General features: G+C 42.2%; 55 protein-coding genes, 4 pseudogenes and 1 riboswitch. Of the genes and pseudogenes, 8 read left to right on the forward strand and 51 right to left on the reverse strand.

What is annotated here, in order from left to right; all coding sequences use genetic code 11:
* Positions 1-473 precede the first annotated feature (473 nt).
* From AC5590_RS20075 to AC5590_RS20090, 4 genes and pseudogenes are all read right to left on the reverse strand, one after another.
* Positions 474-749, reverse strand: a complete 276-nt coding sequence (locus AC5590_RS20075) for a hypothetical protein (RefSeq protein WP_169265268.1) — start codon at positions 747-749, stop codon at positions 474-476.
* A 1412-nt stretch (positions 750-2161) separates the two neighbouring features.
* Positions 2162-3028 carry an HIT family protein gene (locus AC5590_RS20080; protein ID WP_169265219.1) on the reverse strand — a complete coding sequence of 289 codons (867 nt, stop codon included), beginning with the start codon at positions 3026-3028 and terminating at the stop codon, positions 2162-2164.
* A gap of 468 nt (positions 3029-3496) precedes the next feature.
* Positions 3497-3696, reverse strand: a pseudogene (locus AC5590_RS20085) (hypothetical protein); the annotation flags it as partial.
* A gap of 181 nt (positions 3697-3877) precedes the next feature.
* Positions 3878-4186, reverse strand: coding sequence for a threonine dehydratase (locus AC5590_RS20090; RefSeq protein ID WP_169265220.1), 309 nt, complete (start codon positions 4184-4186; stop codon positions 3878-3880).
* Between the two features lie 58 nt (positions 4187-4244).
* Here AC5590_RS20090 and AC5590_RS20095 point away from each other — a divergent pair, with 58 nt between their 5' ends.
* Positions 4245-4613, forward strand: a complete 369-nt coding sequence (locus tag AC5590_RS20095; protein WP_171976430.1) for a VOC family protein — start codon at positions 4245-4247, stop codon at positions 4611-4613.
* A 139-nt stretch (positions 4614-4752) separates the two neighbouring features.
* Here the strand turns inward: AC5590_RS20095 and AC5590_RS20100 are convergent, their stop codons facing one another.
* Both AC5590_RS20100 and AC5590_RS20105 read right to left on the reverse strand, forming a co-directional pair.
* Positions 4753-5091, reverse strand: coding sequence for a hypothetical protein (locus AC5590_RS20100; protein WP_169265222.1), 339 nt, complete (start codon positions 5089-5091; stop codon positions 4753-4755).
* Between the two features lie 112 nt (positions 5092-5203).
* Positions 5204-5572, reverse strand: coding sequence for a Lin0512 family protein (locus AC5590_RS20105; protein ID WP_169265269.1), 369 nt, complete (start codon positions 5570-5572; stop codon positions 5204-5206).
* A gap of 633 nt (positions 5573-6205) precedes the next feature.
* Between AC5590_RS20105 and AC5590_RS20110 the strand changes: the two genes are divergently transcribed.
* A complete protein-coding gene (locus AC5590_RS20110) occupies positions 6206-7042 on the forward strand; it encodes a metallophosphoesterase family protein (protein WP_169265223.1) in 837 nt (278 codons plus the stop codon).
* A gap of 951 nt (positions 7043-7993) precedes the next feature.
* Here the strand turns inward: AC5590_RS20110 and AC5590_RS20115 are convergent.
* The 4 genes from AC5590_RS20115 to AC5590_RS20130 form a co-directional block, all read right to left on the reverse strand.
* On the reverse strand, positions 7994-9337 hold the full coding sequence (locus AC5590_RS20115; protein ID WP_169265224.1) for a flavin monoamine oxidase family protein: 1344 nt from the start codon (positions 9335-9337) through the stop codon (positions 7994-7996).
* Positions 9338-9440: 103 nt separating this feature from the next.
* Positions 9441-9818, reverse strand: a complete 378-nt coding sequence (locus AC5590_RS20120) for an MFS transporter (protein ID WP_248277229.1) — start codon at positions 9816-9818, stop codon at positions 9441-9443.
* A 24-nt stretch (positions 9819-9842) separates the two neighbouring features.
* A complete protein-coding gene (locus AC5590_RS20125; RefSeq protein ID WP_348982705.1) occupies positions 9843-10856 on the reverse strand; it encodes a DHA2 family efflux MFS transporter permease subunit in 1014 nt (337 codons plus the stop codon).
* A 130-nt stretch (positions 10857-10986) separates the two neighbouring features.
* Complete coding sequence (locus AC5590_RS20130; protein WP_169265225.1) at positions 10987-14115, reverse strand: MFS transporter; 3129 nt, start codon at positions 14113-14115, stop codon at positions 10987-10989.
* Between the two features lie 541 nt (positions 14116-14656).
* Here AC5590_RS20130 and AC5590_RS20135 point away from each other — a divergent pair.
* From AC5590_RS20135 to AC5590_RS20145, 3 genes and pseudogenes are all read left to right on the forward strand, one after another.
* Positions 14657-14860, forward strand: a complete 204-nt coding sequence (locus tag AC5590_RS20135) for a chlorophyll a/b-binding protein (RefSeq protein WP_169265226.1) — start codon at positions 14657-14659, stop codon at positions 14858-14860.
* Between the two features lie 73 nt (positions 14861-14933).
* Positions 14934-15146: a chlorophyll a/b-binding protein gene (locus tag AC5590_RS20140; protein ID WP_169265227.1), complete on the forward strand. Its 213-nt coding sequence runs from the start codon at positions 14934-14936 to the stop codon at positions 15144-15146.
* Between the two features lie 567 nt (positions 15147-15713).
* A pseudogene (locus AC5590_RS20145) lies at positions 15714-16802 on the forward strand (IS630 family transposase).
* Between the two features lie 448 nt (positions 16803-17250).
* Here the strand turns inward: AC5590_RS20145 and AC5590_RS20150 are convergent.
* The 4 genes from AC5590_RS20150 to ntrB form a co-directional block, all read right to left on the reverse strand.
* The gene (locus tag AC5590_RS20150; protein ID WP_169265228.1) at positions 17251-17937 is read right to left on the reverse strand and encodes a universal stress protein; all 687 of its coding nucleotides are present in this window, start codon (positions 17935-17937) and stop codon (positions 17251-17253) included.
* Positions 17938-18052: 115 nt separating this feature from the next.
* Entirely contained in the window at positions 18053-18889 is an 837-nt protein-coding gene (locus AC5590_RS20155; protein ID WP_169265229.1) for an ABC transporter ATP-binding protein, read from the reverse strand.
* Between the two features lie 120 nt (positions 18890-19009).
* The gene (locus AC5590_RS20160; protein ID WP_169265230.1) at positions 19010-20422 is read right to left on the reverse strand and encodes an ABC transporter substrate-binding protein; all 1413 of its coding nucleotides are present in this window, start codon (positions 20420-20422) and stop codon (positions 19010-19012) included.
* Between the two features lie 276 nt (positions 20423-20698).
* On the reverse strand, positions 20699-21550 hold the full coding sequence (gene ntrB, locus AC5590_RS20165) for a nitrate ABC transporter permease (protein WP_169265231.1): 852 nt from the start codon (positions 21548-21550) through the stop codon (positions 20699-20701).
* A 96-nt stretch (positions 21551-21646) separates the two neighbouring features.
* A riboswitch (cyclic di-AMP (ydaO/yuaA leader) is annotated at positions 21647-21838 on the reverse strand.
* 252 nt (positions 21839-22090) lie between these two features.
* On the opposite strand from ntrB, the gene AC5590_RS20170 reads away from it, so the two are divergent.
* Entirely contained in the window at positions 22091-23284 is a 1194-nt protein-coding gene (locus AC5590_RS20170; protein WP_169265232.1) for a sensor histidine kinase, read from the forward strand.
* Between the two features lie 16 nt (positions 23285-23300).
* Here the strand turns inward: AC5590_RS20170 and rnc are convergent, their stop codons facing one another.
* The 34 genes and pseudogenes from rnc to rplC form a co-directional block, all read right to left on the reverse strand.
* Positions 23301-23978 (reverse strand): ribonuclease III, encoded by a 678-nt coding sequence (gene rnc / locus AC5590_RS20175; RefSeq protein WP_246163308.1) that lies wholly within the window; start codon positions 23976-23978, stop codon positions 23301-23303.
* Positions 23979-24092: 114 nt separating this feature from the next.
* A pseudogene (locus tag AC5590_RS20180) lies at positions 24093-24449 on the reverse strand (Swt1 family HEPN domain-containing protein); the annotation flags it as partial.
* A gap of 393 nt (positions 24450-24842) precedes the next feature.
* Entirely contained in the window at positions 24843-25595 is a 753-nt protein-coding gene (locus AC5590_RS20185; RefSeq protein ID WP_169265233.1) for a phycobilisome rod-core linker polypeptide, read from the reverse strand.
* A gap of 826 nt (positions 25596-26421) precedes the next feature.
* A complete protein-coding gene (prfA, locus tag AC5590_RS20190; RefSeq protein ID WP_169265234.1) occupies positions 26422-27522 on the reverse strand; it encodes a peptide chain release factor 1 in 1101 nt (366 codons plus the stop codon).
* Between the two features lie 104 nt (positions 27523-27626).
* Positions 27627-27866, reverse strand: a complete 240-nt coding sequence (gene rpmE, locus AC5590_RS20195) for a 50S ribosomal protein L31 (protein WP_169265235.1) — start codon at positions 27864-27866, stop codon at positions 27627-27629.
* A 171-nt stretch (positions 27867-28037) separates the two neighbouring features.
* The gene (rpsI, locus tag AC5590_RS20200; protein WP_169265236.1) at positions 28038-28451 is read right to left on the reverse strand and encodes a 30S ribosomal protein S9; all 414 of its coding nucleotides are present in this window, start codon (positions 28449-28451) and stop codon (positions 28038-28040) included.
* On the reverse strand, positions 28451-28912 hold the full coding sequence (rplM, locus tag AC5590_RS20205; protein WP_169265237.1) for a 50S ribosomal protein L13: 462 nt from the start codon (positions 28910-28912) through the stop codon (positions 28451-28453). The genes rpsI and rplM overlap by 1 nt, the downstream gene beginning before the upstream one ends.
* A 41-nt stretch (positions 28913-28953) precedes the next feature.
* A complete protein-coding gene (gene truA / locus AC5590_RS20210) occupies positions 28954-29781 on the reverse strand; it encodes a tRNA pseudouridine(38-40) synthase TruA (RefSeq protein WP_169265238.1) in 828 nt (275 codons plus the stop codon).
* Between the two features lie 73 nt (positions 29782-29854).
* A complete protein-coding gene (gene rplQ / locus AC5590_RS20215) occupies positions 29855-30205 on the reverse strand; it encodes a 50S ribosomal protein L17 (RefSeq protein WP_169265239.1) in 351 nt (116 codons plus the stop codon).
* 92 nt (positions 30206-30297) lie between these two features.
* On the reverse strand, positions 30298-31245 hold the full coding sequence (locus AC5590_RS20220; RefSeq protein ID WP_169265240.1) for a DNA-directed RNA polymerase subunit alpha: 948 nt from the start codon (positions 31243-31245) through the stop codon (positions 30298-30300).
* A gap of 1057 nt (positions 31246-32302) precedes the next feature.
* Positions 32303-32701: a 30S ribosomal protein S11 gene (gene rpsK / locus AC5590_RS20225; RefSeq protein WP_169265241.1), complete on the reverse strand. Its 399-nt coding sequence runs from the start codon at positions 32699-32701 to the stop codon at positions 32303-32305.
* 56 nt (positions 32702-32757) lie between these two features.
* The gene (gene rpsM, locus AC5590_RS20230; protein ID WP_169265242.1) at positions 32758-33138 is read right to left on the reverse strand and encodes a 30S ribosomal protein S13; all 381 of its coding nucleotides are present in this window, start codon (positions 33136-33138) and stop codon (positions 32758-32760) included.
* Positions 33139-33236: 98 nt separating this feature from the next.
* Positions 33237-33350 carry a 50S ribosomal protein L36 gene (rpmJ, locus tag AC5590_RS20235; RefSeq protein WP_010998333.1) on the reverse strand — a complete coding sequence of 38 codons (114 nt, stop codon included), beginning with the start codon at positions 33348-33350 and terminating at the stop codon, positions 33237-33239.
* A 141-nt stretch (positions 33351-33491) separates the two neighbouring features.
* Positions 33492-33716, reverse strand: coding sequence for a translation initiation factor IF-1 (gene infA, locus AC5590_RS20240; protein ID WP_006276978.1), 225 nt, complete (start codon positions 33714-33716; stop codon positions 33492-33494).
* 205 nt (positions 33717-33921) lie between these two features.
* A complete protein-coding gene (locus AC5590_RS20245) occupies positions 33922-34476 on the reverse strand; it encodes an adenylate kinase (RefSeq protein WP_169265243.1) in 555 nt (184 codons plus the stop codon).
* Complete coding sequence (secY, locus tag AC5590_RS20250; protein WP_169265244.1) at positions 34476-35783, reverse strand: preprotein translocase subunit SecY; 1308 nt, start codon at positions 35781-35783, stop codon at positions 34476-34478. The genes AC5590_RS20245 and secY overlap by 1 nt, the downstream gene beginning before the upstream one ends.
* A 71-nt stretch (positions 35784-35854) precedes the next feature.
* The gene (rplO, locus tag AC5590_RS20255) at positions 35855-36301 is read right to left on the reverse strand and encodes a 50S ribosomal protein L15 (RefSeq protein WP_169265245.1); all 447 of its coding nucleotides are present in this window, start codon (positions 36299-36301) and stop codon (positions 35855-35857) included.
* 192 nt (positions 36302-36493) lie between these two features.
* Positions 36494-37018, reverse strand: coding sequence for a 30S ribosomal protein S5 (gene rpsE, locus AC5590_RS20260; RefSeq protein ID WP_169265246.1), 525 nt, complete (start codon positions 37016-37018; stop codon positions 36494-36496).
* Positions 37019-37098: 80 nt separating this feature from the next.
* Positions 37099-37461, reverse strand: coding sequence for a 50S ribosomal protein L18 (gene rplR / locus AC5590_RS20265; protein ID WP_169265247.1), 363 nt, complete (start codon positions 37459-37461; stop codon positions 37099-37101).
* 2 nt (positions 37462-37463) lie between these two features.
* Positions 37464-38012: a 50S ribosomal protein L6 gene (rplF, locus tag AC5590_RS20270; RefSeq protein ID WP_169265248.1), complete on the reverse strand. Its 549-nt coding sequence runs from the start codon at positions 38010-38012 to the stop codon at positions 37464-37466.
* Between the two features lie 72 nt (positions 38013-38084).
* Positions 38085-38486, reverse strand: coding sequence for a 30S ribosomal protein S8 (gene rpsH / locus AC5590_RS20275; protein WP_169265249.1), 402 nt, complete (start codon positions 38484-38486; stop codon positions 38085-38087).
* Positions 38487-38506: 20 nt separating this feature from the next.
* Positions 38507-39055 (reverse strand): 50S ribosomal protein L5, encoded by a 549-nt coding sequence (gene rplE, locus AC5590_RS20280; RefSeq protein WP_169265250.1) that lies wholly within the window; start codon positions 39053-39055, stop codon positions 38507-38509.
* Between the two features lie 232 nt (positions 39056-39287).
* Positions 39288-39641 carry a 50S ribosomal protein L24 gene (gene rplX / locus AC5590_RS20285; protein WP_169153392.1) on the reverse strand — a complete coding sequence of 118 codons (354 nt, stop codon included), beginning with the start codon at positions 39639-39641 and terminating at the stop codon, positions 39288-39290.
* Complete coding sequence (gene rplN, locus AC5590_RS20290) at positions 39641-40009, reverse strand: 50S ribosomal protein L14 (RefSeq protein ID WP_169265251.1); 369 nt, start codon at positions 40007-40009, stop codon at positions 39641-39643. Before rplN ends, rplX begins: the two co-directional genes overlap by 1 nt.
* A gap of 45 nt (positions 40010-40054) precedes the next feature.
* A complete protein-coding gene (rpsQ, locus tag AC5590_RS20295; protein ID WP_169265252.1) occupies positions 40055-40303 on the reverse strand; it encodes a 30S ribosomal protein S17 in 249 nt (82 codons plus the stop codon).
* A gap of 6 nt (positions 40304-40309) precedes the next feature.
* Complete coding sequence (rpmC, locus tag AC5590_RS20300; RefSeq protein ID WP_169265253.1) at positions 40310-40540, reverse strand: 50S ribosomal protein L29; 231 nt, start codon at positions 40538-40540, stop codon at positions 40310-40312.
* A 3-nt stretch (positions 40541-40543) separates the two neighbouring features.
* A complete protein-coding gene (gene rplP / locus AC5590_RS20305; protein WP_169265254.1) occupies positions 40544-40969 on the reverse strand; it encodes a 50S ribosomal protein L16 in 426 nt (141 codons plus the stop codon).
* Between the two features lie 68 nt (positions 40970-41037).
* Entirely contained in the window at positions 41038-41829 is a 792-nt protein-coding gene (gene rpsC, locus AC5590_RS20310) for a 30S ribosomal protein S3 (protein WP_169265255.1), read from the reverse strand.
* Between the two features lie 54 nt (positions 41830-41883).
* Positions 41884-42246 carry a 50S ribosomal protein L22 gene (gene rplV / locus AC5590_RS20315; protein ID WP_169265256.1) on the reverse strand — a complete coding sequence of 121 codons (363 nt, stop codon included), beginning with the start codon at positions 42244-42246 and terminating at the stop codon, positions 41884-41886.
* A gap of 64 nt (positions 42247-42310) precedes the next feature.
* Complete coding sequence (gene rpsS / locus AC5590_RS20320; protein ID WP_169265257.1) at positions 42311-42589, reverse strand: 30S ribosomal protein S19; 279 nt, start codon at positions 42587-42589, stop codon at positions 42311-42313.
* Between the two features lie 120 nt (positions 42590-42709).
* A complete protein-coding gene (gene rplB / locus AC5590_RS20325) occupies positions 42710-43573 on the reverse strand; it encodes a 50S ribosomal protein L2 (protein WP_169265258.1) in 864 nt (287 codons plus the stop codon).
* Between the two features lie 4 nt (positions 43574-43577).
* Positions 43578-43892 (reverse strand): 50S ribosomal protein L23, encoded by a 315-nt coding sequence (locus tag AC5590_RS20330; protein WP_169265259.1) that lies wholly within the window; start codon positions 43890-43892, stop codon positions 43578-43580.
* Positions 43885-44517: a 50S ribosomal protein L4 gene (gene rplD / locus AC5590_RS20335; protein WP_169265260.1), complete on the reverse strand. Its 633-nt coding sequence runs from the start codon at positions 44515-44517 to the stop codon at positions 43885-43887. The genes AC5590_RS20330 and rplD overlap by 8 nt, the downstream gene beginning before the upstream one ends.
* Before the next feature lie 145 nt (positions 44518-44662).
* Positions 44663-45307: a 50S ribosomal protein L3 gene (rplC, locus tag AC5590_RS20340; protein ID WP_169265261.1), complete on the reverse strand. Its 645-nt coding sequence runs from the start codon at positions 45305-45307 to the stop codon at positions 44663-44665.
* A gap of 853 nt (positions 45308-46160) precedes the next feature.
* Here rplC and AC5590_RS20345 point away from each other — a divergent pair.
* Positions 46161-46637, forward strand: coding sequence for an NAD(P)H-quinone oxidoreductase subunit N (locus tag AC5590_RS20345; protein ID WP_169265262.1), 477 nt, complete (start codon positions 46161-46163; stop codon positions 46635-46637).
* A gap of 50 nt (positions 46638-46687) precedes the next feature.
* Here AC5590_RS20345 and AC5590_RS20350 read toward each other — a convergent pair whose 3' ends face one another.
* Entirely contained in the window at positions 46688-47515 is an 828-nt protein-coding gene (locus AC5590_RS20350; protein WP_169265263.1) for an ABC transporter permease, read from the reverse strand.
* Between the two features lie 288 nt (positions 47516-47803).
* Here AC5590_RS20350 and AC5590_RS20355 point away from each other — a divergent pair, with 288 nt between their 5' ends.
* Positions 47804-48343 (forward strand): DUF3172 domain-containing protein, encoded by a 540-nt coding sequence (locus AC5590_RS20355; protein WP_169265264.1) that lies wholly within the window; start codon positions 47804-47806, stop codon positions 48341-48343.
* A gap of 82 nt (positions 48344-48425) precedes the next feature.
* Here the strand turns inward: AC5590_RS20355 and AC5590_RS20360 are convergent, their stop codons facing one another.
* Positions 48426-49463 carry an AMIN domain-containing protein gene (locus AC5590_RS20360; RefSeq protein WP_169265265.1) on the reverse strand — a complete coding sequence of 346 codons (1038 nt, stop codon included), beginning with the start codon at positions 49461-49463 and terminating at the stop codon, positions 48426-48428.
* A gap of 248 nt (positions 49464-49711) precedes the next feature.
* Positions 49712-50391: pseudogene (locus AC5590_RS20365) on the reverse strand (IS630 family transposase); the annotation flags it as partial.
* Positions 50392-50515 lie beyond the last annotated feature (124 nt).

Consider the following 50515-nt stretch of genomic DNA (forward strand, 5'->3'; position numbering starts at 1 on the left):
ACTTGTGTCATTGGAATGACTCACTAGTTCATTTGTTCGCGTTGAAAGGGCTGGCACTGCCCACCCTACAATACTTTTGACTTTTGTTGAGCAGTTCTATTTCATTTGCGTTGGCGTAGCCTGCGCTGTGCGCTTAAAAACAAGGTACATTTGTACATTCTTCTTCCCTGTTAAGCGTTCCCGTTCGGACGTTCGGCGAAGCCTGTTAAGCCTTAAGCGCCTCAACGAGTAATTTCACAACTCCTGCATGGATTGCTATATCAGTATAGTTGTTATCAGTTTTAGCTAGTAATCAAACCACAAGTTACTAGAAAATACCTCAAGAGTTCTTATTTTTCTTAACGTGAATAGCAAGCATTATAGTTCGCAGACTGTATTTTTTGTTGAGATGTAATGGTAGATGCAAAATGGCAGTTGATTTAATTGATAACAATTATGACACGCAAAAATACAGTCCAGTCCTATAAAACTAGCTAACCCATGTAAAGTGCAACACTGAAGGCAAAGACTGCGACTATGACAGGCATCATAGTACTAAACTCTACTTTCCGTGTTGTCAATATTTTTACAAAAGACATAGGAACAATGATGGGCCATAAAACTGTAGTAATGAAAAGTATCACAGTAGACAAAAATTTTTCTTCTGGCGAATAACTAGGGTGACGGAGAAAGAATCTTAACCAATTAATCAAAAAATAGCCAGTCATCAGTAGGTAGTTAATAATAAAAGCCAATTGCACTTTATTCACGGTAGCGACTCCTTTAGTTATCAAAGGTTTAGAAAACATAGTTTAGATTCATTTATGACACCAGTTCATCAGTACAACCAAGAGAATTTTAAAACGGCTGTCTATTGGTGAAGCAGATGCATAAAACTCTTCTAGAATTTAGCTAAATGTTAATCTAACCGTAAAATTTTCCCAATCAGTACATACACTTACTTAATAAAAAATTGAATAAAATAGAAATCTTACGGAGATGTTTTAACCATCTTACTTTTGTGTCTCCACAAATTAGAAAAATTACTGATTTATTATAATTATTTTATCCTTTGTATAGTATAAATGTGAAAATTGACAAAAATATAATTCATATATCAAAAAATAACTTTAAGGAAGCTTCTACCAAGAAACTTTATACTAATTCATAAGTAAAGTCACAGTTTTCAATATCAATACACTTACATCAATACATTTACAGAGATATAAAAATAAAAAAGTATTATTTAAAAGAGTAGTTTGACAATAGTAGACGTTATTTATGTCTTTTTATACCAATATTTCATTATTATAAAATTGAAGATTTCTTGAGATTAATACTACATATCCCAAGAAAAAAGAAACCCTGCGTTATTAATACAACACAGGCAAAGAGAAATTTATGCTACACAAAGACTTGGATAATGGGTCAATAGTGCTTAAGCTAAACCGAAACAGGTGGTGATGGATTATAGTGATTCTGAGGCTGTAACTGAGCAGGTTATGCGTCGCCAATACGATTCCTATACAGATCTACCATCAAAAAACTGGCTTTTATATGCTTATTTGCTTGATTAAAATGAAATAGAGTAGTTTCCACTTCTAAATTTTTCAATTTTTGAATTTTGAGATTGCGTCGCAACGCTGACGCAACGCTAAGCGATTTTGAATTATTTATGGAGTATGCTTTAATCTTGAGAGTTATTCTGTGGAAATAGGTAAGCTATAGCAGCTCCACCAAATAGAGTAAGTAAACTTACTAAAAAGGCTGCAAAGAAATAAGAAAACATAATAATCACCAAATTTCAGTGTTATTAACTAAGGTTTACCTGATAAATTCTGAACCAATCAGTCAGTATTCTTGGCAGAAACCTTAGTGTTGACTACTTTTAAAGTACCAAGTGGATATGACACAGGTATGACCCCACTGTGTCAATAGCTTGTATATTTAGTGCAATAAAATGATTAACCTCATGCTCAATTTAAAGATTGCACTGCTTGAAATCCTACGTCATTAAAAAACTGAAAAATCTCCTACCCCAGCGGGAGAGACAGTTGTCTACCTTTGGTTAACATCAAAGCAGCGCTGGCGAACTCCGGCACTGTTTCCTCGTGACTACTTCTTTTGGAAGTTTATCTATTGATAACATTCTTGCGGTTCTGCCCAACCGACAAATTACAAACTATTTTCTTTTAGGAATCACATATCTTATCCCACCTTTAACACCAACAGTATCACCCTTGTAACGAGGGATAATATGAATACTGGCGTGCATCATATTTTGACCTGCATCTCGATTGATGTTCATTCCCACATTGAAACCATCCGGTTCAAATTCTTTGCCGAGAATTTCTTGCACTCTGTTAACCATAAACCAACAAGCAGATTGCTCTTTAAACGGTAGCTCAAAATAATTACTCACGTGACGTTTTGGAACAACCAGAACATGACCTTTACTCACGGGATAGCCATCAAACATAGCATAAGCAGTTGCTGATTCGGTTAGAATAGTTAAATTTTTATAAGGATTACAAAATATACAATTACAATTATTAGATGTGTTTGCTTGTAAGTTATAATGCATATACTCATAAATTTCGCAAGACTCATCTAAGTAGATGGATTTAAAAGGAAGTTTGACAATGCACTGATATGTAGGTTTTTTGTGGATATAATGTTCTCGAAAGCCTTCTCTTCTTAAATCCCTTCTAACTGCATAATATGCTTTTCCTCCAGGCTTCAATAGGTTCGATATTCTCATGAGAACATCCGCTTGTTCTTCAGGAAATAAAACATTTAAAACATAAAAGCAAATTATTGTGTCAAATTTCTCATGAGGATATTCTGGAAAATAATAAGGATCATAACCGGTAACATCAAATCCTTTTTTTCGCAATAATTTAACATCATTGCCCAAGCCGCAGCCAAAATCTAGGACTTTGACTTTATCTTGAAGTAGATTCTTATCTAACAAAAACTGTGCAGGTACTGATAGATGAATTCTTTCTATTGCTGTAAGGTGGCTGAATAGATTTTTTTGCTTTTTCATGGAAACATAAATTTTCTTTTAATTAAGTAGCCGACATGACGAATTCGTCACCTGAAGGAAAGAATAAAAGATAATAGTTTATTTTTTGCTTCTGGATAGCTACCCTCTGCCCTTTTCAAGCTAGTTTGCACAAATTAACTAGCAAGTATCTTATTTAGAGACACTTGCTAGGAAACAGCAAAGCCCTTGAGTGTGCATGCAACAAGCGCGTTCTGTCGAGGCGATTGGCGTCGCGTTTACCCTCATTGGTAAGAGTATTAGCTATTGTTATACGGTTTTCATTGACATAGTGCTATTTTATACTTTTTAATCCGCAGATGAAACCAGCACTAACACTTATGCTTTATATACTCAAAAGCAGTCGCAAGTAAGGATACTGTTTACAGTAATTTCTTTAGAACAAGCAAATCTAGATTTCTCGCAAGAAAGAATCTATCTCTGTTTTGTGACTCCCAGTGATTCAAACATTTAGTGGCGAAAACTCGTGTCTACTCTTTGGGTAACTTCTCCCAGTTCTACCTTCACCAAGTTATCCCTCGCAGCAATCGTGAGGTAAAGGGAAATCCCACAATCAACCGCCGCCATAACTAACCCCGCTGATAAAGTTTTAGTCCCGCCAGGTAGTCAGCCATAATCTCATGGCTTGCTTCTTGCTGCAAATTGGGGATGAATTAGTGAATTACCAGGGTTATTGACGATCCTAGGCTCATGAAAACATTGCGCTTACCTCATTTATGGCTACGGTAGGCTGCGCGAAGACATAAATAGGATGATCTTTCATACAAAAATTGTGGGGACGACAAGCGATCGCCCCCACACTTCTAGCTAAACCTAGTCAACAGATTTACCTTACTTCTTTTTCATATCCTGAGCCATTTTTCGGTAGTAGTCCATTTGAGGATTGGGACGAGGATTAGAAGTCGCTGGAGTTTCACTGGCTTTTGAAGGCTCAGTTTTAATTGATTGTTGTGTTGTTTCTCGTTTTATACCCTGTATTTGGTCAGCTTCTAGAAAATATCCAGCATCGGAAACCCCAAAAAGCTTACCGAAGACACCAAAGATCTTTCCGATAAAATTAGAGATACTTCCAAAAACAACAGAGAAAAAGCCTCCAATGCGAAGAAAAAAATTTTGAAAAACTTGTTTTAAACTAGACATGGTAGTGTATCCCGTAACTACATACTATTATTTTGACTTACGAGATAGAAATCTGTTGATGTTTAAGGGTATTCAAGCCATCTTTTTTTTTGTAGATGACGTTGTTGCAGCAGCAACTTGGTATAGTAAACTTCTAAATGCACCACTTAAGTATTTTCACACTGATAACGAAATACGAGGAGCGCTCATAGAAGTCGGTAGCATAGATATGTTTTTTCATGTCGCAGATGAAAAAATGCGTCCTGGAAACGCCGGACAAGTAGCATACTGGCGTGTAAACGACTTTTATCAAGCAGTAGATCATGCTCAAAAGCACGGGGCTAAACTTTATCGAGGTCCGTTGACAATTGAGGAGAACCAAGCTATTTGTCAGATGTGGGATCCGTTTGGCAATCTTTTTGGTATGCAAGGTTTGATATTGGTGTAACCCAAACCTATGTGTTGAATTGATGCAAGCAAAACAAGTGGGAAATTGTCTGGGTGGGTTGACAAACCAAGTTTAAACCAAGTCGAAGATATCAACACTGGATAACACAAAGTTTGTCAATTTCCCCTCTGGTGGATTTTTAGTCTTCATCAAGAGCGGGGAAAGCTTCCTCAAACCGCCACAACTCATTTTTATTTTGAATGAACCAAGTACGGGTCTTTGGAGTTAATTTGCTCCAAATTTCTTCGATGGGTACGTGGGGAGATGAATACTGATACTCTTGACCTAGCGCTTTCAAATTTGGCGCAACATCATCAGGAATACCGAAATCTTTCCAGTCAATTTCTGTGTATATTCCAGATACTCCCTTAGCAGGATCGGAAATTAACTGGGCAGCCCTAATTAAGTCAGCAAAGTGTACTGGCTTGAGGTTATTTATCTCTTGAATTTCGAGTGATTCGTTATCTTTTTGAGACATCGTCACTAACGTTGGTGAAAAGTAAGTTGTTCATTGGACTTACCGCCAGAGATATTCACCTCGATGTCTCTAGTTTAGCGCAAAGCATCAGATGAAATAATAATTAATTTGGTCAGTTATCATTTTCAATCAGAACTGTAACTGCAGCCACAGCTATCAACATTTCGTCATTTTTATCATTGAGCGCTGGAATTGCTTTACCCTGAACGACCATTCCACCAGACTCAACTGTGAGAGTTTTGCGACCGAAAGGCAATACAGCCAAAACCTCGTCTTCTCGTACTTGTTCTGGGTAAGGGACAGCTACCTTGACCTCAACTATCATCTCATTTGGATCATTCAAACCGGCAACTTCCCAAACACCGGGTAAAGCATTGTGTGCGATCGCATTTCTCACAGCCCTAGCTGCTGCAACTGTGGGTTCCTGTCCATGCTGATCCACTCCCATCCCCATTTCAATAATTAAGCGTTTGCGTGCCACAGTCACCTCTGTTTGTAAAGTTTTTTTCTTCAATTCAGCCTACAAGATTTTTTGATTCATGTTTTGCAGTAAGTGGAAACAGGGAGGAAGTTTATGCTGGTTCATTCCACACATTGCTGAATTTGTACAAATCTTTTATCGTTCTATCTCCACCTTTACCAAGAACCAGTTCTCAATATATTTTAGGATTCGTGCTTTATTATACTACATTTTTATGAAAGTCTGAGTAATAAGCAAGTGCAATAAGAGGCGATAGTTTCTCTACGAGACGCTGCGCTTACGCGCTCTGGATTGTGGCAGATCGCATTGGCAAAGGCAAGAGATAGACTGGTAAACTGGTAGATAGTAACCTATCGGTACTATACTGATATAACAGAGCTGCCTTTTGTGCTTTCACTGAACTTGAGTTTCCTGTTTTTAGCAGAAATAAGCGATGACTATAAAAAGGTATACTAGATAACAAAATCGCAAAAAATCCTGAGTTTCTTACGCGAATAGTTAAAATTATGTGCTTGCAATATTGTAATTGTAACTATTGGGATAAATTGTCTCTATTTAGATCATAATAGAGATTTATAAATGACTTTTCTACCCAATTAGCCAAGCCCGGATAGGCATTTCGTAAATCATACCATGTCCCATGATTCTTTGTACCATATCCGAACAAGAACTGTCATAACTTCTATTTCTGAGCGACCCATTCACCAAATACCATTTATTACCCATTCACCCAATGGTACTGGTATAGTTCACAGAGTTCTGCCTGTTTTGTTAGCAAAAGTTGACTCACTACCAGATGGCTTAGAAGCGATCATTGCCACAAGCGATCTACAGGGAGTTGACCCAGTCAATTACCGCCTTCTGGGTCATCTTGTCAGTGAAGAACTAGAAAAGTTGGCAGAGTTAGGAAAAATTCCATCTCCACAAAGAACGGGCGTTATTTTAGCCGGAGACCTTTACGCAAAAATAGATAAGCGTGGTGGTGTAGGAGATGTTCGTGAAGTTTGGCAAGCTTTTAGTCGTCGTTTTCGTTGGGTTGCTGGGGTAGGAGGAAACCACGACAATATTGGCAAAACTCCACAAGAAATCCAAGCATTTCAAAATGGGCAAGGTATACATTATTTAGATGGCGACCTCACTTGTCTAGATGGAATTCGCATTGCTGGAATTTCAGGGATTATTGGTAAAAAAACTAAGCCTTTGCGTCGTCCTGAAGAAGATTTTCGAGAACTTATACACGAACTTCTTGACGAGTCACCAGACATTTTAATTCTGCACGAAGGCCCCAACGATGCAGAAGCCAAATTGATAGGGAATCAGTCAATTCGTACTGAACTAACTACAGGAAGTAATTTATTAGTTATTTGTGGTCATTCGCACTGGAGAGTGCCAATGACAACTATGCCTAAAGGAGTGCAAGTGCTAAATGTAGACACTCGGGTTGTTGTCATGACAAAGATGAAGTCCTAGAGTTCAAGCACTTAGAAAGTCATCCCACAAGTTTAATCGCTGTTCACGGTTGAGACAGAAATCCGCGTGACAACAATTCCTGTAGTGATTTTAGCAATACGTATCCAAGCAAATATAGCAGTCGCCAACTCTATTAGGACATATAGCAGCTAACGCTTAACGCTTAACAGGGTTGAAAGTCTCGTGATGTCCGTATTTTCTGATTACTTCATGTCCTAATCTACCTGGCAACAGCTATAAGTATAAATTTTTATGCAAGATACCTGGAATCCAAACTTCTATGAAAAATTTCAAACACAAAGAAGTCGTCCATTGCGGAGACGCTACGCGTTCGCGTTGCGTGCCCGGAGGGCATATTTTGAATTTTGAATTGGTATTACCTTGACATCCTCACCGCACTTTTAGGGCGGTGATTCCTCACCGCGTCAGCAACCCACTAAAAGCAGGAAAACTGATCGCTGAATGGGGTTGACACTTCGTTGAGATGCGCTGGCAAGCCAGTCTTACCTTCTCTCCATGCCCGTTTTAAGTCTCGGAATGCCCTTCCGCGACTAACCGACTACAAATCAAATCTTGACTTTTTCCTCTGGGGTGGATTTATGCTTACTACCATTGCCCGTTGGTTTTTCTCTACGCCTGCTCTCATCTTAGCTGTTTCAACGCGTCTTGAGCCTAGAGGGGGATTTGTTAACTCCAAACATATTCTACCACAAACAAAGCCGTCCTAGAAGGACGGGGCTTGTATCCCATTCTTTTGGGTCACCAGAAGCAGTCATAGAATGGTATCGCGGGACGTTGCTCACAACATACCAGCAGCGGCTAGATGGTGAGACTTACGAGCGATTTGTGAAACGGTATACGCAGAAGTTAATCAAGTACTTGGGTGAGGAGCGTCCGTTCTTGTTTGCGTATAAACGTATTTTAATGTGGGGGCGCTTAAGCAATTGAACACTAGGTTGTAGAGACCGACCTCAGCTTACCTGCAACATCACGAGCAGCGTTTTGTCCAGCGCGAATAGCACCTTCAATGTAGTTAGCCCAAATACTAGAGCGTTCCGTACCAGCCCAATGAATCCGACCGACTGGACTATTGAGAGCAGAACCAGCGCTAGTGAGTAAACCAGGTGGTAATGCTGAAATGCATCCACTTGTCCAAGGTTGATTATTCCAATCAAATTCCACCCACTCTAATGGTTGTTGTGCTGCTTGTCCAAAAGTTTCTCCCAGAAATGCAAGGCATAACTCTTGGCGTTTTGACTCAGGTAACGTTGCGTAATCGGGAGCTAACAATCCAACAATCACACCTCTAGTTGCATCTTCCGGCGAGATATCAATCACCTCAATTTTGCTATCGATACTGAGAAAGTGACCACTGATTATTTGACCTTGCCACCAAGGTTTTTCATAGATAGCATGAAATTTAATCCAACTCATCGTCTCCCACTGTGTAATCAATTGACGGTGAATTGGGGGAAGAGGGGGGTGAAATTGGATACGAGCAACAGTCTTGGGCATCATCGCCACAATTACTTGTTGAGCATACACAACCCCACGTTCACAAATAAGTTGAACTAGGGAGTGATCATAACCCGATATTTCAGTCACACAAGCATTGAGTAAGACCCGTTCCCCTAAGCGTTCTACAATATTTAAGCAAATCTGTTGTGTTCCGCCTACAAAGGAAAAATCCTCAGCAGTCTCTAACAAATCATTGAATCCTGCTGTATGAACAAAATGAAGCATCCATAATAGCGAAACTTTGTTTGGATCGCCACTGAGGATTTGCCGCACACACCCCTCGAACCAAGCCCGTGCTTCATCAGTCGTTGTGTTCTGCTCAATCCAAGCCCCCATTGTCATAGAGTCTAATATGTTTGCATTAGGAGCTTGCCAAGGGGTTTCTAGTGGAACAGTACGGCACAAAGCCTCAAATGTTGTCATCGCCTGAGCGAAATCTTTTTGAGCTATGTCCGATTCAGACGTTGGAGATGCATCTAGCATAGTCCATTTTTGACGGAAACCATACAATGTCTGACCTTCAAGCTTTCCTTTCTTGATATAAACTCCCATTTCTTGTGCCAGATTCAGCAACGCTGTTTGGGTAGGACCAGCCCAAGTCCCACCTTGTTCAACGTAACCCCCTGACACCAGCGGATGATTGAGAGTTCGTCCTCCTACTCGTGAATTGGCTTCCAGTACAAGCAGCGATTCGATACCTAAGTTGTGCAATTCCCAGGCTGCACTCAGACCAGAAATGCCTGCACCCACAATAGCAACTTCTACGTGAGAACTCATGGTGATAAACTTTATTTATGCAATATAGTTGATTTATACTACATAGTTGCAACTTTACTTTGTTCTAAGTCATTTGTAATGTTACAAAGTGCACCTAGACTTTTTAAGTTTTGACTATAGCCGTCATAACTGCTGAGCCACAAAGAATTAGCGCCGCGAAACGATAGCTTCCAGCAAAGCCCGCAACAACTGCCTCAGGTGGAGCTACAGCGACATCTGTACCTGGAGCCAAATTTGCAATCAATCCTCCAAAAACAGTCCCTATGACACAGACTCCTACGTTAACCCCCAAAGTACGCGATAAAGACAGTAACCCAGACGCAATTCCCAAACGCTCCCGAGGTACTGATCCCATGACAGTACTATCATTAGGCGAGCGGAACAAACCTAACCCAGTGCCAAAGATAAAGTAGCGCAGTATATAGTCTTGTTCAGTAGTTTGAGCATTTAAGGTACTAATAGCCAGACAGCCACCAATCATCACTCCTAACCCAATTAAGCCAATTTAGCGAGAACCAAATTTATCTGAGAGTGTACCTGCTAGTGGGGCAATCAACCCACTGACAACAGGCGACACCGCCAGCAATAACCCCACTTTTGAGGTTGGATAGTGCTTGACTTGCCCTAGAAAGAATGGGGTTATCAGCAGTCCACCAGTCAGGACAATGAATACTAAAGTGCCGTTTAGCAAACCCACACTCAGGCGAGGATTGCTAAACATATCCAACTTTATCAGTGGTTCCTCCAAACGAGCTTCAACTGCTAGAAAACTGACTAGTGCGATCGCCCCAACCAATAGTAACCACAATGCACGACCACTTGTAAAGCCCTCGCTTTGCCCAAAAGTCATACCCAGGGCAAAACTGCTGAGTGTCACCAGCGCTAACAAAGCACCGAGCAAGTCGAAGCGTTGTTTTTCCTGTTTGCGCTCAGTTGTAGGTACCACCCACATCACAAGCAAACTAGCTACTACGCCCAGTGGAACATTAATTAAGAATAGAATACGCCAGTCAAACCACCCCAGAAGCAGTCCGCCTACTGAAGGACCAAGGGCGATACCAAGGGAAACGACACTACCGATAATCCCAACAGCTCGTCCCCGCTGTGAAGAAGGAAAAACTTCTGTAATGATTGCTAAACCAAGTCCAGAGATAAACACACCACCAAGTCCCTGAAGTGCTCGAAAAGCAATCAACCAGTGAATGCTAGATGCAACTCCACACAACAGAGAACTCAAGGTAAACACAATAAGTCCCCCCAAGTAGAGATATTTTTTACCCCATATATCTCCTAGGCGAGTCGCTCCCAAGACTAAGCTGGAACTGATGAGTTGGTAGCCTAACACAGCCCACTGCGCCTCAGGAAAACTGCTTTGAAAATACTGAACTAAGGTAGGCAAAGCCACGTTAATAATGCCTACGTCGAGAGTGGACATGAACACCCCAAGACCGACACCGAGCATTACCAACCATCTTTGGGAGGCAGTTTGAGTCTGGGGTTTTGCTTGCAAGTCTGGCACTCTTGAGGCTCCTTATTCTCTAACTTTACGCTTGTTAATTATTTGTATACGTAACATTATCTAGTGCTACGACACAAAAAAGCCTCTCATACGAGAGGCTAAAACAGAGCAGTCAATAAAAAGTATTAAACTACACTAGGAAAAGTACAGCAATTGCTCCTCCTACAGCAGAGAATATTCCGGAAACAAGTGCTGTAGTAAATAGCCACCAAGCGGCTGATGCTGCTGCTTTGCGTGTTTCTTCGGCTTGACGCTGTGCTTGAATTTTCACTTCTTCTAAGCGCCGTTGTGCTTCCTGCTGGATGCGTTCTGCCCGTTGCAGTACGTTATTTCGTGCCCGTTCAACTTGGTCGATAATCCGGTTGGCGTCTTCCTCTGAGATATCCTCACGAGAACTCATAACTGCTACTAAAGTCTCGCGGTTGAAAGAAGAGAGGCGATCGCGCAATGCATCAAACCCTGCTTGTGGGTCATCAAACAATGTGCGAACTTCCCGCTTAATGTCATCGTAATTGAGTTCCTCGCGCTCTAAAGAGTTGAGGTAGTTGCGAATGCGGCCAAAAACTCCATCAACCACATCTTGAATGCCCCGCTGGATATTCCGCACTTGTTCCACGAACTGCTCACGCACTGATATCATCGAATCTGCAATTCGTGCGGCTTCCTCATCACTCAAGTCTTCCCGCAGTTTTAGCAGAGTGATAATAGTGGAACGGTCAAACTGAGATAGGCGATCGCCCAGACTTTCAATTCCCACTTGTGGATCACGCAGCAACAGAGAAAGGTCGCGTTTGATACCTTCTGGGTTAAGTTCGTCTTTGCCACTCCTCCGTAAATACTCTTCCAAATATGTTTGGAAATTTTGTACTGTTTGCTGAGTTCTGGTGGCGAGGCGACGGGGTGTACGCACAATGTCACGAATCGAAGTTTGCATCGAATCGATGACTTGATTAACTTGCTCTTCACTCAAGTCCTGACGTTGACTGAGCAACTGGACTAAGGTATCTCTATCAACCTGTGACAAGCGACGGCGGAGTGCGACAGCACCTTCTCTTGGATTTTGGAACAGTGTATTCAAATCCCGCTGAATTCCTTCAGGATTCAGTTCTTGTTTGCCAGTATTTCGCAGGTAGTCTGCTATTGTTGTGCTTACAGAATCGTACTGCTCCTTAGCTTTATCTGCTACGATTTTTGGTGCATGGCGAATATTACTCCAGTTTTCCTCAACAGTGTTGAGGATTTGATTGGCTTGGTCTTCACTTAAATCTTTCCGCTGACTCAGTAATTGTACTAAAGTATCACGATCAAAACGAGATAAGCGTGCCCTAATTGCACCCACTCCTGCTTGTGGATCATCTAAAAGTGTTTTCAGATCAGCGCGGATGGCGTCGGGATTGAGTTCGTCTTTACCTGTGTTGCGCAGATAAGATTGTAAATTTATCCACAGTGACTCAGCTTGATACTGCGCTTGTTCTGCAAGTCCTTGGGATTCGACTAAGACTTGATTACGCTGTTCTTCCAACTCATCAAGGATTGTATCTGCTTCTTCAGGATAAATATCATTGCGCTCTAGCAGAATTTCCCGCATTTCTTGACGGTCAAACTGAGCAAGTCGCCGAGAAAGAGTTTCGTAATCTGCGTCTGAATCTTCCAACAGGGGTTTGAAATCCCGCTGAATCCCTTCTGCTGTTAAGTCTGACTTAGGTGTAACGAGTAGATAGCTTTCGACTCGGCGTTGCAAGTCTTGTACTATTTCTTTTTCTTCCTCTGCAATCACTGCAATTAGCACGTCTTTGCGGATCAGTTCCAACTGATTTGCAATGCGCTCAATTTCTGCTTGAGTTAGCAGCCCCCTAGTTTTGAGAATACTGACAAAATAACTCCGAGAAAGTCCCTCTAACTCTTGCCGTACTGTTCCAGGATCAGCGGCTGGGTCGTAAAGAACGTCGCGAAATTCTTGGGCAGCTTTTTCAGAACTCAGTTGCCAAGCATATGTGTTGAGTAAGTAGTTTTCTACATCCGTACGAATGGGGCTGTAAGCTTGTTTTGGCACGGGAAGACCCAACTTATCTGCCTGTTCGGTGACTTTATCTTTGGCATTTGTGACAGCACCAAGGATTTTTTCAACATCCAAGTCTGACAAATCAGTTCGCCCCAACACAATACCACTCAATGCGGATACTGCTTGCTGAATTGTCTGCTGAACAGGACCTGGAGTTGTTCCTTTTTGGTCACCTTGTTTTCCAGAACGCATTTCTACCATCAGCTGATCCAGCTTGGCATTGAGTTCATCATTCTTAGTTTGTCCGGGTGGCAATGATTTGAGATAATTCATCAACTCTGCCAAGCGGTCTTGCTTTGGTTGTTGTTGACCCACTACCTGTTGCCAAACGCCATATAGTGTGTCGGCAATACGGTTGACTTCTCGCTTTGAAAGGTCAGTGCGACTACTGATTAAATCAAGAAACTTCTGGCGGTCTATGTTGCTTAAATCTCCACTTCCGGCGATCGCCTTGAGTTGGGGATCATTCAGTAACTTTTCAAATTCACCCCGAATCTTGGATATATCCAGTTCTGGTGGACGGACCATTTCTAAGTAATCTTCTACTTTGTCTCGCAGCGTTCCAGGGTCTACAGCAGTGCCAATTTCCCTACGTACAGCTGCGGCTGCTGCTTCTGCTGTTGCTACTACTTGGTTATTAATAGCTTTGGCTCCCAACGCAGCGGTCGCTGTCCCCATAATCGCCTGTAAGCCTGAGGTTGCTGAGTTGACCAACGAACCAACTAAAGAACCCACTGTGGTTGAACTCACCCACACTAGCAGTAAGAAGTACGCTCCCCAAATCACCAACCCTAGAATTGCTCCCTGCACTGGAGACCAACCTGTAAAAAAACTCAGTCTTACCGCTAAAAAACAAGCAATGGCAAGCGCAATAGTCACAGTGATTACTGTCCACAGTCCAACTGCTGTGCCTATTTTGCGAATAGTTCCGCCTAAACTCCCAACTTCTCCATTCTCTCCATCTGAATCAGATGAACGACCTAAGTAGGAAATACCCGCAGCAACGGAGAGGTTGGTCAGAACTAATTGCAGGGCAAAAGCCAGGATCACACCAGAGATTAAAGCGAAAAAAGAGTGTGGTCCTAATCCAGAAGCATATGTCTGGTTAGCATTTGTTGACTGGTTATCTACTGGCGCTTGTGCCACCCAAAACAGTGACTTGTACAATGCCAGCATGATGTGCGTACTCTGAAACATCTAACATCCTTCCTATGTAGCTCAAATCAGTGGGGATCAAAAGTTAAGTGATAGTAAATATTGTATCTGTTATAATACCCAACTCCTGAGCTTAGAATGCTGCAATTCTAGTACTTTTGGCATCTCTCCAAAGTTTGAAAGTTTGCTACAGCGTGGGACAGAAGTTTTTCTACTTAATGACTTAATAACTCAAGGAACTAAAGTATCTTTTTTTACTTGCCAGGAAAAATCAAACATCCTACACTTTCTTCTCAAAGTTTTTCTCTTTTGTGTATGATTTTTTCAATTTATTAGAAACGGTTTTGTTTTTCGTGGGCTACCACAAATTGATGAAGTAAAATTCAGTTTTTTGTTGGCGTTGTTACATTTATTTACAAATATCTTTTTTTGCATCCTCTTGAGGTGGATTTTTCCCAGAAAATACTGTTGTGATAATCCTCCACAAGAGGTGCTGATAGTTTGTACCCAATGACAGAAAGCAACAGAGTTGTGAATAGCTACATTTAAGTTCAGAAACAAATTGAACTTGAATGAGGGAAAAATGCAATCTCGTCCTAGCACTGATTTACCACCAATTGCTACAGAATATAACGGCAAAGACCGCAATGCTTTTGTGTTTGGTTTGAATCCTCAAGCGGAGCTGTGGAATGGTCGTTTGGCAATGATTGGTTTTCTTGCTTATCTACTTTGGGATTTAGCTGGTTACAGCGTCCTGCGCAATGTTCTCCACTTGATTAGTTACTAGTTATAAATTTTGGCTAGACGTAGAATTTTACGTCTATTAATCAAATATCAACTGAATTTTAGAGGAAAAAACAATGCAAACTCCTGAAACTCGCCCTTCTACCGATGTACCAGCTGTTGCTAAAGCTTACAACGGTGTAGACCGTAACGCTTTTGTATTTGGTTTAAACCCCCAAGCGGAACTGTGGAATGGTCGTTTAGCAATGATTGGTTTTCTTGCCTATCTAGTTTGGGACTTGGCTGGCTACAGTGTTCTGCGTGATGTTCTGCACTTCATCGGGTACTAGTCAGAAATTTTGTACAGACGTAGTATCTACAGCAGTCTTAAATCATTCGTGAGAAATAAAGTCTCCGACTTGTTGTGAAAAGTCGGAGACTTTGTTTTTCTATTCTCACAGCTTTTGAACAGATTGGTATAGCTCCGTTTTACATACTCAAATATAGGCAGACTACTACACACGGCTTTAAGCAACTCTACTTTTAGCATTTGCACGCTTGAATAGTAGAGTTATTCGCCGATGCTGTACTACCAGACACCCCTATCCCTCCAGAATTAGTTAGTTAATTTGGGATTACTTTTAGTTTTAGATTAAGCAGAGCTTAATCTTTATGATGATAGTTCAATTAGTCCGCAGGAGTTTTGAATAATTTATTAATAATTTTTATATATAATTAAGAGTCCTTAGCTGGTCTTATCACAATTTTCTGAGACTCGTGAGTAGTTGCCAAAGGCTACTCCCCTCCCACTACAAGATTACCTATAATGATAAGTAGGGTGTATTGTCAAAAAATGTATGGTTACTCGAACTCATCTGTTAAGCGATTGCCTACGGCAGAGCTACGCTTAACGCCTACTGGACTTAGAACGGTGGAAGAGTCTGTATTATAAGCATCAACAGCAATATATACGTCAAAGACTGTTAGCAATTAAATACTTATACGAAGGTAAAAGTAGAAAAGAAATCTCAGAGTTATTGGGATGCACGTATAAAACTCTAACAAGCTGGATAGATAAATTTTTAAGTGGTGGTTTAATAGGGTTAATCCAACCAATAACTCATAATTTACCTGGTAGACTTAGCACAAGTCAAAGAGAAGAATTAAAAAAATGTTGCTCGAACAAAAACCGATAGATTACGGTGTGGATAGAAATATATGGACGGCTAAAATTATTTGTCACGTTATCAAACAAAGATGGGCAGTCGAGTTAAAAGATAGTCGAATTTATCAGATATTGAATGAGCTACATCTTTCACATCAAAAAGCACATAGGGATTATGCGAACGCTGATGCAACAAAGCAATCAGAATTTATATCATGTTTAAAAAAAACTTGAAAATATAGACGAGAGAGAAAAAATAACTTTTTTTGATGAGTTTGTAGTTTATGATCGTCCTAGTACATTTTATGCCTGGGCAGAGAAAAATACTCGTCCACAAGTTCCAAGTAATGAGCGTAATCGCCGTCACAAATTAAATGGGATGCTTTGCGTAGATGCCATAACTGGAGAAGAATATCTGAAATTAAAAGAACGTTCTAAAACTGATAGCGAAGCGTGGCGGAACGCCATAGATGTATCAAGCTATTTTACTGAGTTCGTTAATGATTGTCTGAAAAGTGGAGTGAAATATTTAACGATTATTTTAGATAATAACTCGACACACAAACAAAAAATGCGCTCTCAATTAGTTACTAACTTATCTGAATTGGGAATTCAAGAACAAATTGAGATTGAGTTTATTTATACTCCTCCTTATTCTCCGGATTTTAATCTAGCCGAATATATTATTCATCTTTTAAGGCTTGAAGTCTTACATCATCAACCTGTAGATACAACAATACAACTTGTTCAACAAAAACTAGAAAATTTCCTGATGATTAAACATGTTCAAACCCCTGAGCAAATTCAAAATACTATTGAACACATTTACCGCTTAATTTAGGTAATCTTCTGGTGGGAGGGGAGTAAGATGTTTGCTTTTGAGCAATTTATTCTGTTGATACTCAAAAGCTATATCCTCAGAATAGTTAATAAGATTTGTTTATAAATCAGTAGTTGCTTATTACTAATTTTCCTAGTATAGTGATTATGCTAGTTAAGAATATATATCAATAAGTTTTCTAGCCGAGGTCAATAGACGAATAGCAACCAGCTAACAATTCCACAAAGTAAACGATTTTCTCCTCTGACTTAGCCCAAAAAGATACAAGCTAACAGGAGCATCTACTTCCAACAAACCATAACCGCTGTACAAAAGACGGGTACAGCGGTTTTACTTTATGAATTTGAGTGCGTTTATATTGAAGCTTTACAAAGAAATAGTATTATGGATACGCACTCGTATTCGCTTCGGTTGCTGGGACGGTTATTTAATCGGACATGATATCACATTATCCGAAGGGGACAATATTAGGTATACCTAGTACTGAACAAGGAAAGTTAGAACCAAGCTGTTGAACTATCGGATGATTAACGGAATTACAGCCAAGTAGTAGTAAATTTGCATCTTCTGATTTAACAACTTTCCTAAGTTCCTTGCCTATAGAACCAAAGCGAAGATGAGCTTTAAAAGAACTTCTCCATTCTACAGCGAGAATACTTGCTTGGCGAAGAATACAATCTGCTTGTGTAAATTTATCTATCAAGATTTCTTGGCAATAGCCTGCTTTATCCTGCATTTTTGGTTGAGTTATCACACCTGTGTCAAACGCAAGTGAGGAAAAGCTAGTTGAACAGTGTGGTGGATTTGGTTCCGTAACATGCTGATTGGGAAATTTCTCTATTTGTAAAACATCTTCAGGATGAGTTTTATGATTTTGCTCGATCACATAGACGACTTGAACTGTTACTTGCGCCTTTGTGGCTAAACGTGTTTGATGAGCTATTAATAAGGCAATATCTAAGGCGGTATGACTATTCGGAGAACTGTTATAACCAACGATTAAGTTAATTGATTTTGCTGATTGCTCCTGTGCAGAAAAAGCTGTTTCTGGGACGGAGAGAAGTACCATTTGATCAATTAAATCGTCTCTTGCGATCGCGTTTTGCAGACGCACCAAGATGGGTTTAAGATTCATAACTTTCTAACCACGCTAAAGAAAAATTTACAAAGAAAATAACTCGTTTGTCGTTAGTAACCCGTTATTGCCTAGAGAATGATGAATGGCAAATTATGAATTACAATTTTTTAAACTACTCGTCTTGGGTAAAATACCGATCTAGAAAGTTGAGCGCATAGTTGCGGAGTTCATAGTATTCTTGTGAGTTCCTCATAGCATTGCGATCGCGTGGATGAGGAAACGGTACTTCCAGTATCTCCCCAATATTAGCTGCTGGTCCATTCGTCATCAGAACAATGCGATCTGACATATAAATAGCCTCATCCACATCATGAGTAACCATCATCACTGCTTGTCGGTGATGTTCCCAAATATCTAATACTTGTCGCTGCAATTTTCCGCGAGTTAGTGCATCTAAGGCTCCAAAAGGTTCATCCATCAGCAACATTTTTGGGCGAATTGCCAATGCTCTGGCAATACCCACCCGCTGCTTCATACCACCAGAAATTTCATCAGGATATTTATCTGCTGCTGCTGTTAAATTTACCATTGCCAGGTGTTGGTTCACAATGCTAATTTTTTCCGAACGATTAGCATCTTTTAGCACTTCGTCTACAGCAAGCCGGATATTTTCCCGCACAGTTAACCAAGGTAAGAGCGAATAGTGTTGAAACACCATCATACGCTCTGCTCCTGGTTTATGAATTTCTTTGCCATCTAACCGTACCGAGCCAGAAGTCGCTTTTTCTAATCCTGCTACAATTTTCAAAAGTGTAGATTTTCCGCACCCAGAGTGACCAATTATAGAGATATATTCATCTTCGGCTATTGTTAAATTAACGTTATCTAAAACAACAAATCGATTGCCATCAGGTGTTGGATATGATTTATATAGATTTTCAATTTCTAAAAATCCAGTGTGCGGTACAGGCTTATCATAAGCATCTTTCGAGAAAAAGGTAGATTTCATTTAACACTCCTATAAGACTCTATTTATGAATTATTTAAAAATGACATGAGTTCTTTGTAAATAACAAAGGACTAATTGCAAAGTACAGTCAATACAATCTAATTGATCTAACTCAATTGATTAAGACAGAAAAAAAGATTTAGGAGCGTTAGCTCTTATTTGAAAACTCTTAAGATACCCCACTGGATCACTGGGGTCAAAAGCTTTTTTGTCGATAAATAGTTCAGCTTGCTCTACCTTGTAATCTTCTTTTGGACATTCAATTCCCATTTCAGCAGCAATTTCTCGATATAAGTCAGTTCGCCAACCTTTACGCGCTACTTCTTCAGCATTTTTGGGAATTTCTTTAATTTGTCCCCAGCGAGCCGACTGAGTCATTAGCCAAAGACTCTGAGATTGCCAGAGAAATGTTGAATGGTCATTTGGTGTTTTAACAAGATTAGCAGGTTTTTCAAAGAAAATTGTTGTTTCAGGAGCTTTCCAAACTCGTTTTTTATCATCAAAACCACCATAATTGTAGTTACCGACAATAGCCGCTTCTGTTAATTTGAGTTTTGCTCCCGTATACGATTTACTCGTGAGAATTTTAGCGACTTCCTCCCGGTTTTTTGTGTCACTACAATACCGACAAGCTTCTATCATTGCTTTAACCAAAGAGCGATAAGTTTTGGGATTATCTTTGATGAAAGACTCCATGACACCTAAAAGTCTATCTGGGTGTCCTTGCCAAATTTCTCTCCCTTGAGCGAAGGTGAAGCCAATTCCTTCATTACCAGTAATTGCTCGTGAATTCCACGGTTCAGCCACCATGTAGCCTTGCATCGCCCCAATTCTCATATTCACCACCATCTGTGGAGGCGGGACAATGATAATGCGAAATTCTTCATCAGGAGCAACTCCAGCGGCTGCTGCTAAGTAGCGGACAAAGTATTCATAAATAGCCGAACTCAGCACCACAGCCCAAACTCGTTTTTCAGCTGGTAATTTTTCAAAATAATTGCGAAAATCTCGTCCAAACTCTTCTAAATTGCCGTTATAGTCTCGCCAAGGACGCACCCCAGACTCCCACATTGCTTTATTCATCGTCATCGCATTACCATGACGGTGAATTGTCATCGCTGCACACAGGGGGGCATGACGTGCGCCTTCTGCACCAGTTCTGGCGTTGATCACTGCACCACTCACAACTGGTGAAGCATCAAGGCGTCCAAAAATAATACCATCACGAGACGTCGCCCAGCTTGCTTCACGGCTGAGGGTGACGTTTAAACCATACTTGCGGAAAAACCCTTTCTCCCAGGCTATAGCAAAGGGGGCGCAGTCATTCACCGGTACGTATCCCACTGTAATATTAGGTTTTTCTAGTGTCTTGGGATCTACGACTGGTTCCACCGCCGACGCCGCTTGTGACAGTCCTTTAGGGGCACGATTAGCATTAATGGCACAAGAAGAAAGTCCAGTTGCAAATGCTGTAGCGCCTAGCCCTGTGATAAAGTCTCGTCGCTTCCAGTTATTTGTGTTATCGTCGCTCATGAACAACCTCCTGCGGCGAAATGACTCAGAATATTAACTAGGGACAAAAGTTCTTGTTTGGACTGTCAGATATTTGATTCGTGTATACAAATAGCAGGTAGGCTGCTTGTTATACAGTCAGCTTGTTCTTGAAATTTTAAATAGCTTATCTGTCTGACCCCACACAATTCATTAGCTATTGAAAAAGGTCAGATTTCATCAAAGGTAATAATATGGTGGTGCGATAATGCAGTGGAACGCACCATATATAATCAATGACTGACCGCTGATGAAAACCTAATTTGAAGTTACCGGGCGACGAGTGACAAAAGCTTGTATTCTGCCTATGGCATAATCAAGCAACAGTCCTGTTAAGCCAATCACTAGAACAGCAAGAAAAACGGAATTGAGGTTCAAGCGACTCCACTCATCCCAGACAAAAAAGCCAATTCCAACACCACCTGTGAGCATTTCTACTGCAACGATAACTAACCAGGCAATGCCTATACTAATTCGTAAACCTGTAAAAATGTATGGTAAACTTGCAGGCCAAATGATTTTTGTAATTCTTCGCCAAGCGGGCATTTCTAGAACTCGTGCTACATCTATATAGTCTTTGGAAACACTGGAAACTCCCAAAGCAGTGTTAATAATTGTTGGCCACAGAGAAGTAATGAAAATCACAAAGATTGCCGATGGATCTGCCAAATTAAAGATTGCTAGAGCAATAGGAAGCCATGCTAGAGGTGATACTGGCTTGAAGATTTGGATAACGGGATTGAGAATCATCATTGCCGTTCTTGACATCCCGATGAGAAAACCAACAGGAATAGCTACTAAAGCACCTAGAGTAAAACCTAATAAAACCCGACGAATACTCGCGATTAATAGCCAGCCAATACCTAAGTTACCTGGTCCTCTTTGAAAAAATGGGTTCAGGATGTAATCTAAATTTGCTGCTAATGCTTCAGGTGGCGTGGGCATTAACTCATGATTGGCAAGGGCAATAATCCACCAGACAACAATAACGCCCAAAAAACCAACCAAAGGTAGCAAGAAAGCGTCCCGTACAATAACGGGTTTAGCGCGTTTCCAAGCTGTTCGACTAGCAACCGCCAAAATGGCAGCTACGTTTAGTTGTAACACCATTGATGACCTCAACAGACTTCACGCAGGTACAATTAGTCCGAGCAGTACCAGCCAAGGATACTGATGAGATCACAACATTACAATCATGCTGTCTCTTCAGTCTCCTCTCATTGCCTACGAAGTTAGCTGACGGGCTAGGGTTGAGAGATACCCCTCTGATAGAAGGAAAAAACAACAAGTGAAAAGATACATCTACTGTTTGTTTCTTCTAGTAAGATACGCCCCATACTTTGGTTCCTCCGCTCCAACTTATGCAATGCAATTCATTGGATTAGGCTGACTTACTCTGATTTATGATAAATGTAACACCAGCAAACAATGGCGTCAAGCAACCCTAGGATATACTTTTTTTGGCTAGAAAACAAGTATTCTTAGAAAGGAAATTCATTTATTTTTAGATGAATAAAGATGATTTGGATATTATGTATTTTTATTTCTAATTATTACATCTTTTTAGTAAAGACAATGTAATACTCCTATGCTTAGGATGTAGATCATAGAATGATTTACTCTATTTGTATGTCTATCCACCCATAAGTGATGAAAGATTTTAGTCAATTGCTGCGGGATCAAACTCAGAGGATTATGAAACAATGGGTGGAAGCTGTTCGTCGGGATAAAAAGATTTTCAGCACCAATCATCTAAGCCGTACAGCTATTGAAAATCATCTTGATCATGTCCTCTTGGCTCTAGCAACTGTGCTTTCTCAATATCAAGATGATGAAGTTCAATCCCTAGTTCAAGCAAGTTTAGAGCATGGGATTCTTAGGGCTGAACAAGGTTTCGATGCAGCAGAAATTGCACTAGAGTATCGGCTTTTGCGTAACACCATATTTGTCACTTTAGAACCGGAATTCCTGAAAGCATCAGCAAAAGAAGTGATGCGAGCCGTGCATTTGATTGATATGGTGTTAGATGAAGCAATAGCCTATTGTTTCCAAAGTTACACAGAACAGCGATTAACAGAACTAGAGCAGCTGCACAATCAGTTAACCCTTAATAATCAGGAATTAACTCGCTTAGTGCGAGCAAATCAAGATAATTTATCGTATCTCGCGCACGAACTCAAAAACCCATTAACTTCGATTATTGGTTACTCAGATTTGTTTTTGCGCTTACAACGCCAAAAATCAGAGGAAAAAAATTCCTTTAGCCATCTAGAACATATTGACCGCGTGTTACGCAGTGGGAGACAATTAATTCACCTGATTAACGATGCACTGGAGATTTCTCGCTATGATGCAGGGCAGATGAAACTCGAACCAGAACCAACTCAGGTGTATGAATTAATTATAAATGTCTACGAAATGCTGGAGCCTTTGGCTACTCAAAAAAAATTACAAATTGTTATTGATTGCAACCGTGCTCCTGACGAAGTTGTAACAGACCCGTTACGATTACAGCAAATTGTAACAAATCTTGTTAGTAATGCGATTCGCTACACAGAGTCAGGAACGGTAAAAATCAAGTGTGAAACTTTAGACATTAGCAAGTGGAGTGTTGCAGTTTCAGATACTGGAATTGGAATTGAGCCAGAAGATCAAGTACAGATTTTTCAACCTTACTTTCGCATTGGTTCTGGTAGTAAATCCTTCCTTCCCAATAGTACCGGCTTGGGCTTGGCAATCGTTTCACGGCTGATAAAACTGTTGCAAGGTGAAATTAGCTTAGTCTCCCAAATAGGAGTAGGTTCTACTTTCACTGTGACTTTACCGTTAAAAGTAGAAGTGTGAGGTGTATATCTGACATTTACTTTGATTTTTCTAGCCTAGCTAGCGCGTTCTCAGCTGCAGCCTTCTCAGCATCTTTCTTACTGCGCCCTTTACCTTGTCCATACTCTTTCTCTCCCACAACTACTTTAGCTACAAACTCTGGAGCATGAGAAGAACCACCTACTTGAACTGTGACATACTTGGGTGGTATTTGAGTGATATTGCGTTGCACCCATTCTTGAAAGCGATTTTTAGAGTCTACATTTGAGCGAAACTCCACAATACTCTCAGGAACAGAGTCAAACAACGGTTCCACAACAGCACGTACTGCTTCACTATCATAATTGTTGTCTAAGTAGTAAGCGGCGATGACTGCTTCAAAAGTACTGCTGAGTAAATTAGGATTTTGGTAACCTCCTTCTAAAGTTGCACCTTTACCTAACCGCATTCTGCGATCTAAACCAACCTCAATTGCAAATTTTGCTAGTTGCTTTTCATCAACCAGTGCAGAACGCCGACGAGTTAACTCATCTTCTCCCTTTTCTGGGTAACGACGATAAAGGTATTCGCCACTTAAATAAGTCAGCAAAGCATCACCAAGAAACTCCAGACGTTCGTTGTGTTCACCTTCTTGCGGGTTTTCATGGACATAGGAACGGTGTGTCAGCGCACGGATTAAAAGAGAAGTATTCTGAAAGTTTTGGTGTTTGACAATGTCAGCCAATGTCTCTGTGTTGGAGTCTTTTTCGGCTTGTTTAGAAAAAAGTCTTTTTAAGACTTTTTGCAAGTCAAGTTCTACAATACTTGTTTCTGGTGCAGAGATAGCTTTCAGGAGTCGAGCGATCGTGTCTAAAGTGCGATAAGTGTCTTCAGTTGAAAAATGATATTGATCCGCCCAACTGTTAGTAACTTCCATGAGTTCACTCACTAAAGCTCCCTCAGCGTAACCTAAATTTTTGCTGAATACCTGATTCCACTGTCCAATAATGACTTTTAATAAAGTAAAAACATCATTACCTAGAATCTCTTCTGGGCTAAGCTTTATGGATGAGTTATCAGACATAGATGATGAGATAATTCTTAGCCAGCGCTCACCATAAACTTTTTGCATCTCCCTTTTTACATAAGGGTACAATCCTTGATTTAAAAGAGTTAAACTTTTGCTAACTTGTTCGTGGTTGGTCACAGCGATCTATGTATTTCAAGTAGTATTTTTTAGGAGATTTCTTGAATTTATCTTCTTTAATTTTTATAATTTAGTGCTGTAAAAAAGTTTAATAATTATGAATACATTGATAGGACTTACGCATGAGTTCCGAATGAACTTGACTATCAGATTGCGCACTCCTCGTCGCAACGGGTGCAACTACGTTATTGTTGCGTAAGTCCTGATTGATAATATTGCCGCTTCTTCAAAAAAATAATCAGCCGAAAAATGATCTAGAGCAAATAAGGAGCCAGATTTAAGAACTCAAGATTCAGAAATACATTTTCTAAACCCTAGCACCTGAATTCTGACTCCTCTATTTTGGAAGATTGCAGTCACGTTGTATCGTGCTTGCTAAATGACCAGCCGTAATTACCGGCGGCGATAAGGCACTGCTTTCTCGTAATCAATGTTATAAGGCGAGATCCGTTGCGGAGGATTACCTGTTGGATTAATACTCTGAGCCATTGATGCAAACAGAGCTGGATCACCGGCTTTAGCCTGCTTGTCGGGTGGAGTGTAGCGACGTACAATGGTTTGCCAGATTATTTGGGGGAAGCCGAGTTGCGCACGATGGTATTCATCGTAACGCGGAGACTTGATGTTGAATGGCAATTGGCTGGCTCCTGAGGGCAGAACCCGACGACGTTGATAGGGAACAATGCTGTCACCAAAGTTCTCTAAGTATTCGTCGCTGTTGAGCAGATCATTGATGAAGCCAGCCCGACCTTTGGTTGCTACCACGATTGACCAAGCAATTTTTTCCCGTTCGCTGTAAACATCACGTCCCAAAATTCGTTGAACACAATGCTCAACAAAGCGGTAGTTGCTGTTGAGGTTATAGAAGCTACCAGTGAAGGTTTTGGACAAGCACAATCCACGAATAAACTCACGGACGGTAATCTGTCCACTGCGGAGCTGCGACTCCAAAAAACGCTCCCGATCAGAGGCAAAAGCATGGAAAAATATCTGACGGTAGGCTGCCTCGATTAAGTTATCTAGGTCAGTCGCAGAAAGTAAATTGTCAGTGGAGAAGATTCTAGGCTGTTCATCACCCGGAATTTCGTAGCCAGTAACACGATTATTTTGACTTAAAGGCGCATACTCTAGCAGAGGAATAGCCACGTTTAATAACTTCCTTCTCACTAAACTTTACAAGTTTTCCTCATCATAAGGGTAAAGTGACCTAAAGTTTTCAGGAATATGATAAAACATTACACTCCTTAATATTTAGATGAAAGCCTTATAATTAAATGCTTTCATCTCATGGAGATGACATCACTTTGGCACGTTTTGTTTGGGTGCATCTCGATTTTGATGAGTATCAAAGATGCTGCAAGCTGTTCAAAGTTCAAAAGCTTCTCGCTCAGAAGCATCTTAGCTTCTAAATACAGAATGCCACAAGTTGGTACATGAAACAAAGAATTAACATGGTCTCTAACCCGCAAATAATAAAAAGTTCATTCTGTGCAACAAGTGTTGATGGTTAAATAACAAAGTTTTCCTATGTGACTTTATTGGCTACAAATTGTCAAAACAGCATATGCATGGGGAGTTTGAAGCGTATATTTATTGTATTATATGTTACCATAGATAGAGTATATCTGCTGCATTGGTTGGTTTATACACTAAAGCGATTGTATCTGGCTCAAACCAGAAGCGCTATAAATACGGTTCCAATGTAATGTCGAGTATATTGCTTGATATATTGATTCCAAACAACGCATTAGAAAACCGCTTGTTGTGTTGCTTTATGTAAGACACAAAAGCGGTTTTTCATGATATTTAAAAGGCCGTAGCTAGTTATTAATGCAGCACTTACGGACTCAAAAGCCGAAACCCCGATTCCCGCTTCAAAAGGAGGGAATCTTAAAAGCCCCCATTTTAACTCTGTCGAAGGATCTCTTGTGCATAAGTCCTATAATGGAAAAAAAACTAGCAACCCTAAATATTAACTATTAGCACCGGAAGCAGCGAGTTCTGCTAAGCGTTCTTGTTGATCTTGAGAAATACAAGCTTGAATAATGTGTTCAAGTTCCCCTTCTAGAACTGCGTTGAGCGAATAGTTTTGATTTAAGCGGTGGTCGGTGGCGCGGTTATCTTTGTAGTTATAAGTGCGAATCTTTTCAGAACGTGATCCTGTACCGACTTGCGATCGCCGCATAGAAGTCACAGCTTCTTGTTGTTCTCGCAACTTCATCTCATACAGTTTTGCCCGCAGGATCTGCATTGCCCGTTCTTTGTTCTGCAATTGGCTGCGTTCTTCCGTACAGAAAATCCGGATACCAGTGGGTTTGTGGAACAAGTCAGCGGCTGTTTCCACTTTGTTGACGTTTTGTCCACCAGCACCACCAGAACGAGCTGTGCTCATTTCAATATCCTTCGGATCAATGTGGATTTCTACATCATCCACCTCTGGCATGATCGCCACAGTTGCTGTTGAGGTGTGAACCCGTCCCCCAGCTTCAGTGACCGGTACACGCTGCACGCGATGCACTCCAGCTTCAAACTTTAGCTTGCTGTATACGCTATCGCCTTGAATTTCCAAAATAGCTTCTTTAAAGCCGCCCATTTCCGCCAAGGACTCACTGACTAACTTCACACGCCAACTTTGGCTGTCAGCATACTTTGAGTACAAACGTACTAAATCACCAGCCCAAATGCTTGCTTCATCACCACCAGTACCCGCACGAATTTCCAACATGATGTTTTTATCATCATTAGGATCACGGGGTAGTAGCAAAATCTTTAAGCGATTTTCTAACTGTTCTATTTTTTGCTCAAGTTCTTCAACTTCCAGGGCTGCCATTTCTTGCAGTTCTGGATCACTTTGAGATTCTTTGAGCACCTGACGCGCCCCTACGAATTCTTCCTGGGCGTTTTTCCAGGTTTCGTAGGTATCTACCACTTCTTCCAAAGAAGAGCGTGCCTTTGCGATTTTTTGATACTCATCAGGGTTTTTGGCAGTATCGGGGTCGGCAAGGCGACGAGTCAATTCATGAAAAGTTTGTTCAACGGATTTTAGTTTCTCCAGCAGATATGTTTCAGCCATGACGGATACAGTCACTCCTTAAAAATAGCAAATTCGCTTGAGCATTAAATACAACAATCGACCCAGCTGATGCAGGGTCGTTGTTAACAGCTAAAGCTAAGCTGCTACTTTTTCCTTCTTCCGCCTTTGGATTGACCTTCCATCATGCCATATTTACGCAGGAAGCGTTCTACGCGACCTTCGCTGTCAATTATCTTCTGAGTACCTGTATAAAAGGGGTGGTTTCCAGACCAAACATCTACGTGCAATTCTGGCTTAGTAGAGCCAACAGTCATCACTAGTTGACCGTTACAGTAAACTTTTGCATCTGGATACCACTGGGGATGAATTTCTGGTTTCGCCATTTTTCTTTCCGTGGTCTATCTATACCAATTATAACTTTCAGGTTTTCAGGGGTTGTAGAACTTTGGATTTTAGATTTTTTTGATGATCATAGCAACCGCTGATCAAGGCTGGTGCACGCTAACTCACAAACATTTATCTGCGTCAAGGGTGCGGGAAAAATCCAAAATTGCTTAACGCTTGGAGTACTGAGGTGCTTTACGAGCTTTGTGTAAACCGTATTTTTTGCGCTCTTTTGCTCGTGGATCACGAGTCAGGTAGCCTTCGATTTTTAAAGGTGGACGGTTTTCTGGGTCGAGTTGGCAAAGCGCACGAGCAACTCCCAAACGAACTGCATCTGATTGTCCAGTTAAACCGCCACCCTCAGCTTTGACAAGAATGTCGTATTCGTTTTCCAAGCCAAGAGTTTCTAGAGGTGCTTTGGCTAGGGAAATGTAGTTTGGGTTGAATTGGAAGTAAAGGTCTCCTGGTTTGCCATTGACAATCATTTGTCCAGTACCGGGAACCAAGCGAACCCGCGCGATCGCCGATTTACGACGACCTGTACCCCAATACATAGCACGACCGCTATTATCTGCTGCTTGCATTAATTTTCTACTCCTGGAATGGTCTGAATTTGTAACTCTTTTGGTTGTTGTGCTGCATGGGGATGAGTTGGTCCAGCGTAAACTTTTAGCTTAGTAAACAACTGACGTCCCAAGCTATTTTTTGGTAGCATACCTTTGATGGCATGTTCCACAATTCTTTCTGGCAAACGTTGTTGTAGCTTGTCAAAGGTTTCGGTCTTCATTCCACCAGGACGACCGGAATGACGACGGTAAAGCTTTTGTGTGCGTTTTTTACCTGTCACTTCTATTTTCTCAGCATTAACAACGATGACGAAATCACCTGTGTCCATGTGAGGGGTATAGTGGGGTTTATTTTTCCCTCTGAGAACCATAGCGATTTCGCTTGCTAAGCGACCGAGGCGTTGGTTAGTAGCGTCTATGACGTACCAATCATGCTCCATAGTTTTCTGAGGAGGAAGATATGTTTTGTCTGTTGTCATTTGTCTTTAGTCCTTTGTCTTTAGTCCTTTGTCTTTAGTCCTTATTGACCAAAGATTAATTTGGGTTGGGTCTCAAACCAAATCTCTGGGGGAAACGGGAAATCAGGATAGCCGACTCGCAACAAGCATAACCCGTGAGCAGGTGCGGCATATTTCACTTCTTGACGTCGTTGATCTTTCCAAACGTCGGTGAAACTAGTTAGGGTGAGTTGTCTGCAACCAACTTGTACCAACATTCCTACTAATAGCCGCACCATACCATACAAAAATCCATCAGCCTGAATTTCAATATAAAGAAATGGTCCAGTGCGATAACACTCTGCTGCTTGTACTTCTACCCAAGAATGCTGGCGTGCTGAGTTTGCTCGACGAAAAGCAGCTAGGTGATGCTTTCCAATCAAAGGTTCCAGTGCTGCTTGAATGAGAGATTCATCCAAAGGTTCGTGATAATAATGCCAACTAAAAGCGCTGGCAAACAAGTTCGGTAACTTTTCAGTATAGAACGTGTAACGATACCGTCGATAAATAGCACTAAAGCGAGCGTGCCAATTGTGATTTACTTGTGCGGAGGCTCGAATTAGTATATCTTTGGGCAAATAGCTGTTAAGAATGGTTGCCCATTTGTAAGCTGGTATCGGACTTGTGACATTAAAATGTGCCACTTGAGCAGCAGCGTGAACTCCAGCATCAGTTCGCCCTGCGCCGTACAGCGTGACTGGATGACCTAGGATATGAGAAAGAGCTGTTTCTATCTCTTCTTGGACAGTGCGTTGTTGCGGTTGGCGTTGCCAGCCATGAAAATGAGTGCCCAGGTATTGAATGACCAGGGCGACTCGACAAGTTTGTGTAGGCTGGTGGCTACTTAACATAAAATCAACTTGAGGCGGAAGTTAGAAGGATAAAATTTTCATCTGATCCTTCAGCATAAGTGCCTTCATCTGTTTAGACGAGTTCGATGATTGCCATCTTAGAATTATCACCCCGACGTGGTACGGTATGCAGGATACGGGTGTAACCTCCTTGGCGATCGCTATACCGTGTGGGAACTTGCTCAAACAGAGCATGAACCAGTTGTTTGTCGTATATATAACCGAGGGCTTGACGGCGTGCTGCTAAAGAACCCTCTTTCGCAAGAGTAATCATTTTGTCCACTTCAGAGCGTACTACCTTAGCTCGGGCTAAAGTGGTAGTAATTCGTCCATGACGAATTAATTCAGTGGTGAGCGCTCGCAACAGAGCGCGACGTTGGTCAGCTGGTTTGCTGAGTTTTTTGACTCCACAACGGTGACGCATAATCTTTGTGTTAGTTGTTAGTTGGTAGTTGGTAGTTATTAGTTGGTAGTTAGTTGTTTGACTAATTACTTACTACTAACGAATAACCAGTTTTAGGCGTGTTTATTAGCTCTTTCTGTTGGTAAAGTGATCCCCAAGCGTCGCTGTAAGGCTTCAACAACTTCTTCAGCTGACTTTTGACCAAAGTTTTTTATTTCTAATAGGTCTTCTTGAGTGTAATCCAACAAATCAGCTACCGAGTTTACTTGTGCTCGTTTGAGACAGTTATAAGCTCGTACTGACAGTTGCAACTCTTCGATAGGAATCTGAGCAGTTGGATCGTCTGGGATTTCTGCGCCTACATCTGGTATGTCGAGCGAGATCTCTTTCAACGGGTTAAACAAATCCACCAGTATAGTAGCGGCAGAGGAGAGTGCTTCTTGAGGGGTCAGACTACCATTTGTCCAAATTTCCAGTAACAATCTGTCTTTTGGTATTCCACTATCTCCACGAGTTTCTTCAACGCTGTAGTTGACTTTGCGCACTGGCATAAATATTGAGTCGATTTGGAGAAAGTCCAAAGATGTGGCTTCTTCACGACCCCGCTCTACAGTTCGATATCCTTTGCCTCTTTCAATCCGAAACTCCATTTCTAGCTTGCCACCTTCAGCGACAGTCGCTATATATTGGGTTGGGTCGATCACTTCTACTTCACTAGGCAAATCAAAATGTGCTGAAGTGACTGTTGTTGGACCTGTAACGAGTAAGCGACCAATCTGGGGTTGAGAGGAATAGCTTTTAAGAATAACTTCTTTCATTTTCATCATCATTTCAAGCACATCTTCTCGCACACCATGAACGGTGGCGAACTCGTGTGACACGCCTGCAATCCGAACTGCAGTTACAGCTGTCCCCTCTAGGTTAGAAAGTAATACCCGTCTCAGGGCATTGCCAACGGTCGTACCTTGACCGCGCTCTAAGGGTTCTAAGACAAATTTACTGTGATTACTCCTATTGTCTTCAGTACTTGACTCTACACATTCAATTTGAAACTGCGCCATAGGGTCGCCTCCCTTCATATAAGGTTTTGCTAGCAGATAAATTTATTGTCTTGGGTGACACTCTCATTGTCGTGAAAACCGTCTTTACCAGCGTTCTCAAGGGGCAGTCCGACGCTCTTAGGGATTCGCCAGTGTCCTATGTGGGTAAACCCAACACAAGACTCAGATCTGCCAGGAGGGAAACATAGGTGCCGCACTGGTTTCACCAGTTGGCCAGAGTCAGCAAACCCGTCCAAGGGAAACCTCTTCAAGTCGAGCCTGGGCTGTGGTTCGGTATGCTCCTTTTTAGACGTTTTTTGGGTAGTTTTGCCGATGGATCTCATCGCTGAATATCGTAGTTTTTCGTAGTTCAGCTACCCTTCTGCTAAGGCTGAGGGTGGTTTGGTTCACATTCACTACGTATCACTAGGTTTGTGAATGATCCCAGTTGTATTCTAACGAGCACCAACTGCATGCGGGTTTCTCCTATGTTCTAAGCCCTATGCCGTAGGCATAGGGCTTACACCAGTCACAAACGTACACTAAACCTGGCACAGAGCACCTGCCGAACCACAACACAGTGGCAAGGACAAACAGTTGCACACCAGTACCCTTGATGAAACGGTTATTTTCATACTCAGAGGAAGTTGTACAAGTAGTCCTTTCAAGTCGGCAAAGCCTTTTGCTAGTTGCTTGCCTTCGGGTTACCCTTTTGGAGCTTGCGCTCACCATGCGGCTCTGCCCTCTCGAATTTACTTAATGACCTCTTAAACGACGAGGTTTATCAAACTGTATGTCCAATGATGGTGAAGTTTGATCCCAAGAATTGCCAACGGAGAGTGATGGTGTTTTGTTTTTTGAAGTTTCAAGTTTTCAGGGGGAAGTTGCTCAATAGGACGAAAGGAAACTCTCTCAAGTCGGTGCCTTTCGTAGAATCCTTATGCAACTAGCGTTTTCTCAAACTTCTCACCTTCACCCTATGGCTAACGCCACGCCTTACGGCTATCGGGAACGCCCGTCGCCGTGAGAGCGGAAACACTCCTCATGCGCGCTGGAGTCACCGCTTCATAAGTTGTCTTTATACTCGGCGGCGCTTGGGTGGGCGGCAACCATTATGAGGAATCGGGGTAATATCCCGAATTAATGTAATTTCTAGTCCGGCTCCTTGAAGTGCCCGGATAGCTGTTTCTCGACCAGCCCCAGGACCACTGACCATGACTTCTATTTGGCGCATTCCTTGATCCATTGCTCGACGTGCTGCACTTTCAGCTGCGGTCTGGGCTGCAAAAGGAGTACCTTTTTTTGCTCCCTTAAAACCACTAGATCCAGCACTTGCCCAGGAGATAACATCTCCATTTTGATCGCTAATGGTAACAATGCTATTGTTGAAAGTAGACTGAATGTAAGCTATCCCGTTTGGAACATTACGTTTTAGCTTTTTGCTGCCGGATTTCTTTGCACTTTGTTGTCGCGCCATATCGCACTTGGTTAAATATTAAGGTTAAGTATTGCTGTAATTCAGCACAAAAACAATTACTTGGATGGGGCTTTCTTCTTACCAGCTACTGTCTGTCGTCTTCCTCGACGAGTTCTGGCGTTAGTTCGAGTTCTTTGTCCTCTCACAGGTAAGCCCATGCGGTGGCGACGACCCCTATAAGTACCAATTTCAATTAGGCGCTTGATGTTCATTGCTTCCAAGCGCCTTAGGTCACCTTCTACTTGGTAGTTCTCTTCTATTTCTCCCCTCAGAGCTGCTACGTCAGCATCACTCAGGTCTTTAATACGAGTATCAGGGTTGACACTCGTGGCTGCTAATATCTCTTTTGAAAGAGATAACCCAATTCCGTAGATATAAGTTAGACCAATTTCAACACGTTTATCACGTGGAAGGTCTACTCCGGCAATACGTGCCACAACTCGTCTCTCCCTATTCCTTCAAACTAGTAGTGTTTTTTTTCACTCAGCAGTTATTTGAATAAATTTCCCTGATGAGTGTTCAGTTTTTCCTTGTGTTATCCTTGACGCTGCTTATGCTTAGGATTGACACAAATCACCATAACGCGACCACGACGCCTGATCACGTTACACTTTTCGCAGATTTTTTTGACAGACGCTCTGACTTTCATGGCTTTTTGTTGACTCCAAATATTGAATTATAACATTTTATGATTAATCAGTCAGTAAAATTCATTGTTTTTTTTCAGCTTGCCATAGTATCATTTTTTACATAAGTGAGAATTCATTCCGAACAATAGTTGAAAAATGAGCTATTTTTTACGTAATCGATAAGTAATTCTGCCTTTTGTCAGATCGTAAGGCGTTAACTCTACTTTGACGCGATCGCCGGGTAATATCTTGATATAGTTACGGCGAATCTTGCCAGAAATGTGAGCTAATACATTGAAGCCGTTATCTAAATCAACACGAAACATTGCATTTGGCAGGGATTCGGTGACCGTGCCTTCCATCTCTATCAAATCTTGTTTAGACAAGTTTTTTCCTCAACTCAACAGCCTCCTACTTTGTTACAGCTACTTATAGTCTGCAAAAAACATATTTCGGAGAATATATCAACACTTCATTAATATATTTTATCCAATATTTACATACATCTGCTTGGGATATAGGGAATAGGGTGCTAGGTACAAAGAATTGGGAAACATTTGTCACTTCTTACCTCTCACCCACTCCCCCCTTTTAAGACGCAATGACCTTTTTTAATTCAGCAGTGACTTCTTCTAGGGACTGATTACCGTTTATACTGAGGAGACTCTGACGACTACTGTAATAGTCAATCAAAGGTGCCGTTTCAGACCGGTAAACTTCTAAGCGACGACGGATGACTTCTTCTGAGTCATCTTTTCTGCCTCGCTCTAGTAACCGTGCTATTACTGTGTCATCTGGCACATTCAAATTGACGACTTTTTCGCCATTTTGGTTCAGTTTTCGCAGTAACTCCCCTAAAAAAACTGCTTGATTAACAGTGCGGGGAAAGCCATCAAGAATCCAGCCTGATTTCGTATCATCCTGCTTGAGACGTTCCTGCACCATTTCCTCCACAAGTTGATCGGGAACCAACTCACCTTTATCCATATAAGTTTGAGCCTTGACACCCAAAGGAGTTTGGTCTTTTAGACCTTGACGCAGTATGTCACCAGTAGAAATATGAGGAATATTCAAATTGTCAGCTAAGGTTTTAGCTTGAGTTCCTTTACCAGCTCCAGGTGGTCCCAAGAAGATTACTCGTGTCACTACTGTTTCACCATCCCTTCATAGCGCTGAGAGATAACGTAAGTTTGAATCTGCTTTGATGTATCAATAGCTACACCAACTAAGATTAACAAAGAGGTAGCACCTAGCCCTCTAAAGGTTCGTACATTTAAAGCACTTTCAACGGCAGTAGGGATAATAGCAATCAAACCCAGAAAGATAGCACCTAAAAAAGTTAATCGATTCAGTACGCGCTCAATGTACTCAGTCGTTGCTTTTCCTGGACGAATACCTGGAATACTAGAACCCATCTTCTTCAAGTTCTGTGCTACATCAACTGGGTTGACAATCAATGATGAATAAAAGTAGCTGAAGAAGACGATAGAAACTAGGTAGACAAGAGCATACACCCAAGCCCCAGAACCTCCAGGTACGAGATAGGTGTTAATAATTCTCGAGTATTCTGGATTTTTGATAAAATTCCCTACCAACATTGGCAAACTTAAAATTGCAGCCGCAAAAATAATTGGCATCACGCCCCCTTGATTAAGTCGTAGGGGTAAGTAGTTACGTTGCTCTGCAAAAATTCGTTTTCCAACTTGGCGACGCGCTGAAATAATCGGAATACGACGGATTCCTTCCTGCACAAACACAATACCAACAATTGTCACTAGGAAAAGCAGCAATAGGGCAATAACTTGACCCGCTGGGTTTCCGGCTTGTACAAAATCGATTGTGTCACCTAGAGCTTTTGGCAGTGTTGCCACAATGTTGACAAAAATCAACAAAGATGCGCCGTTCCCTACACCACGCTCTGTAATCACTTCTGATGCCCACATCACAAACATCGAACCTGCGACGAGAGCTAACGCTGTCTCGATGACGAAAATTGGTCCGTAGTGAAAGGCAAAGGGCTTAAGCCAGAATGATGCCAAGAAGACACTTTGAATAACTGCCCAACCCGCAGAAACATACCGTGTCATTTGAGAAATCTTCCGCCGTCCTGCTTCGCCCTCATTTTTCTGTAAATTTTCTAAAGCCGGAATGGCAGCGGTAAGTAATTGGATGATAATCGAGGCGTTGATGTATGGCAAAATCCCTAAGGCAAAGACTCCCAAAGCAGAAAGTCCACCTCCGGAAAAGATGTCCAAAAAGCTTAAGATTTGGTTATTCCCTTGAAGGGCTTGGGCAAATCGATCTCGATCAATACCTGGTATGGGCAAATGTATGCCCAAACGAATCAACATTAAAATACCTAATGTCAGAAGCAGCCGACCTCGCAGACCTGCTGCTTGCGCCATCTGCATAAAAGTTTCTTGAGCCGTTGGAGCTTTGTCTCGACTGATCATAGAGGGCTACCTGAATCGTGAAGCGAGGCACTTGGCTGGGGTAGGCTTGTCGTAGGTGCGTGCTTTTTGACTCACTCTAAAACTTCGCAACTCCCACCCGCTGCCTCAATTTTGCTACGAGCTGTACCTGTAAAAGCTGCCGCTTGCACCTTGAGGGGAACGTTCAATTCCCCATCCCCTAAAATCTTCAAAGATCCTCGAGCAGCAGTAAGGATACCTGCTTCTTTTAACGAGGTGAGTGTAACTTCTGTATTTGCAGGGAGGGAAGCTAGCTTTTCTACATTAATCGTAGTGTACTGCTTACGATTAACCAGAGGGAAGCCCTTTAACTTGGGTATGCGGCGGTACAATGGCTGTTGACCACCTTCAAATCCGGGTCGTGTACTACTGCCAGAACGCGCTTTTTGACCACGCATACCCTTACCAGCACTAGCACCTTGACCGGCTGAAACACCCCTACCTAAACGACGGGGACGTTTCTTTGAGCCTTTTTGAGGACGAACATCGGTTAGTCTCATAAGGAAAACCTTGTGTAAAATTTAGTCATTTATCATTCGTGAGCCACTACAGACACTGCTTTGTTGGCGCAAGCTTCTGCAGGACTTGGGGGCGTAGCCGTGCTAGTGAGCTACAAAAAATACACGCGCCAAAAGTATACCCTGAGGGTCATTTGTCATTTCTATAAAAACAAAGGATTGAGGACAAATGACTTAAATATAAAGATTTTCAACAGGAATACCCCGGTCTTCGGCGACTTCTGGAAAAGTTCGCAGGGTAGATAGAGCATTAACTGCGGCTCTAGCATTATTAAGAGGATTGTTTGAACCCAGCTGCTTAGCTAGGATATTGCGAACTCCTGCTAATTCTAGTACTGTACGTACAGCGCCACCAGCAATTACTCCAGTACCAGGTGCTGCTGGTCGCATAATCACCTTAGCACCACCACCAATCCCATCAATTGGATGAGGGATAGAGTTGGATTTTGTCATGGGAATTTCAATCAGATGCTTCTTCCCATCAGCGACCCCTTTTTTCACAGCACCAATCACATCTGAGGCTTTGCCTACTCCCACACCAACTTGACCGCGTTCATTTCCCACAACGACGATCGCGCGGAAGCTAAGTTTTTTACCTCCTTTTACGACTTTACTCACCCGTCGGATTTGGATAACCCGCTCTTGCCATGTGGTTTCTTCTTTTTTTGTACGGTTAGCTTTACGACGACCAGTTGCCATTTTATTTACCTCGTTTTAGGAGCCAATTGTCATTTGTCTTTCTTTAACTAACGACTAATGACTCATGAGCAATAACTCATTTAAAAAACCAAACCAGCTTCGCGAGCTGCTTCTGCTAGTGCTTTGACGCGACCGTGGTAAAGATTGCCACCTCGGTCAAATACGACTTTGCTAATACCTTTTTCTAAGGAGCGAACTGCGATCAATTTGCCGACTTCCACCGAAGCTTGACAGTTTGAACCTGAAGCTAATTTTGATTTCAAGTCTGGTTCTACAGTTGAGGCTGCCACTATGGTGTGATGATTCGTATCATCAATCACTTGAGCATAAATATGTTGGTGAGAGCGAAATATAGCTAACCGTGGACGCTCAGAAGAACCATCAACTTTACCACGAATACGTCTACGGCGACGTTCCCTTGATTCCTTACGAGTATGTTTCATTTTTACTTCTTGCCCTTACCACCAGTCTTACCAGCTTTACGTCTGACCATTTCACCCGCGTAACGAATACCTTTGCCTTTGTAAGGCTCAGGTGGGCGCACCGCACGAATTTTAGCTGCTGTATTGCCTACTTCTTCTTTGTCGTAGCCGCTGACAATAACGTTAGTATTATTTTCAACTGCAAACTGAATTCCTTCTGGTGGAACGATTTGCACTTGATGGCTATAGCCCATATTCAAAATCAAGTTACGACCTTGAACTTGCGCCCGGTAGCCAACCCCTTGAATTTCCAAACGACGTTGAAACCCTTTGGAAACTCCCTCAACCATATTGGCAACCAAAGTACGGCATAAACCATGCATTTGCCGGGACGTGCGAGATTCATCGCGACGGTTAACCTGCAATATTTCTCCTTCTTGGGAGACTATGACATAAGGAGGCAAATCGCGAAATAGTTCGCCTTTAGGACCCTTGACTAACACTTTTGTGCCATCAATATTTACTTGCACCTTAGCCGGAATTGTAATTGGAAGTTTACCAATTCGAGACATAACTTTTAGTCCTTTGTGCTTTGTGCTTTGTTTGTTGTCTGTTGTCTTTTACGAATGACAAATGACTAATGACTACCAAACGTAGCACAGTACTTCACCACCCAAGTTTTGACGCCGTGCTTCTCGGTCAGTCATAATGCCACTTGATGTAGAAATAATGGCAATACCGATACCACCTAGTACTCTTGGTAGTTCTTTTTTATTGGAGTAAACACGCAAACCTGGTTTACTCACCCGCTTAAGGGTGGTGATCAGGGGTTGGCGATTTTTACCCTTGTATTTCAAGGCAATCACCAAATTGCGCCCAATTCCTTCTCCTGCATCTTCAAACTCACCAATAAAACCTTCTTCGCGCAGCACTTTTGCGATGCTACGAGTCATTTTAGTGGATGGCACTTGTGTTGTTTGATGCCGCGCCATATTGGCATTGCGGATGCGCGTGAGCATATCTGCAATTGTGTCGTTAACCGCCATCGTTTCATCTTTAGATGAACTTATTGATCCCGAAAGGGCATTCCCATTTCTTTAAGTAAGGCGCGACCCTCTTCGTCAGTCTTTGCTGTAGTGATAATGGAAATATCCATACCACGAATTTGGTCAATGCTGTCATACTCAATTTCTGGGAAAATGAGTTGCTCTCTGACACCTAGAGTATAATTACCGCGACCATCAAAGCTTTTAGGACTAATACCGCGAAAGTCCCGGATTCTTGGTAGTGCTAAACTAATGAGACGATCAAGAAAGGCATACATTCTTTCACTTCTTAAGGTGACCATAATACCAACTGGCATACCTTGACGAATTTTGAAGCCCGCGATCGCTTTTTTAGCCCGTGTCACGACTGGTTTTTGACCAGTAATTGTGGCAATCTCGGTCAAAGACGCTTCCAACGCTTTCGCATTTTGAGATGCTTCCCCCAAACCCCGGTTAACAGTGACTTTTTCCAACTTCGGCACTTGATGAATGTTGGTGTACTGAAACTGTTGCATCAGTTTCGGGACAATTGTTTCTTGGTATAAAGTTTTCAGTCTTGTGGTTGCCATAGTTTTTGTTCTTTTTATCCCTGGTCTTGGTCAGGGATTATTGTCCTTACTCTTTGTCTATTGTCTTTTGTTTTTTTACTAATGACCAATGACTTTCCGGGTTGGTTAGACGCGGCTATGTTAATCTACCGGAATCTACCGGAAGCCAGTCTCTAGGCATCTACAAGTCAGAAAACTGTAGCCTAGCACTTGCTTTTATATGCCGACAGGCCCCCTTTCGATCACTGACTCATTATTTATCTATGATTTCGCCAGTTTTCTTAAGCATTCTAACTTTCTTACCTTCTGCAGTGAAAGTGTAGGAGATGCGACTGGCAACATTTTGCTTGGTGGAATAGAGCATAACGTTGGAACTGTGGATTGGGTATTCCTGAGTCACAATACGCCCAGATTCACCTTCTTGCTGAGGTTTGACGTGCTTCGTTTTTATATTTACACCTTTAACAAGCACTTTACTTTCTTGGGGAATTGCTTTGATAATTTCTCCAACTTTGCCTTTATCTTTCCCGGCAATAACTTGCACCGTATCCCCAGTTTTTACGTGCATTTTGAAAAATCTAGGTTGATCCTTCTTTTTATTTGCCATTACAGCACCTCCGGAGCCAGAGAAACAATTTTAGTAAAGTTTTTCTCACGCAGTTCTCGTGCGACTGGTCCGAAAACCCGTGTTCCTCTGGGGTTACCATCTTTGTTGATAATAACTGCAGCATTATCGTCAAAACGAATACTCATACCGCTATCTCGATGGGTATTATGACGGGTGCGGACTATGACTGCTTCTACAACATCAGACTTTTTCACAGCCATGTTCGGCTGAGCGTCTTTAACGACGGCGATGATCCGATCGCCTATGAAGCCGTAACGGCGGTTACATGCTCCCAATACGCGGATGCACATAAGTTTACGGGCACCGCTATTATCTGCAACATTAAGGTAAGTTTGGGGCTGAATCACGATCGTTTTTCCTTTTTATTTTTTACTACTTAATAACTATATGGTTTAGCTATTTTTGGTAGTCAGGATTTCTGTGACTTTCCAGCGCTTAGTTTTACTCAGGGGTCGCGTTTCCTGAATGCGAACGCGATCGCCTATTTTGCACTGATTTTCTTCATCGTGCACCTTATAGCGCTGGGTTTTCACGACTATTTTGCCGTATTTCGGATGAGGAGCGCGGTTTTCGATGGCGACTACCACCGTTTTTTGCATTTTGTCGCTTACGACTAAGCCTACTCGTTCTTTTACTGCCATAATCTTCTAATTTGATTCTTTAGCTTGTTGACTTGAGGAAGCGCGTTTGCGTTCTCCTTCTACAGTCATTAGTTGGGCCAGACGGTGGCGAGCGTGTCTAAACAGATGAGGTTTGTCTAGCTGTCTAGTTGCTTGTTGCAAGCGCAATTGAAAGAGTTCTTTTTTAACAGCGACAATCTCCTGCCCCAGTTGTTCGTCACTGAATTCTCTTGCTTCTGAAATTTTGGGAAGAGGCATAACCTACACCTGTTGTTGCTCTTGTGAGCGTGAAATGAACTTAGTTTTGATGGGTAATTTGAAAGCAGCCAAGCGCATTGCTTCGCGAGCAATTTCTTCGGAAACGCCTGCAATTTCAAATAGAATTCGTCCTGGTTTTACGACTGCTACCCAGAACTCAGGTGAACCTTTACCAGAACCCATTCGGGTTTCTGCAGGACGCATAGTCACTGGTTTATCAGGAAAAATCCGAATCCAGATTTTTCCACCCCGGCGGATGTAACGAGTCATTGCCCGACGAGAAGCCTCTATTTGACGAGAGGTAATCCAAGCAGGTTCCAACGCTTGCAAACCAAAATCCCCAAAGTTCAGGTCGCTACCCCGATGGGCTAGACCGTTCATTCGTCCGCGTTGTTGTTTGCGGAATTTTGTTCTTCTTTGACTTAACATGATGTGTCAAAAGTTAAAAGTCAAAACTGAAGGTAATAAGTCAAATGCTATGGACTAATAACTTATGACTATCCTTCATTTGAGCGGTCTTCAAATTGCTGACGACGGCGTTGTTGACGGCGAGATGAAGGGCGATCGCGGTCGCCACGGTCACGATCACCACGGTCACGATCACCGCGATTCGTTGGTGGCAGAGGAGTTGGTTCCTGTCCAGGAATAATTTCTCCTTTAAACACCCACACTTTAATGCCGAGAATTCCGTAAACAGTTTTTGCTGTACAGTACGCGTAATCAATGTCAGCTCGTAACGTGTGTAAAGGTACTCGACCTTCACGAGTCCACTCTGTCCGCGCGATTTCTGCGCCGTTGAGCCGTCCACTGACTTGAATTTTGATTCCTTGTATCCCAGCCCGTTGTGCACGTTGAATGGCTTGCCGTACGACCCGCCGGAAGGAAACGCGGCGTTCCAGTTGTTGAGCGATATATTCAGAAATGAGGTAAGCATCGGCATCAACTCGTTGGACTTCAACAACGTTGATGCGAATTTGGCGATTGCTTCCCAATAATTGCTGGAGACCAGTACGTAGAGATTCAATCCCTTGTCCGCCTCGACCTACGACAACGCCGGGTCGAGCTGTACGTACCTCTAAATCAATTTGATCTGCTTTACGGTCAATCCGTACCTCAGATATTCCAGCGTTGTTTTGTGCGTATCTACCCAGTTTTTGTTCTATATACTCACGAAGTTTGTGGTCTTCTTGTAGAAGTTCTGGATAGCGGCTAGGGTCAGCAAACCACTGGGATTGATGCTCTTGGGTGACTCCCAAGCGAAAACCTACTGGATGTATCTTCTGTCCCACAAATGCTTCCTCTAAACAAAAATTCTTCTCGTGTACCTGTACGCTATTTTTTCTTTATTTAGCTGCGGCAGCATCAGCAGCGACAGCCACAGTAATATGACACGTCGGCTTGCGAATTTGGTAAGCACGACCTTGCGCCCTTGGTTGGAACCGTTTGAGCACAGGACCTTGATCCGCTTGAGCTTTAGTAATCACAAGCTCTGCTCTGTCCAGCCCAGCGTTGTGTTCAGCATTGGCTGCAGCGCTTCTGAGAACCTTCAATACTGGCTCGCAGGAGCGATAGGGCATGAATTCTAGGATAATCAGCGCTTCTCGATATGAACGTCCTCGAATTTGGTCAAGTACGCGACGCACTTTATAAGGAGACATACGTACATAACGGGCGATCGCTTTTACTTCTGTCGTATCTGTTGCCATAGTTTTCTCCGTCCGTTTGAGTAATTAGTCATCTACTAAGCTACTAGTAACTAATAACTGATAACTATCTACCTGATTTTTTGTCACTTCTGGCGTGACCCTTATAAGTGCGCGTGGGGGCGAACTCACCCAGTTTATGTCCTACCATCTGGTCACTGATAAAAATCGGGACGTGTTGGCGTCCGTTATGAACTGCGATGGTATGACCTACCATGAGGGGCAAAATTGTCGAAGCCCGTGACCAAGTTTTAATAACTTCCTTTTTATTGGCGTCATTTAGCCTTTCAATTTTTGTGAGAAGATGATCGGCAACAAAAGGACCTTTTTTTAGTGAGCGACCCATAGTTGGATTTTGGATTTTAGATTTTGGATTTTCTATTTAGAATTTTGAATTTATCAATTGTAGATTTAGGATTTTGGATTATCTTTATCATCTAAAATCCTAAATCTAAAATCTAAAATTCTATGACTCACGACCGCCACGACCGCGCTTAGAAGATTTGCGGCGACGCCGCACAATAAACTTGCTACTGGCTTTCTTGGGTTTGCGTGTTTTCAGACCCAAAGCAGGTTTACCCCAAGGTGTAACAGGTCCAGATCTACCGATTGGGGCCCTACCTTCACCACCACCGTGTGGGTGGTCAACTGGGTTCATCACACTACCTCTAACTTGAGGACGGCGACCTTTCCAGCGAGTTCTACCTGCTTTACCTGCGCTCAGGTTTCTGGCGTCCAGATTACCAACTTGTCCTATAGTGGCATAGCACTCGCGACGGATCATCCGGACTTCTCCAGAAGGCAACTTGAGTGTTACGTAGCTACCTTCTTTTGCCACAACTTGAGCAGTCGCACCAGCTGAGCGAACAATTTGACCGCCCTTACCAGGTTTCAATTCCACGTTGTGAACGCTGGTTCCCAAAGGAACGTTAGACAAAGGTAAAGCATTGCCATTTTCAATAGGAGAATCAGGACCGGCGATAATTGTTGTCCCTACTTTTAAACCGTTGGGTTGAATAATGTAACGCTTTTCGCCGTCTTCGTATTCCACAAGGGCAATCCGCGCGTTGCGGTTGGGGTCGTATTCAATAGCTGTCACTTTGGCGGGAATACCACGCTTATCTCTTTTAAAGTCGATAATGCGATACAGACGTTTGTGTCCACCACCTCTGTGGCGAACAGTAATCCGTCCTTGATTATTTCTACCTTTGGCGCGATGCTTCGATACGGTAAGCGATTTTTCTGGCTCGGTTTTAGTTATTTCTGAGAAGTCAGAAATCGTAACTTGGCGAGTACTGGGGGTGTAAGGGCGATAAGAACGAGTACCCATTTTTTTAAACCTCTGGGAATAGAACTTGTCTAATCTTATCTACATCCCCAGACGCCACTGTAACAATGGCTTTCTTATATTGGGGCTTGTAACCAAGAAATTTTCCAACACGCTTTTTTTTGCGTGGTGGTCTTGCGGTGTTGACTTTTTCAACTTTTACTTCAAATAAATCTTCAATCGCCGCTCTGATTTGTGGCTTTGTTGCTTTTGGAGTTACTTCAAAAGTGTATTTGTTTTGCTCCATGAGTACAGTCGCTTTTTCAGTTAGTATTGGGCGACGCACAAGGTCAGGAAGGTTCCGGGGGTCAAATCTAGTCACTGTAGACCTCCTGAATTTTTTCTAAGGCTGATGCTGTAACAACAATCTTGTCGGCGTGCAGCAAATCGTAAACATTTAACTGGTCAGATCCAAGCAGTTTTAGATTTGCGACGTTACGAGCTGATAAAAAGACGTTGTCTGTACGTTCAGACAAAATTAATAAGGTTTTGTTTTCTGGTTCTGAACCCCAACGGGCGATCGCTCCCACTAATTCTTTAGTCTTGGGACGCTGCATTTCCTCGCTAAATTCTTCCACCACAATCAAATCGTCAATTCGACTGGCAAAAGCTGTTCGCAAAGCTAAACGCCGCTCTTTGCGGTTCATCTTGAGGTTATACTCTCGCGGTTTTGGTCCAAATATGACACCACCACCACGCCACAACGGTGAACGAATAGAACCAGCACGCGCACGACCAGTCCCTTTTTGCCGCCAGGGTTTGCGACCGCCACCTCTGACTTCAGAACGGGTTTTGGTACTAGCTGTTCCTTGACGAGCATTGGTCATTTGTCTTACCAAAGCTCGATGCACGACATGAGATGCCGTTTCTTCTTTGGCAACCTTGAAGTCGAACGTTTTTTGTCCGACTTGTTCTCCTTGCCAATTTTTGACTACACACTCAAACATTTTTTATCCTTAGTCCTTAGTCATTGGTAATTAGTCATTAGCAGACAGTGCAACGCTTCTTTTGCGTTGAGTGCATCTGCCCTTCATTGGTCATTAGTCATTTGTACAGGGGGACAAAAATAACTAGAGTTAAATGACTCATGAGTTATGACTTTTTACCAACTACTTTTGCTGGGACAATATCTACTAAGTTACCTGGCTTACCAGGAACACTTCCCTTGATAAGTATTAAGTTACGTTCTGGATCTACTCGTACCACAGTCAGTTGGCGGATTGTGACGCGGGTACCACCCAAACGTCCTGCCATCCGCTTACCTGGATAAACACGACCGGGAGTTGTACCAGCACCAATTGAACCTGGTGCTCTATGGTTCTTAGATCCGTGCGACATCGGTCCTCGACCGAAGTTGTTACGTTTCTGGTTACCTGCAAAACCGCGACCAATACTTGTACCGATCACATCTACGGTTTGACCTGCACTAAAAATATCCGCTTTAATTTGTTGACCTAGAGTATATTCACTCTCGCTATTATCTATGCGATACTCCTGCAAATGACGCAATGCTGGGGCTGATGATTTGGCAAGATGTCCCAACAATGGTTTATTCAGCGCCTTTGGCTTAACCTCGCCATAACCTACTTGGATGGCGGAGTAACCGTCGGTCTGTTTTGTTTTAACCTGGGTAATGGTGCATGGTCCCGCCTGAATGACGGTCACAGGAATCGCAACTCCTGCCTCGTCAAATACTTGGGTCATACCCAGTTTGGTGCCGATAATACCTACAGACACAGTTACTGGACTCCTTACTTATTTTCTTTTTGTTGCCATCAGATCTTTTAGGACAAAGCTTGTGAACGCCCTTCAGGACGATTTCCCCTTTTTTGGACAGACCTATTGATGTCGAACTGCTTAGGTAATCACAGTTGCAACTTCTTTGAGTCTTCACCAAGAGTCCATAGTATTTGATGAATTTATTTACCTTGTATTCGTCACCAGAACAGTCAAAAGCCCTTCCTTTTGATCAGGAAAAACTCTTGAACCTTGTGCAAGGCTTTTGTTGCTTTACACTTTGTGCTGCAATGCTTTTATCAAAAGCGATTGATCTAGCACATTCTGCGTTGTAGTAGGACTTAGGCAGCAACCTGCCCAGTATCCGTTGGCTGAGATTTATACAATGCTACAAACCAACATGACTGCTCAACTCCTACTTCATTAACCACCTCAAACAGTCATTTTAACTACTATTTAAGATTTTACCTCATTATTTTGAGGTTCAGGAGTGAATGCAGTTTCTTCTTAAGGTTGGCATTTATTTCTTACCAACCACTCCTAATTTGTTTTTGCAGTTTTTCTAGTCTACCAGTCTTTTATCAATTTTTACTAGTTTCTTCCATGTGGAACTTAGCAATCAACTTTTCATGCTAACACTAGTTACAATTAGCAGTCAGACAGTAACTTAATTTTAATAGATGGTAACGATCCAATAATATAACTCATCTGCTAATATTTGTCTAGGAAATTTTCAAGTCTTTTTGGCGACAGTTTCTAGAATTATTTTGCGAGACTTATTAAACGTAGCAGATTCTCGAACTGAACAGTCAATAATAGAGATATCGAAGTGGGATAGAACAAAAATCAATTTATGGCACTAATTACCACTGGCAACGCTTTAATTCGGGATCTGGAGAAATTTGGCGCACTTGGTGTTTACGTACCTCTAGAAGGAGGTTTTGAAGGTCGGTACAGACGCCGACTGCGTGCAGCAGGATATGCCACTTTGGATCTGAGTGCAAAGGGATTAGGCGATGTAGCTGCCTATCTCACAACAGTTCATGGTGTTAGACCTCCTCATCTTGGGAAAAAAAGTACTAGCACTGGTGCGGCAGTAGGTTATGTTTACTATGTACCGCCGATTGTTAGCTCTCAACTCGAACAGCTCCCACCCAAATCAAAGGGGTTGGTGTTGTGGATTATTGAAGGGCAAATTCTTTCCAATCAGGAAATTGAGTTCTTAACGACCTTACCCAGCTTGGAACCACGAGTGAAAGTGGTGATTGAAAGGGGTGGCGATCGCGCCTTCCGTTGGACGCCTTTACAAAAGACCCTTCTAGCTAGTTAGGACGAAGCAACAGAGGACAGGGAAAAACTATCTCTGTCCCCTGCCAACTACTAATCCTGTTGATGAGAAAAAACGTAAGCACCCCATAGAGAAAGGGCGATCGCCATCACAAGTAAAATTGGCAAGCAATACCAAGGAAACTGAGACAATGGCAAACAAGCTGCAGCACGTAGTCCGATGCTGGCGTAAGTCAGGGGTAACAAGTAAACTACGAACTTCAAGGCTGTAGGTAATGTAGCTGGATCAAAAAACGTTGCTCCTAAGAACGACATCGGGATAATAATAAAGTTGTTATAGAGTCCCACGGATTCAAGAGATTTCACATTTAACCCTACAATCACTCCCAAACCAGCAAAAACTGCACAACTTAATACCAATATCAGCAGAAACAATGGATTGAGGAAATTCCAGTTTCTTGTAAAAACCAGCGCTACTAAAATAACACCCAGTGAAGTCATCAACCCTCGCATCACTCCCGCCAGCATTTTTCCTATATGCAGCGCGAGGGGATGCACAGGGACGAGTAACAATTCCTCGAAATTTTTGGTAAAAAGTCTATCTCCGCAGATGGAAAAAGTCGTCCCGACAAAGCTGACTGTCATAGATGACAGTGCTACCATTCCTGGCAAAATAAATTCTAAATAGTTATTATAGTCACCACTGAGTCCTGAGCCAGGTTTGATGGAGCTACCCAAACCAAAGCCAAAAGCTAAAATGTATATCAGTGGAGATATTAATCCTGAAGAAATAATTTGTACAAGCTTTGTACGCAATTCTAGCCAATCTCCCCAGAAGATAGTGAAACTATCCGCTATGAGAGTTTGAAATTCTGAAAATTTGAAATTCTTGCCAAATGGCAGTGAACGTGACATTACCACTTTCTTTATACTTAATGTATTAATTTTTTCTTAATTTTTAAGTTAACATTTCTTGACACCTTTATAACCTTTGGTAGTAAAAAGTTTTCGTGTGCACAAAAGAAAATTAAAAACAAAAAATCCCTCAAATGAAACCTGAATGTTTAGCGAGTTTGCTGAATTAGCCTGGTGGTAGGAACATCAAAGAAAAAGTTTCAGACAATGAGACTCAAGAATCGGCATACTGAAATAAGGGGAGCTATTGAATCCACTCCCTACTGTCCAAAGCGTAAAGTTGATTAAGCGACAATGAGACGAAAATCTACTGGTAGAACAGCTACCACTCCTAAACCTTCTATCTTCCAGTCTCCGATGTTTAATTTCACCACGATGGCAATCTTGGGAGGGGTGTTTGTATTGGGTATTGGGATTGGTATTGCTTTTAGCTCCACGGCTACGTTTAGTCCAGATAACGTAGCTAGCCGAGAATTTATTGATACCAAAGCACCGAATGCTGATATTTGCGTGCAGTATGGAGCCAGCGCTATGGTGATGGATACCAGACTGTTTGTGACTCTCAACCCTTTTAAAGTGTACGTTGGTCAGCCCAGTATGCGTCCTGGATGTGTTCTGCGTTCGAGTAACATGACAATTTTAGAACAAAAGAAGCTGATAACATCAGAGCAGCTCAGAGAATGCAAAAATCGTTTGAACAACTTTGCCTATGCGGGTGACTTGAACGGTGATAAACCTGACATTAGCTGCACTTACGAGAACGATGATGCGAAAAACTTCTTCATTAACCAACCAGGAGCAACAGCTCCAGGAATCGAAACTCAAAGATTCTAGAAAACAACGAAGACAAGAAAAGGAAGAAAAAAGAATTACTTTGTTCTTTCTTTTCTCGTTCTTCTTTACTTTTGTGTGCTTTTTATCTTGAAGAGTTGGGAAAGGGTTCACCAAACTCAATCACTTTAGAATTAGGATAACTGCGTGAACCAGTGGGGAGATTTGGGACTGGAAAATTCGACGTACCCAAAGAAGGAGCGTTATTGTTCGGATAACTACTGCCTTGACGTGGAAAAGAGGGCGGGCTAAAAGCAGAACCAGGGAGTTGAGAGGAATTGTTCGGCGCGAGAGGCGGTACTTGGACAGATGGCGCTTGTGGAAAGTTATTTGTTGTAGGTTGGGTTGTTAATGGTGGCGGTACCCTAAAATCGGGTACTTGTTGTTGATTATAGGTAGTTGATGGTGGGTTGCCAGGAACTTGTGGAAGATCATTATATGTCGCAGGTGGTAAGTTGCTTGGAGGTTGCGGAGAATTGTAAACACCCAGTGGTGAGTTACTAAACGGCTGTGGGGAATTATTGTATCCGCTAGGTGCTAAGTTGCTTGGTGGTTGTGGGGGAGTATAGATACCCGGTGTTTTGCTTGGTAGCGGTGGGGAAATAGTTGTAGATGAAAAATTCCCAGGTAAAGAGGTACCGTTACTGGTGAGCGAAGGACGTAAAACCCAACGGGTGGGGTTTTCTCTAGAAACGGGTTGCAGTTGCATTTGATTTGGATTCATGAAAATTCCTGGAGCTAAATCCATAACAATACGAGTCACATCTGCGTTGAGTTGAGAAACGCGAATGCTTCGGATGGCTCCATAGAAATTTTGTTTGGTAGGAATTCTACCTAATTTAGTACCAGGCAAATCTATAACAATGCGTGACGGTTGGGCAAGGTAAAAGTATCGAGGTTGTGCAGCTGCTGAGAGGGAAATTTCTAGTTGTGATCCTTCTGGGTAAAAACGCCAATCCTCAAGCCTCGCTAATGGGGCTACGCTATTACTATTGCCCACATCAAAGCTATAGACACTAGGGGGTTTACTGTAAAGCACCCCTGTACACAAAGCAAACAAACTAACGCGAAACAGATACTTGCAAAATAAGAAAAACTGTTTATTCTTTAATTGCTTGTTCATACTCCTCATGACTCCACAAAGTCTATCCATAATTGTCATAGACAATTGTTTTTTTTACTACCTGCTTTTTGTAAAGGTGTCAAATTGTAGTATGAGCAGCAAATGTGGGGTTATAGCTGTTGCCAGCTAAATGAGGACATGAACTAATGAGAAAATACGGACATCATGAGATTTTCAACCCTGTTAAGCGTTAAGCGTTCACTGTTCCCTGCTATATGTCCTAATAGAGTTGGCGACTGCTATACAACCTGTCCTGCTTGGAGTACAGGAAGCAAACAAGTTTCCAGCCAAGTTTCAAATATTGTTCGATTACATGCACCCTCAACAGTAAAGGGAGCTATGAGCTTTTGGTTACATAGCGCGGCAATCATGTTAACCCGCCCAGAGCGTCGGCCTGACTTAAGTGCATGGAAGCGCTCCCCTTTTTCATTCCAACCATAATCATACTCGTCTCGACTATCCATACCAGACTCATCTAAGTACACGAGCTGATCTGGGGGTAATGTAGACAACTGATCTATGAACGCCTGTCGTTTGGCTTCATCCCGCTCACGGTAGCCATAGGTCTTTTTTTTCGAGTAAAGCCAATTTTCTTCAAAGCCCGTGAGATTGTGCGTTAAGCGCAGCTCTGCCGTAGGCAATCGCTGATGTCACTGTCCCACAGTTGCGCCATCTCCACCTGGGTTTTATCTCCATGAGTCTTGGCAAACGCCCGAAACTGCTCCCAGTCTGTGATTTTGTGGTTATTACCGGGGGGGCGGTTGGGCAATGCTTGAACATCTCCTGTTTCAGCTTTGCGCTGCAACCACAGGTTGATAGTGTTGCGGCTGATATTGAACAGTTCACTCGCTTCGCGTTTCTTGAGTCCATCTAACTCGATGCCTTGGATCACTTTCTGACGGAAGTCGTAACTATAGGGTTTAGCCATGGCTGAGCAGACGATAGCAGGTCACGATAACACCTTTAGTTTATGTCCTAAATGCCTTGGCGGTTGCTATAGCATCATGGGCTTTGCCTAAAAGCTTGTAAGCGGCTTGACGAAATTCTTGAAG

Source organism: Brasilonema octagenarum UFV-OR1 (genome assembly GCF_963888615.1).
Classification (GTDB): domain Bacteria; phylum Cyanobacteriota; class Cyanobacteriia; order Cyanobacteriales; family Nostocaceae; genus Brasilonema; species Brasilonema sennae.

Bases quoted from the DNA above. Each gene is read 5' to 3' on its own strand.
- rpsS (WP_169265257.1), bottom strand. From the start codon at position 42,589: ATGGGTCGCTCACTAAAAAAAGGTCCTTTTGTTGCCGATCATCTTCTC.
- rplF (WP_169265248.1), bottom strand. From the start codon at position 38,012: ATGTCTCGAATTGGTAAACTTCCAATTACAATTCCGGCTAAGGTGCAA.
- AC5590_RS20345 (WP_169265262.1), top strand. From the start codon at position 46,161: ATGGCACTAATTACCACTGGCAACGCTTTAATTCGGGATCTGGAGAAA.
- AC5590_RS20080 (WP_169265219.1), bottom strand. From the start codon at position 3,028: ATGAAAAAGCAAAAAAATCTATTCAGCCACCTTACAGCAATAGAAAGA.
- rpmC (WP_169265253.1), bottom strand. From the start codon at position 40,540: ATGCCTCTTCCCAAAATTTCAGAAGCAAGAGAATTCAGTGACGAACAA.
- secY (WP_169265244.1), bottom strand. From the start codon at position 35,783: ATGATCAGTCGAGACAAAGCTCCAACGGCTCAAGAAACTTTTATGCAG.
- AC5590_RS20360 (WP_169265265.1), bottom strand. From the start codon at position 49,463: ATGAACAAGCAATTAAAGAATAAACAGTTTTTCTTATTTTGCAAGTAT.
- AC5590_RS20160 (WP_169265230.1), bottom strand. From the start codon at position 20,422: ATGAGCGACGATAACACAAATAACTGGAAGCGACGAGACTTTATCACA.
- rplD (WP_169265260.1), bottom strand. From the start codon at position 44,517: ATGTTTGAGTGTGTAGTCAAAAATTGGCAAGGAGAACAAGTCGGACAA.
- AC5590_RS20170 (WP_169265232.1), top strand. From the start codon at position 22,091: ATGAAAGATTTTAGTCAATTGCTGCGGGATCAAACTCAGAGGATTATG.
- rplX (WP_169153392.1), bottom strand. From the start codon at position 39,641: ATGGCAAATAAAAAGAAGGATCAACCTAGATTTTTCAAAATGCACGTA.
- rpsH (WP_169265249.1), bottom strand. From the start codon at position 38,486: ATGGCGGTTAACGACACAATTGCAGATATGCTCACGCGCATCCGCAAT.
- rpsI (WP_169265236.1), bottom strand. From the start codon at position 28,451: ATGCAAGCAGCAGATAATAGCGGTCGTGCTATGTATTGGGGTACAGGT.
- AC5590_RS20100 (WP_169265222.1), bottom strand. From the start codon at position 5,091: ATGTCTCAAAAAGATAACGAATCACTCGAAATTCAAGAGATAAATAAC.
- rplM (WP_169265237.1), bottom strand. From the start codon at position 28,912: ATGACAACAGACAAAACATATCTTCCTCCTCAGAAAACTATGGAGCAT.
- AC5590_RS20220 (WP_169265240.1), bottom strand. From the start codon at position 31,245: ATGGCGCAGTTTCAAATTGAATGTGTAGAGTCAAGTACTGAAGACAAT.
- AC5590_RS20355 (WP_169265264.1), top strand. From the start codon at position 47,804: ATGAGACGAAAATCTACTGGTAGAACAGCTACCACTCCTAAACCTTCT.
- rplE (WP_169265250.1), bottom strand. From the start codon at position 39,055: ATGGCAACCACAAGACTGAAAACTTTATACCAAGAAACAATTGTCCCG.
- AC5590_RS20155 (WP_169265229.1), bottom strand. From the start codon at position 18,889: ATGAAATCTACCTTTTTCTCGAAAGATGCTTATGATAAGCCTGTACCG.
- AC5590_RS20110 (WP_169265223.1), top strand. From the start codon at position 6,206: ATGTCCCATGATTCTTTGTACCATATCCGAACAAGAACTGTCATAACT.
- rpmJ (WP_010998333.1), bottom strand. From the start codon at position 33,350: ATGAAAGTCAGAGCGTCTGTCAAAAAAATCTGCGAAAAGTGTAACGTG.
- truA (WP_169265238.1), bottom strand. From the start codon at position 29,781: ATGTTAAGTAGCCACCAGCCTACACAAACTTGTCGAGTCGCCCTGGTC.
- rplO (WP_169265245.1), bottom strand. From the start codon at position 36,301: ATGAGACTAACCGATGTTCGTCCTCAAAAAGGCTCAAAGAAACGTCCC.
- rplP (WP_169265254.1), bottom strand. From the start codon at position 40,969: ATGTTAAGTCAAAGAAGAACAAAATTCCGCAAACAACAACGCGGACGA.
- AC5590_RS20130 (WP_169265225.1), bottom strand. From the start codon at position 14,115: ATGTTTCAGAGTACGCACATCATGCTGGCATTGTACAAGTCACTGTTT.
- rplB (WP_169265258.1), bottom strand. From the start codon at position 43,573: ATGGGTACTCGTTCTTATCGCCCTTACACCCCCAGTACTCGCCAAGTT.
- AC5590_RS20095 (WP_171976430.1), top strand. From the start codon at position 4,245: ATGTTTAAGGGTATTCAAGCCATCTTTTTTTTTGTAGATGACGTTGTT.
- rpmE (WP_169265235.1), bottom strand. From the start codon at position 27,866: ATGGCGAAACCAGAAATTCATCCCCAGTGGTATCCAGATGCAAAAGTT.
- AC5590_RS20150 (WP_169265228.1), bottom strand. From the start codon at position 17,937: ATGAATCTTAAACCCATCTTGGTGCGTCTGCAAAACGCGATCGCAAGA.
- rplR (WP_169265247.1), bottom strand. From the start codon at position 37,461: ATGAAACATACTCGTAAGGAATCAAGGGAACGTCGCCGTAGACGTATT.
- prfA (WP_169265234.1), bottom strand. From the start codon at position 27,522: ATGGCTGAAACATATCTGCTGGAGAAACTAAAATCCGTTGAACAAACT.
- rplV (WP_169265256.1), bottom strand. From the start codon at position 42,246: ATGGCAACAGATACGACAGAAGTAAAAGCGATCGCCCGTTATGTACGT.
- AC5590_RS20135 (WP_169265226.1), top strand. From the start codon at position 14,657: ATGCAATCTCGTCCTAGCACTGATTTACCACCAATTGCTACAGAATAT.
- rpsK (WP_169265241.1), bottom strand. From the start codon at position 32,701: ATGGCGCGACAACAAAGTGCAAAGAAATCCGGCAGCAAAAAGCTAAAA.
- AC5590_RS20115 (WP_169265224.1), bottom strand. From the start codon at position 9,337: ATGAGTTCTCACGTAGAAGTTGCTATTGTGGGTGCAGGCATTTCTGGT.
- AC5590_RS20120 (WP_248277229.1), bottom strand. From the start codon at position 9,818: ATGATTGGTGGCTGTCTGGCTATTAGTACCTTAAATGCTCAAACTACT.
- AC5590_RS20090 (WP_169265220.1), bottom strand. From the start codon at position 4,186: ATGTCTAGTTTAAAACAAGTTTTTCAAAATTTTTTTCTTCGCATTGGA.
- rpsE (WP_169265246.1), bottom strand. From the start codon at position 37,018: ATGGCAACTGGTCGTCGTAAAGCTAACCGTACAAAAAAAGAAGAAACC.
- ntrB (WP_169265231.1), bottom strand. From the start codon at position 21,550: ATGGTGTTACAACTAAACGTAGCTGCCATTTTGGCGGTTGCTAGTCGA.
- AC5590_RS20140 (WP_169265227.1), top strand. From the start codon at position 14,934: ATGCAAACTCCTGAAACTCGCCCTTCTACCGATGTACCAGCTGTTGCT.
- rpsQ (WP_169265252.1), bottom strand. From the start codon at position 40,303: ATGGCAGTAAAAGAACGAGTAGGCTTAGTCGTAAGCGACAAAATGCAA.
- rplQ (WP_169265239.1), bottom strand. From the start codon at position 30,205: ATGCGTCACCGTTGTGGAGTCAAAAAACTCAGCAAACCAGCTGACCAA.